This window comes from Bradyrhizobium campsiandrae, from assembly GCF_014529705.1.
In the GTDB taxonomy this organism is placed as follows: Bacteria; Pseudomonadota; Alphaproteobacteria; order Rhizobiales; family Xanthobacteraceae; genus Bradyrhizobium; species Bradyrhizobium campsiandrae.
In genome coordinates, this window is record NZ_JAANIH010000016.1 from 57,672 (window position 1) to 112,134 (window position 54,463).

The 54,463-nt window shown below is 64.4% G+C and carries 63 protein-coding genes (2 of these 63 only partly in view); 35 read left to right on the top strand and 28 right to left on the bottom strand.

Features of this window, described 5'->3' with window-relative positions; all coding sequences use genetic code 11:
• The 10 genes from G8O24_RS14265 to G8O24_RS14310 form a co-directional block, all read right to left on the bottom strand.
• Positions 1-38, bottom strand: the beginning of a protein-coding gene (locus tag G8O24_RS14265; RefSeq protein ID WP_188100214.1) for a 5-oxoprolinase subunit B family protein. It extends 838 nt beyond the left edge of the window; the window shows 38 of its 876 coding nt (coding positions 1-38); its start codon is at positions 36-38; its stop codon lies off the left edge, out of view.
• 40 nt (positions 39-78) lie between these two features.
• Positions 79-1,479, bottom strand: a complete 1,401-nt coding sequence (locus G8O24_RS14270; protein ID WP_188100216.1) for an acetyl-CoA carboxylase biotin carboxylase subunit — start codon at positions 1,477-1,479, stop codon at positions 79-81.
• Positions 1,480-1,495: 16 nt separating this feature from the next.
• Positions 1,496-1,738 carry an acetyl-CoA carboxylase gene (locus tag G8O24_RS14275; protein WP_188100217.1) on the bottom strand — a complete coding sequence of 81 codons (243 nt, stop codon included), beginning with the start codon at positions 1,736-1,738 and terminating at the stop codon, positions 1,496-1,498.
• 38 nt (positions 1,739-1,776) lie between these two features.
• On the bottom strand, positions 1,777-2,505 hold the full coding sequence (locus G8O24_RS14280) for a LamB/YcsF family protein (RefSeq protein WP_188100218.1): 729 nt from the start codon (positions 2,503-2,505) through the stop codon (positions 1,777-1,779).
• A gap of 89 nt (positions 2,506-2,594) precedes the next feature.
• Complete coding sequence (locus G8O24_RS14285) at positions 2,595-3,782, bottom strand: ABC transporter substrate-binding protein (protein ID WP_188100219.1); 1,188 nt, start codon at positions 3,780-3,782, stop codon at positions 2,595-2,597.
• A gap of 28 nt (positions 3,783-3,810) precedes the next feature.
• Positions 3,811-4,884 (bottom strand): branched-chain amino acid ABC transporter permease, encoded by a 1,074-nt coding sequence (locus tag G8O24_RS14290; RefSeq protein WP_188100220.1) that lies wholly within the window; start codon positions 4,882-4,884, stop codon positions 3,811-3,813.
• A 3-nt stretch (positions 4,885-4,887) separates the two neighbouring features.
• Entirely contained in the window at positions 4,888-5,802 is a 915-nt protein-coding gene (locus G8O24_RS14295; protein ID WP_188100221.1) for a branched-chain amino acid ABC transporter permease, read from the bottom strand.
• A 2-nt stretch (positions 5,803-5,804) separates the two neighbouring features.
• Entirely contained in the window at positions 5,805-6,527 is a 723-nt protein-coding gene (locus tag G8O24_RS14300; protein ID WP_188100222.1) for an ABC transporter ATP-binding protein, read from the bottom strand.
• Positions 6,524-7,300: an ABC transporter ATP-binding protein gene (locus G8O24_RS14305; protein ID WP_188100224.1), complete on the bottom strand. Its 777-nt coding sequence runs from the start codon at positions 7,298-7,300 to the stop codon at positions 6,524-6,526. Before G8O24_RS14305 ends, G8O24_RS14300 begins: the two co-directional genes overlap by 4 nt.
• A 551-nt stretch (positions 7,301-7,851) precedes the next feature.
• Positions 7,852-8,076, bottom strand: coding sequence for a hypothetical protein (locus G8O24_RS14310; RefSeq protein WP_188100226.1), 225 nt, complete (start codon positions 8,074-8,076; stop codon positions 7,852-7,854).
• Positions 8,077-8,304: 228 nt separating this feature from the next.
• Between G8O24_RS14310 and G8O24_RS14315 the strand changes: the two genes are divergently transcribed.
• From G8O24_RS14315 to G8O24_RS14335, 5 genes are all read left to right on the top strand, one after another.
• Positions 8,305-9,264 carry an N-carbamoyl-D-amino-acid hydrolase gene (locus tag G8O24_RS14315; protein ID WP_188100228.1) on the top strand — a complete coding sequence of 320 codons (960 nt, stop codon included), beginning with the start codon at positions 8,305-8,307 and terminating at the stop codon, positions 9,262-9,264.
• Positions 9,265-9,476: 212 nt separating this feature from the next.
• Positions 9,477-10,031: a TetR/AcrR family transcriptional regulator gene (locus tag G8O24_RS14320; RefSeq protein ID WP_244645848.1), complete on the top strand. Its 555-nt coding sequence runs from the start codon at positions 9,477-9,479 to the stop codon at positions 10,029-10,031.
• Positions 10,032-10,098: 67 nt separating this feature from the next.
• Positions 10,099-11,292, top strand: coding sequence for an MFS transporter (locus tag G8O24_RS14325; protein ID WP_188100232.1), 1,194 nt, complete (start codon positions 10,099-10,101; stop codon positions 11,290-11,292).
• A 139-nt stretch (positions 11,293-11,431) separates the two neighbouring features.
• Positions 11,432-11,854, top strand: coding sequence for a DUF4118 domain-containing protein (locus tag G8O24_RS14330; protein ID WP_188100234.1), 423 nt, complete (start codon positions 11,432-11,434; stop codon positions 11,852-11,854).
• A gap of 134 nt (positions 11,855-11,988) precedes the next feature.
• Entirely contained in the window at positions 11,989-12,186 is a 198-nt protein-coding gene (locus G8O24_RS14335) for a hypothetical protein (RefSeq protein WP_188100236.1), read from the top strand.
• A 268-nt stretch (positions 12,187-12,454) separates the two neighbouring features.
• Here the strand turns inward: G8O24_RS14335 and G8O24_RS14340 are convergent, their stop codons facing one another.
• On the bottom strand, positions 12,455-13,432 hold the full coding sequence (locus tag G8O24_RS14340; RefSeq protein WP_188100238.1) for a LysR family transcriptional regulator: 978 nt from the start codon (positions 13,430-13,432) through the stop codon (positions 12,455-12,457).
• Between the two features lie 119 nt (positions 13,433-13,551).
• Between G8O24_RS14340 and G8O24_RS14345 the strand changes: the two genes are divergently transcribed.
• The 11 genes from G8O24_RS14345 (at position 13,552) to G8O24_RS14395 (ending at position 25,882) form a co-directional block, all read left to right on the top strand.
• Positions 13,552-14,589, top strand: a complete 1,038-nt coding sequence (locus G8O24_RS14345) for a class 1 fructose-bisphosphatase (RefSeq protein ID WP_188100240.1) — start codon at positions 13,552-13,554, stop codon at positions 14,587-14,589.
• 12 nt (positions 14,590-14,601) lie between these two features.
• Positions 14,602-15,477 (top strand): phosphoribulokinase, encoded by an 876-nt coding sequence (locus G8O24_RS14350; RefSeq protein ID WP_188100241.1) that lies wholly within the window; start codon positions 14,602-14,604, stop codon positions 15,475-15,477.
• Positions 15,478-15,493: 16 nt separating this feature from the next.
• The gene (gene tkt, locus G8O24_RS14355) at positions 15,494-17,515 is read left to right on the top strand and encodes a transketolase (RefSeq protein ID WP_188100243.1); all 2,022 of its coding nucleotides are present in this window, start codon (positions 15,494-15,496) and stop codon (positions 17,513-17,515) included.
• A 14-nt stretch (positions 17,516-17,529) separates the two neighbouring features.
• Positions 17,530-18,615: a class II fructose-bisphosphate aldolase gene (gene fba / locus G8O24_RS14360; protein ID WP_188100245.1), complete on the top strand. Its 1,086-nt coding sequence runs from the start codon at positions 17,530-17,532 to the stop codon at positions 18,613-18,615.
• Between the two features lie 30 nt (positions 18,616-18,645).
• Positions 18,646-20,106, top strand: coding sequence for a form I ribulose bisphosphate carboxylase large subunit (locus tag G8O24_RS14365; protein ID WP_188100247.1), 1,461 nt, complete (start codon positions 18,646-18,648; stop codon positions 20,104-20,106).
• Between the two features lie 11 nt (positions 20,107-20,117).
• Positions 20,118-20,525: a ribulose bisphosphate carboxylase small subunit gene (locus G8O24_RS14370; protein ID WP_188100249.1), complete on the top strand. Its 408-nt coding sequence runs from the start codon at positions 20,118-20,120 to the stop codon at positions 20,523-20,525.
• Between the two features lie 99 nt (positions 20,526-20,624).
• Entirely contained in the window at positions 20,625-21,557 is a 933-nt protein-coding gene (cbbX, locus tag G8O24_RS14375; RefSeq protein WP_188100250.1) for a CbbX protein, read from the top strand.
• Positions 21,554-22,255 (top strand): ribulose-phosphate 3-epimerase, encoded by a 702-nt coding sequence (rpe, locus tag G8O24_RS14380; protein WP_188100252.1) that lies wholly within the window; start codon positions 21,554-21,556, stop codon positions 22,253-22,255. Before cbbX ends, rpe begins: the two co-directional genes overlap by 4 nt.
• A 208-nt stretch (positions 22,256-22,463) precedes the next feature.
• Complete coding sequence (locus tag G8O24_RS14385; protein WP_188100253.1) at positions 22,464-23,615, top strand: FIST signal transduction protein; 1,152 nt, start codon at positions 22,464-22,466, stop codon at positions 23,613-23,615.
• A gap of 2 nt (positions 23,616-23,617) precedes the next feature.
• Positions 23,618-25,489, top strand: coding sequence for a putative bifunctional diguanylate cyclase/phosphodiesterase (locus tag G8O24_RS14390; protein WP_191093193.1), 1,872 nt, complete (start codon positions 23,618-23,620; stop codon positions 25,487-25,489).
• A gap of 180 nt (positions 25,490-25,669) precedes the next feature.
• Complete coding sequence (locus tag G8O24_RS14395; RefSeq protein WP_188100257.1) at positions 25,670-25,882, top strand: hypothetical protein; 213 nt, start codon at positions 25,670-25,672, stop codon at positions 25,880-25,882.
• A gap of 18 nt (positions 25,883-25,900) precedes the next feature.
• Here the strand turns inward: G8O24_RS14395 and G8O24_RS14400 are convergent, their stop codons facing one another.
• Complete coding sequence (locus G8O24_RS14400; protein WP_188100258.1) at positions 25,901-26,737, bottom strand: universal stress protein; 837 nt, start codon at positions 26,735-26,737, stop codon at positions 25,901-25,903.
• 213 nt (positions 26,738-26,950) lie between these two features.
• Here G8O24_RS14400 and G8O24_RS14405 point away from each other — a divergent pair, with 213 nt between their 5' ends.
• Both G8O24_RS14405 and G8O24_RS14410 read left to right on the top strand, forming a co-directional pair.
• Positions 26,951-28,498 carry a Do family serine endopeptidase gene (locus G8O24_RS14405; protein WP_188100260.1) on the top strand — a complete coding sequence of 516 codons (1,548 nt, stop codon included), beginning with the start codon at positions 26,951-26,953 and terminating at the stop codon, positions 28,496-28,498.
• A 275-nt stretch (positions 28,499-28,773) separates the two neighbouring features.
• On the top strand, positions 28,774-29,136 hold the full coding sequence (locus tag G8O24_RS14410; RefSeq protein WP_188100262.1) for a hypothetical protein: 363 nt from the start codon (positions 28,774-28,776) through the stop codon (positions 29,134-29,136).
• Between the two features lie 11 nt (positions 29,137-29,147).
• Here G8O24_RS14410 and G8O24_RS14415 read toward each other — a convergent pair whose 3' ends face one another.
• Positions 29,148-29,429: a DUF6496 domain-containing protein gene (locus tag G8O24_RS14415; protein ID WP_188100263.1), complete on the bottom strand. Its 282-nt coding sequence runs from the start codon at positions 29,427-29,429 to the stop codon at positions 29,148-29,150.
• Positions 29,430-29,501: 72 nt separating this feature from the next.
• Complete coding sequence (locus G8O24_RS14420) at positions 29,502-29,696, bottom strand: DUF3072 domain-containing protein (protein ID WP_188100265.1); 195 nt, start codon at positions 29,694-29,696, stop codon at positions 29,502-29,504.
• A 115-nt stretch (positions 29,697-29,811) separates the two neighbouring features.
• On the opposite strand from G8O24_RS14420, the gene G8O24_RS14425 reads away from it, so the two are divergent.
• The 3 genes from G8O24_RS14425 to G8O24_RS14435 are packed head-to-tail and all read left to right on the top strand — an operon-like array spanning position 29,812 to position 30,507.
• Positions 29,812-30,033 (top strand): hypothetical protein, encoded by a 222-nt coding sequence (locus G8O24_RS14425; RefSeq protein ID WP_188100267.1) that lies wholly within the window; start codon positions 29,812-29,814, stop codon positions 30,031-30,033.
• 34 nt (positions 30,034-30,067) lie between these two features.
• Complete coding sequence (locus tag G8O24_RS14430) at positions 30,068-30,271, top strand: hypothetical protein (protein WP_188100269.1); 204 nt, start codon at positions 30,068-30,070, stop codon at positions 30,269-30,271.
• Positions 30,272-30,306: 35 nt separating this feature from the next.
• Positions 30,307-30,507, top strand: a complete 201-nt coding sequence (locus G8O24_RS14435; RefSeq protein ID WP_188100270.1) for a hypothetical protein — start codon at positions 30,307-30,309, stop codon at positions 30,505-30,507.
• A 51-nt stretch (positions 30,508-30,558) separates the two neighbouring features.
• Here the strand turns inward: G8O24_RS14435 and G8O24_RS14440 are convergent, their stop codons facing one another.
• The gene (locus tag G8O24_RS14440) at positions 30,559-30,801 is read right to left on the bottom strand and encodes a hypothetical protein (RefSeq protein WP_188100272.1); all 243 of its coding nucleotides are present in this window, start codon (positions 30,799-30,801) and stop codon (positions 30,559-30,561) included.
• A gap of 94 nt (positions 30,802-30,895) precedes the next feature.
• Positions 30,896-31,165, bottom strand: a complete 270-nt coding sequence (locus G8O24_RS14445; protein WP_188100274.1) for a hypothetical protein — start codon at positions 31,163-31,165, stop codon at positions 30,896-30,898.
• A 111-nt stretch (positions 31,166-31,276) separates the two neighbouring features.
• Between G8O24_RS14445 and G8O24_RS14450 the strand changes: the two genes are divergently transcribed.
• Positions 31,277-31,528, top strand: coding sequence for a hypothetical protein (locus G8O24_RS14450; RefSeq protein WP_244645849.1), 252 nt, complete (start codon positions 31,277-31,279; stop codon positions 31,526-31,528).
• 102 nt (positions 31,529-31,630) lie between these two features.
• Here the strand turns inward: G8O24_RS14450 and G8O24_RS14455 are convergent, their stop codons facing one another.
• Together G8O24_RS14455 and G8O24_RS14460 are read right to left on the bottom strand one after the other, a co-directional pair.
• Positions 31,631-33,124: an HWE histidine kinase domain-containing protein gene (locus G8O24_RS14455; protein WP_188100276.1), complete on the bottom strand. Its 1,494-nt coding sequence runs from the start codon at positions 33,122-33,124 to the stop codon at positions 31,631-31,633.
• 13 nt (positions 33,125-33,137) lie between these two features.
• A complete protein-coding gene (locus tag G8O24_RS14460; RefSeq protein WP_188100278.1) occupies positions 33,138-39,434 on the bottom strand; it encodes a HAMP domain-containing protein in 6,297 nt (2,098 codons plus the stop codon).
• A 285-nt stretch (positions 39,435-39,719) separates the two neighbouring features.
• Here G8O24_RS14460 and G8O24_RS14465 point away from each other — a divergent pair, with 285 nt between their 5' ends.
• A complete protein-coding gene (locus G8O24_RS14465; RefSeq protein ID WP_188100280.1) occupies positions 39,720-40,013 on the top strand; it encodes a hypothetical protein in 294 nt (97 codons plus the stop codon).
• A 5-nt stretch (positions 40,014-40,018) separates the two neighbouring features.
• On the opposite strand, the gene G8O24_RS14470 is transcribed toward G8O24_RS14465, so the two are convergent.
• On the bottom strand, positions 40,019-40,528 hold the full coding sequence (locus G8O24_RS14470; RefSeq protein ID WP_188100282.1) for a DUF4142 domain-containing protein: 510 nt from the start codon (positions 40,526-40,528) through the stop codon (positions 40,019-40,021).
• A gap of 98 nt (positions 40,529-40,626) precedes the next feature.
• On the opposite strand from G8O24_RS14470, the gene G8O24_RS14475 reads away from it, so the two are divergent.
• The 3 genes from G8O24_RS14475 (at position 40,627) to G8O24_RS14480 (ending at position 41,363) form a co-directional block, all read left to right on the top strand.
• Positions 40,627-40,821, top strand: coding sequence for a hypothetical protein (locus tag G8O24_RS14475; RefSeq protein ID WP_188100284.1), 195 nt, complete (start codon positions 40,627-40,629; stop codon positions 40,819-40,821).
• 121 nt (positions 40,822-40,942) lie between these two features.
• Complete coding sequence (locus tag G8O24_RS45145) at positions 40,943-41,074, top strand: hypothetical protein (RefSeq protein WP_283815549.1); 132 nt, start codon at positions 40,943-40,945, stop codon at positions 41,072-41,074.
• Between the two features lie 82 nt (positions 41,075-41,156).
• The gene (locus G8O24_RS14480) at positions 41,157-41,363 is read left to right on the top strand and encodes a hypothetical protein (RefSeq protein ID WP_188100286.1); all 207 of its coding nucleotides are present in this window, start codon (positions 41,157-41,159) and stop codon (positions 41,361-41,363) included.
• A 155-nt stretch (positions 41,364-41,518) separates the two neighbouring features.
• On the opposite strand, the gene G8O24_RS14485 is transcribed toward G8O24_RS14480, so the two are convergent.
• The gene (locus G8O24_RS14485) at positions 41,519-41,767 is read right to left on the bottom strand and encodes a hypothetical protein (protein WP_188100288.1); all 249 of its coding nucleotides are present in this window, start codon (positions 41,765-41,767) and stop codon (positions 41,519-41,521) included.
• Between the two features lie 173 nt (positions 41,768-41,940).
• Between G8O24_RS14485 and G8O24_RS14490 the strand changes: the two genes are divergently transcribed.
• Complete coding sequence (locus tag G8O24_RS14490) at positions 41,941-42,099, top strand: hypothetical protein (protein WP_188100290.1); 159 nt, start codon at positions 41,941-41,943, stop codon at positions 42,097-42,099.
• Positions 42,100-42,247: 148 nt separating this feature from the next.
• Here G8O24_RS14490 and G8O24_RS14495 read toward each other — a convergent pair whose 3' ends face one another.
• The 7 genes from G8O24_RS14495 to G8O24_RS14525 all read right to left on the bottom strand — a co-directional run bounded on the left by G8O24_RS14495 (position 42,248) and on the right by G8O24_RS14525 (position 47,495).
• On the bottom strand, positions 42,248-42,724 hold the full coding sequence (locus G8O24_RS14495) for a hypothetical protein (RefSeq protein WP_188100292.1): 477 nt from the start codon (positions 42,722-42,724) through the stop codon (positions 42,248-42,250).
• Positions 42,724-43,071, bottom strand: coding sequence for a DUF3147 family protein (locus tag G8O24_RS14500; protein ID WP_188100294.1), 348 nt, complete (start codon positions 43,069-43,071; stop codon positions 42,724-42,726). The genes G8O24_RS14495 and G8O24_RS14500 overlap by 1 nt, the downstream gene beginning before the upstream one ends.
• Entirely contained in the window at positions 43,068-43,652 is a 585-nt protein-coding gene (locus G8O24_RS14505) for a phosphatase PAP2 family protein (protein ID WP_188100296.1), read from the bottom strand. The genes G8O24_RS14500 and G8O24_RS14505 overlap by 4 nt, the downstream gene beginning before the upstream one ends.
• Positions 43,653-43,729: 77 nt before the next feature.
• On the bottom strand, positions 43,730-44,620 hold the full coding sequence (locus tag G8O24_RS14510) for an SDR family oxidoreductase (protein ID WP_188100388.1): 891 nt from the start codon (positions 44,618-44,620) through the stop codon (positions 43,730-43,732).
• Positions 44,621-44,846: 226 nt separating this feature from the next.
• The gene (locus G8O24_RS14515) at positions 44,847-45,398 is read right to left on the bottom strand and encodes a DUF4142 domain-containing protein (protein WP_188100298.1); all 552 of its coding nucleotides are present in this window, start codon (positions 45,396-45,398) and stop codon (positions 44,847-44,849) included.
• 79 nt (positions 45,399-45,477) lie between these two features.
• Positions 45,478-45,705 (bottom strand): hypothetical protein, encoded by a 228-nt coding sequence (locus G8O24_RS14520; protein ID WP_188100300.1) that lies wholly within the window; start codon positions 45,703-45,705, stop codon positions 45,478-45,480.
• Between the two features lie 2 nt (positions 45,706-45,707).
• Positions 45,708-47,495, bottom strand: a complete 1,788-nt coding sequence (locus G8O24_RS14525; protein ID WP_188100302.1) for a thiamine pyrophosphate-requiring protein — start codon at positions 47,493-47,495, stop codon at positions 45,708-45,710.
• 135 nt (positions 47,496-47,630) lie between these two features.
• On the opposite strand from G8O24_RS14525, the gene G8O24_RS14530 reads away from it, so the two are divergent.
• From G8O24_RS14530 to G8O24_RS14545, 4 genes are all read left to right on the top strand, one after another.
• Entirely contained in the window at positions 47,631-48,005 is a 375-nt protein-coding gene (locus G8O24_RS14530; RefSeq protein ID WP_188100304.1) for a PRC-barrel domain-containing protein, read from the top strand.
• A 22-nt stretch (positions 48,006-48,027) separates the two neighbouring features.
• On the top strand, positions 48,028-48,186 hold the full coding sequence (locus G8O24_RS14535) for a hypothetical protein (protein ID WP_188100306.1): 159 nt from the start codon (positions 48,028-48,030) through the stop codon (positions 48,184-48,186).
• Between the two features lie 191 nt (positions 48,187-48,377).
• Positions 48,378-49,535, top strand: a complete 1,158-nt coding sequence (locus G8O24_RS14540) for an HlyD family secretion protein (RefSeq protein ID WP_188100308.1) — start codon at positions 48,378-48,380, stop codon at positions 49,533-49,535.
• Entirely contained in the window at positions 49,532-51,151 is a 1,620-nt protein-coding gene (locus tag G8O24_RS14545) for a DHA2 family efflux MFS transporter permease subunit (protein WP_188100309.1), read from the top strand. Before G8O24_RS14540 ends, G8O24_RS14545 begins: the two co-directional genes overlap by 4 nt.
• A 216-nt stretch (positions 51,152-51,367) precedes the next feature.
• On the opposite strand, the gene G8O24_RS14550 is transcribed toward G8O24_RS14545, so the two are convergent.
• The gene (locus tag G8O24_RS14550; protein ID WP_188100310.1) at positions 51,368-51,832 is read right to left on the bottom strand and encodes a winged helix-turn-helix transcriptional regulator; all 465 of its coding nucleotides are present in this window, start codon (positions 51,830-51,832) and stop codon (positions 51,368-51,370) included.
• A 158-nt stretch (positions 51,833-51,990) separates the two neighbouring features.
• Between G8O24_RS14550 and G8O24_RS14555 the strand changes: the two genes are divergently transcribed.
• From G8O24_RS14555 to G8O24_RS14570, 4 genes are all read left to right on the top strand, one after another.
• A complete protein-coding gene (locus G8O24_RS14555) occupies positions 51,991-52,728 on the top strand; it encodes an SDR family oxidoreductase (protein WP_188100311.1) in 738 nt (245 codons plus the stop codon).
• Between the two features lie 68 nt (positions 52,729-52,796).
• Positions 52,797-53,798, top strand: a complete 1,002-nt coding sequence (locus G8O24_RS14560; protein ID WP_188100312.1) for an NAD(P)H-dependent flavin oxidoreductase — start codon at positions 52,797-52,799, stop codon at positions 53,796-53,798.
• Positions 53,799-53,906: 108 nt separating this feature from the next.
• Positions 53,907-54,326 (top strand): hypothetical protein, encoded by a 420-nt coding sequence (locus G8O24_RS14565; protein ID WP_188100313.1) that lies wholly within the window; start codon positions 53,907-53,909, stop codon positions 54,324-54,326.
• Between the two features lie 118 nt (positions 54,327-54,444).
• A protein-coding gene (locus G8O24_RS14570; RefSeq protein WP_188100314.1) for an alkaline phosphatase D family protein crosses the window boundary here: on the top strand, positions 54,445-54,463 show its 5' end (the start). The gene runs 1,547 nt beyond the window's last position; 19 of the gene's 1,566 nt are visible here — the first part of the coding sequence; its start codon is at positions 54,445-54,447; the stop codon falls past the right edge of the window.

Consider the following 54,463-nt stretch of genomic DNA (forward strand, 5'->3'; position numbering starts at 1 on the left):
ATGTGCTCGTCGCCGCCGTAGGAAAATCGGGTTTGCATGACTAGCGGCCTCCTGTTGCTGGCGGGGCGGGGTCTTCGGTCATTGCGCGACCCTGGTGGTGGATGACGGCGCTGCTGTGGTGAGCGAGGCGGCATGCGTTTCCAGCCATGGCTCGAGCCAGGCAGTATGAAAGCGCGCGGCCTGGACGTCGGGATCGCGGGCGAGCGCCTGATGCAGCGGCTTTGTCGTCGCCAGGCCCTCGACGCGGAGCTCCGCGAGCGCTCGATCGAGTCGCCGGATCGCGCTCGCTCTGTCCTTGTCGTGCACAATCAGCTTGCCGAGCATGCTGTCGTAGAACGGCGGTACGGTGTAGCCCTGATAGAGCATGCTATCGAAGCGCACGCCGTCTCCCTCGGGTACGCTGAGCCCGCTGATTGTGCCGGGGCATGGGAGGAATCCCTTCGCGGGGTCCTCGGCGTTGATGCGGACCTCGATCGAATGACCGCGGACGCGAACCTGATCCTGGCTGATGCGCAGCGGCTCGCCGCCGGCAATCCGGATCATTTCGCCAACGAGGTCGATGCCGGTGACCATTTCCGTCACGGGATGCTCGACCTGAATGCGCGTGTTCATCTCCAGAAAGTAGAATTCGTGGCTGCGGTCGTCATAGAGATATTCCAGCGTTCCGGCGCCGCGATAGTCGACGGCCTTGGCGAGCGCGACCGCCGACGAACACAGTCTGTCGCGAACGGCCGGCGTCAGCGAAGGCGAGGGGGCTTCCTCCCAGACCTTCTGACGGCGCCGTTGCAGCGAACACTCGCGTTCGAAACAATGGATGACGTCGCGCCCGTCGCCGAGGATTTGCACCTCGATGTGCCGCGCGCCTTCGATCAGCTTCTCGACGTAGAGCCCGCCATCGCCGAAAGCCGCGAGTGCTTCCGCCTGCGCCTGCGGCATCAGATGATGGAATTCCTCGGCCGAACGCGCGATGCGGATGCCACGTCCGCCGCCGCCGGCCGCAGCCTTGATCATCACCGGGAAGCCGGTCGTTTCCACCAGTGCGAAGGCTGCAGCGGCAGACTCCAGGCGTCCGGCGCTGCCGGGCACGGTCGGCACGCCAGCCGCAGCCGCAGCTTCCCGGGCCGCGACCTTGTCGCCCATCAGCCGGATCGATTGCGCCGTCGGGCCGACAAAGATCAGCCCTGCCGCCTCGACGGCGGCCGCGAACTCGGCGTTCTCGGCCAGGAAGCCATAGCCCGGATGGATCGCGTCGGCGCCGGTCGCTTGGGCGGCGGCGAGGATCGTCGCCTGGTTGAGATAGGACTTTGAAGCCTGCGGCGGACCGATCTCGATCGACTCGTCGGCCAGCCTGACGGCAAGCGAGTCCTTGTCGGCCTTGCTGTAGACTTGGACGGTCGCAATGCCGAGCTCGCGCGCCGCACGAATGATGCGGACGGCGATCTCTCCGCGATTGGCGATGAGGAGCTTTTGGATCGTCATGGCCGGCCTGGTGGTCTCAAACATCAATCTCGGCAATTGGCTGTCCTGCCATCACGGCTTCCTCGTTCTCGGCCAGGAAACGCAGGATCTTGCCCGCTGCGCCGGCCTTCACCTCGTTGAAGGATTTCATCACCTCGATCAGGCCGATCGTGTCGTTCTCCGCGATCGTGTCTCCGTCCGACTTGTAGTCGGGCTTGTCGGGTGCGGGCTTGCGGTAGAATATGCCGGGTAGCGGCGAGAATATCTGCTGTGTTGCCATGGAGTGCTCCTGAAAGATCGGCTGTTTCCGGCCCCGCCTCACCGAGCGGCGAGATAGGGGCGGACGGCCTCGCGAACGGCGTGCGCGATCGCGACGGCATTGGGCGTGTCCGAGTGGATGCAGATCGAGTCGGCTCCGACCAGGACGTCGTTGCCGGCCACTGATCGGGTCTTGCCCTCGTTCACGGCGCGCGTGCAACGTGACGCCGCATCGGCCGGATCCTTGGGCTCGTGCTCGCGCGTGATGATGAGGCTGCCGTCGGCATTGTAGTCTAGGTCGGCGTAATATTCGGCGACGAAGGTGTGGCCGCGGCGCTCGTAGACCATCTGATGCAGCGTGCCTTTCATGCCGAGCAGCGGCACCTTGTAGACATCGGCGGCATCCGCGACGGCCTCGGCGATGTTCTCGTTGCGCGCGGCCATGCCGTAGAGGGCGCCATGCGGTTTGATGTGATTGAGCGGCATGCCTTCGGCATCGAGGAATGCCTTGAGCGCACCAATCTGATACAGCAGGCAGTTCGTCAACTCCTCGCGGTCGATCTTCATCTCCCGTCGTCCGAAACCCTGCAAGTCTGGCAGTGACGGATGGGCGCCGACCTTGACGCCGAACTGTTTGGCGAGCTGCACCGTCTTGCGCATGTGGTTGAAGTCGGATGCGTGAAAGCCGCAAGCCACGTTGGCGACATCGATATGGGGCATCAGCGCCTTGTCGTCACCCATCTTGTAGAGGCCATAGGCCTCGCCCATGTCGCAATTGATCACGACCATTCTCCTGTTTCCTCTCAACGGCTTGCATTCGACCAAGGCACAAGGCCGCCCGCAGATGCGACATTGACCGCGGGCGGCGTACTGCCAGCTTACTTCGACACCAGATAATCGACCGGGATCTTCTCCGAGATGGTCCACTGATCGACCATCTTGGGCTTGCCACCCTCGGTGTCGATGATCAGGTAGCGGCCCTGGTTCTGGTGGTGGATGTCCTTGTTGAAGGTGCGCGGCCCGAACAGAGTGGCCTCGTTGTTCATCTTTTCAAGCTCGGCGACCACAGCCGGGGCGTCTGTGGTCTTGGCACGCTCGACCGCCTTGGCCCAGACCTCGATCAGGACATAGCCGGGATAGACATACTGGCTCGATGGGTCGCCGCCGGTGACATCCTTGTACTTCTTGTTGAACTCGTTGACCTTCGGATTGGGATCGTCACCGTAGATCGAGCCCTGCACCGGAACGTAGAAGTTCGACAGATCGGGAATGGCATTCAGCCAGTAGCTGCCGTCCATGCTCGAGCCGTTGAGGATCATCGACTTGATGCCGGCCGCCCGGATCTGCTTGATGGCCGACACCGCGCCCGGCATCATCGTGCAGACCATGATGGCGTCGGGTTCCTTTGGCAGGCTCTTGATACGCGTGATCTGGGACGCGATCGAAGCATCATCGTTCTTGAATGTGTCGCTTCCGGCCAGCGTCGCGTCCTTCAGCTTCGGCATCATCCAGTCGAAGCCGTCGCAGATGCCCTTGTTGTAGACGGTCCAGCTGTCGAGCAGCCGGTAGAAGCTGCGGGCATTCTTCTTGTTGTAGGCCCATTCCGCCATGGTTGCACCCTGCACGGCAGCCAGCACAGAGCCGGAGAACGAGTAGGGGCCGACGCCGGGGATGCCGGCCTTGATCGATTCCGCGCAGAGGAAGAACGAGACCTTGCCGGCCGCTTGCGCCTGGAGGGCCGCCGGCGCGCCGAAATCGTAATCGCAGGAAACGACCACCAGATCTGCGCCCTGGTCGAGCACCGCGAGACCGGCCTTGGCACCTTCAGCCTGATCGGTCTTGGTGTCGGCGAAAACGGCCTTGATCTTCTTGCCGAGCAAGCCGCCCGCTTTGTTGATTTCATCGATGCGGATCATGGCCGCATCTTGTGCCGGCTTGTCGTAGGCTTGCATGAAGCCTGAAGCCGCGGTTGCAAATCCGACGACGATCTCGTCGGCCGCTTTGGCCGGTGTGAACCAGAGCGCGGACAACCCAGTCAGGACACCCAATATTCCCGCAAGACGCATAACTATTCCTCCAGTTGTGTAGTGAAACTCAGTTCAGCTCCTTCACCGCCGTCGGCGCGGGGCGTGACCATCGTCCCAGCACCGGCCATCCGCGCCAGGAGAACTCCCGGTTGCGGGTGAGGCCGGTCGGCAGGTACATCAGGATGACGATGGTGATGATGCCGATCGCGATCTCCTGAGCTCCGTTCGGCAATGCCACCTTGAGTGCTCCGAGGCTGACGCCCTTCTCGAGGTTGCGGAACAACTCGATCAGTACCGAGATCGCGACCACGCCGGTGACCGCCCCGCTAAGGCTGTACATGCCGCCGACGACCAGCATCGACAGGGTGATGAAGGTCGTCCGCAGATAAAACGCGCCAGGGTTGACGATGCTCAGGAAGTGCGCGTAGAGCGCGCCGGCGATGCCGATGATGAAAGCGCTGACGACGAATGCGGTCAGCCGTTCGCGGACGATGTCGATGCCGGAGGCGCTGGCCGCGATGGATTCGTCGCGTGTGGCGCGAAGCGCGAGTCCCGAGCGGGAAGTCGCGTAGAGATATGCGATCACGATCGCAATCGCTGCGCCTAGCCAGCCGATCCACACGTTCATGGTCGGCGGTATGCCGACGATCGAACCTTGTCCACCCGTGACCGAATCCCAGTTCGAATAGACGTTGTTGACGACGCCGAGCAGTCCGAAGGTCGCGATGGAAGCTGCAATTCCGGACAGACGCATGATGACGCGCCCGACGACGAGCGCGAAAAGGGCGGCGAACACGCCCGAGATGGGGGTCGCCACCCACATCGGCAATTGCGTATGCAGCAGCCACGTCGGCAGCCCCTTGAGCGTGATCGACTTCATCACCGGCGGAATGGCAAGCCATGCGGTCATGTACGCGCCAATGCACATGAAGCTGATGTGTCCAAACGACAGCAGACCCGAATTTCCGACAAACACGTAGAGGCCGACGACAACCATGATGTTGATGAACATCTCGACGGCCGTCCGGTTGAACGCGCGGCTGCCGAACTGATAGGTCAGGGCGGCCATGAGGAGCAGCACGACGATCAGGACGATCGGCGTCAGGATTGTTTGCCGGATGACCGACGGCCGCTTTGACATCGATCAGACCCTCTGCTTGGCGGATTTCGGCGCAAACAGGCCTTGCGGCCGGACCAGCAGGACCACGATGACCGCGCCATAGACGAAGGCGTCGCGGAAGACGCGGGCGTCATGCGGCAAAGTTGCCTGGAAGACGACGCTGGCGGCGCCAATGATGAAGCCGCCGGCGACCGCACCGGGCACGCTGCCGAGACCGCCGATCACGGTGGCGATGAAGGCGATCAGCATGACGTTGGCGCCCATGTTGATGTCGGCGGTGCCGGAGATGGTGGCCAGGATCAATCCGATCGCCGCGGCCAGCATGCCGCTGATGGCAAAGGCCAGCAGGATCACGCCGTTGGCGCGAACCCCGAGCATGCGTGCCATGGTGAAGTTCTCGGCCGCGGCGCGCATTTCCAGACCATAGCGCGTGCGCTTGAGAAACAGCACGAGCACCGCGAGTGCGGCTAGCGTGATGACGATGGTCACGACTTGCAGCATCGGGATGTGAGCGCCGAGAAAATCGACGGGCAGGCCGAGGCTGGGCCAAAGTGTGATCGATTTCGGGCGGCTCGAATAGAACATCAGCAGGACATGGCGGATGACGAAGCCGAGAGCGAACGAGGCGATCATCATCGTCGCCGGATTGGTGTTGCGGAAACGGCGGAACACGATGATCTCCGACAGGATCGACAGTGCTGCACCGATGATGAGCAGGAGAGGGATCAGGAGATAGAACGGCAGCAGGCCGACGAAAACGACCGCCGTCGCATCGATCGACGGCCACAACATCGCGAACACGCAGAAGGCTATGAAGTCGCCATGGGCGAAGTTGACGAGGCGCATGACGCCGAAGATCAGGGCAATACCCAGCGCGCCGAGAGCGTAGAGACTGCCGAGGCTCAGCGCGTCGAAGATGATCTGCAGCACCGCCGTCATTCTCAGTGGTCTCCGAAGCCGAAATAGGCCTGCTTCAGGCGTTCGTCCTTGATCAAGTCGGTCGCGGCGCCTTCGAGGACGATGCGTCCGCCGCGGATCAGGATCATGCGCCCGCCGGTCATCATGGCGCGCGTCGAGCTCTGCTCGACGATCAGCAGCGTCAGCTTGCGCTGCGCCCGCAGCCGCACGAGGATCTCGTAGACCTGATCGATGATCTTGGGTGCAAGTCCCAGAGAAGGCTCGTCGATGGCCATGATGCGCGGAGCGGTCATCAACGCGCGACCGATGACGAGCATCTGCTGCTGGCCGCCGGAGAGCATGCCAGCCGGGGTGTGACGGCGATCGGCCAGCATCGGGAACTCGGCGTAGACGGACTCCAGATCGCCGGCGATCTTGTGCCTGTCGGCTCGCATGCCGACGCCGACCTTCAGATTTTCCTCGATGCTCAGTGCCCCGAAGACGTTGCGTCCTTCCGGCACCAGCGAAAATCCCCGCCGGGCGATGTTCTCCGGCGGGGCGCCGGTCACTTTCGCACCATCCATGGTGATGGAGCCGGATCCCGCCGGCACGACGCCGGCGATCGCGTTCAGCAGCGTCGATTTTCCCGCGCCGTTGGGGCCTGTCACGAACAGGACTTCACCCTCGGCGATCCTCAGCGTGACGCCGCGCAAGGCCGTCAGGCGCCCGTAGCTTACGGTGAGGTCGTCGACGGCGAGCAGGGTCATGATGCAGCGCCCATCTCGGTCGCGAGCGCCGGAATCACTTCGTCGCGCTGCGTGCCCATATAGGCGTGCCGGACCGCGTCGCTGTCGCGGATCTGCGCAGGAACCCCGACTTCGATGATCTCGCCGGAATCGAGCACGAAGATGCGCTCGCAGAGTTCGAGCACGAGGCCAATGTTGTGTTCGATCAGCAGCACACCGACGCCGAGCTCTCCGGCGATCCGCCTGATGATGAAGGCCAGATCGTGGCTTTCATGCTCGGACATGCCGGCCGCGGGCTCGTCCAGCAGCAAATAGCGCGGCGCACACATGATGGCGCGGCCGATAGCGACGCGGCGCTCGTCGGTGTAGGGCAGGGCGCCTGCGATCGTGCTGCGGAGGTGCGAGATGCCAAGCCAGGTCATCACCCGCTCTGCCTCCGCGATCGCTTCGCGCCGCGTTTGGCCGAGACCGACGCCCGTGACTTCGAGATTGTCCACGACCGGCAGGTCGCGGAAAAGTCGGCCGGACTGAAACGTGCGCGCGACGCCCTTGCGTCGGAGCTTGTGGGCCGCGATGCCGTTGAGTATCTCGCCTTCCAGCTCGATGGTGCCGGTGCCGACCGGCTGGAACCCCGTCAGCACGTTGATAAGTGTCGTCTTCCCGGCGCCGTTGGGGCCGATCAGTCCGGTGATGCGTCCCCGCGGTACCGAGAGCGTAACTTTGGAAAGCGCTTTCAAGCCTTCGAATTGGACGCTGACGTCGCGAGCGCCCAATTCCAAGCCACTGGAAGTCATCTCAACGCCTTCTCACTCGCCGCTAATCACGAGCGGAAGTTTTGCGTTGCGGGAGGCGCTTGTAAAATTCGAAATATCGTTCGCGGATATCGGAAATTCTGATGACGCTGACGTTGCGGGAATATTTCGTGGTCGGGCAGCGCGAATCGTCGCGCTCCGGAGCCGCGGAGCAGCAAGACTGAAGCGAGGGAAAACTGGCGCGAACGCCCTGGCCGCCGCGCGGCTTCGGCGGCTCCTCGCCAGCGGCTCACGAACTCGCGGCCATCGCGGTCGGCAACGTCATCTCGCCAAAGTCTTGCAGCCTCGCCGACTCCTCGGGGGGCGCACGCCGTGCGGCATTCCTCACGGCGCCAGATTCATCACAGCGCGAAGTGATGTGCGATGGTGAAAGCTGCCGTCGCGCACAGGACCAGCGTGGAAACCGCGCCGGCGACGCCGCGCGCGAGATGGGCTCGCGTCAGATGCCTGGTCATGATCTTGCTCCATGCTCAGCATGGAAATGGCGGGACTGCGCGTTGGTTCCTTCGCCAGCGCTGAATCGCCGTGCCCGGCTACTTCCGCAGCAATTCCCGCAACGCTGCTGTCGCCTCGGCGCAGCGGATGTCGTCGATCTCCCGCGACAGGCTGAGCGCGCTCGATTTCAGCTCGTCGATCTTCCAGCTCTCGGGATGTTGGCTCTCAAGCTGGCTGAGGCGCTTGTTCAGATCATCCAGTTTCGATTGAAGCTGCCCGATGCTGACGGCCCCGTTCACGTTCCAAACGCGTTGTGCACGCATCGTCGTTCCCCTGACTTGTCTCACGGCGTTGTGAGCAGGGTTCGTGGCCGCAATGGGCGTTTCTTTTGGCCGGTGTTAGATCATCGGGAACCGTTGCAGATCGGCAACGAAAGTTCCTGAATACCTTCGCCCGGTGGCTCATTCTCGATAACCTGCGCCCGGAAGGCGCAGAACCTGCATGGGCGCAGGTAGGCCCGACCAGTTCGGGAAACGAAAGAGGGACAATTCGTGGCGAGATTTGTGACTGTCGCTGCCGGCCAGTTGGGTCCGATTGCGAGAACCGAGACGAGAACGGACGTCGTGGCGCGGCTGATGGCGCTGATGCGCCAGGCACACGCCAATGGCTGCGACCTGATCGTCTATCCCGAGCTTGCGCTGACCACGTTCTTTCCGCGCTGGTACTTCGAGGATCAGGCCGAGATCGACCGCTTTTTCGAGCGCGACATGCCGGGGCCGGAGACGCAAGCGCTGTTCGACCTCGCCCGCGAGAGCGGCATCGGATTTTATCTCGGTTATGCCGAGCTGACGATCGAAGCGGGTGTCGTGCACCGCTACAACACATCGGTCCTGGTCGACAAGAGCGGCACCATCGTCGCGAAATACCGCAAGGTGCATCTGCCCGGCCATGCCGAGCATGAGCCCTGGCGCAAATTCCAGCATCTGGAGAAGCGCTATTTCGAGCCGGGCTCCGGTTTCGGCGTCGTCGATGCGTTCGGCGGGTCGATGGGAATGGCCATCTGCAACGACCGCCGCTGGAGCGAGACCTATCGGGTGATGGGCCTGCAGGGCGTCGAGATGGTGATGATCGGCTACAATACGCCGGTGCATAATCCACCGGCGCCGGAGCATGACGATCTCTCGCTGTTCCACAATCATCTGGTGATGCAGGCAGGCGCTTATCAAAACGGCACGTTCGTGGTCGGCGTCGCCAAGGCCGGTGTCGAGGAAGGCGTCGACCATATCGGCGGCAGCTGCATCATCGCGCCGTCGGGCGAGATCATCGCGCGCTGCACGACCAAGGGCGACGAGCTCGCGCTTGCGCGCTGCGATCTCGATCTCTGCCATTCCTACCAGCGCACCACGTTCAATTTCGACATTCACCGCCAGCCGCAGGCCTACGGGATGATCGTCGAGCGGAAGGGCGTGAACCTGATGGCGGACGGCACGCCGGTGCGGCCGAAGGCGTAGTTCGCGTGTTGCGTTGCCAATTTGTCTCCTCATCGTCGTCCTGGCTTCGCCAGGACGACACCGTGGTTGTGGTTGTCAGCCTTGACCCCCAGGCAATCACAACCAGGTGTCTTTATTTGGGAACATTCATTCCCTAATATACCGCAATGCAAAAAGTCGCCCGAAAATCCGAGCCGTCTGCTCACTCCTCCGGTCGCCCCCGGGAGTTCGACATGGATACGGCGCTGGACGGTGCCATCAGGGTGTTTTGCGAGCGCGGCTATCATGCCACCTCGATCGGAGACCTCACGGCGGCGATGCGGCTGGCCACCGGGAGCGTCTACAAGGCGTTTCGCGACAAGCATGCGGTCTTCCTTGGCGCCTTCGGGCGCTACACCGCGGTGCGCGTGGAGCAGACCCGCCGCGCGGCCGCGCGCGGCGCCAATGGCCGCGAGCGGGTGCGCCACGTCCTGTTGTCCTATGTCGAGCACTCGCAAGGCGCAGAGGGGCGCCGCGGCTGCATGGTGGTCGGCAGTGCGGTCGAACTGTCGGCGGTCGACCCGGAGATGCGCGCGCGCGTCACCGCGCAGCTCAAGACCAACGAGGCCTTCATCGCCGGCCTCATTCGCGAAGGGCAGGCCGATGGGTCGATCCCCGGTCACGTCGATGCCGATGACACCGCGCGGCTGATGATCTGCATGACGCAGGGCCTGCGCGTCGTCGGCAAGGCGCGCCTGCCGCTCGACGGCGAGCGCCTGGCCGGCGTCGCGATGAAGCTGCTCGCCTGAAGCTATGTCAAATTAGGAAATGAACGTTTCCTATATATGGAAACGATGACCTGTCGGAGAGTTCGGAATGACGATGAATGCCACCATCGACGCTGCGCCGGAGACGGATGCGGTGTCGCAACGACTGACCTTCGTACTGGCCGCGGCCTGTGGCATGGTCGCGGCCAACATCTATTATGCCCAGCCGCTGATCGCCCCGATCAGCGCTGCGCTCGGCCTGTCGCACGCCGCCGCCGGCCTCATCGTGACGATGACGCAGATCGGCTACGGCACGGGACTGCTGTTCATCGTGCCGCTCGGCGATCTCGTCGAGAACCGCACGCTGATCTGCACCGTCATCGCGCTCGGCGCAGCGTCACTGCTCGCAGCGGCGTTCGCGACCCATGCGCTACCGTTCCTGATCGCCGCGCTGTTCATCGGGGTCGGCTCGGTCGCGGTGCAGATCATCATTCCCTACGCCGCCCATCTGGCGCCGGAAGCCATTCGCGGCCGCGTCGTCGGCAACGTCTCGACCGGCTTGATGCTCGGCATCATGCTGGCGCGCCCGGTCTCGAGCTTCATCACCGCGGCGCTGTCCTGGCATGCGGTGTTCTTCTGCTCGGCGGCGTTGATGATCGCCCTCATCGTCGTGCTCCGCATCACGCTGCCGAGACGCAAGCCGGTGGCGCGCATGCATTACGGCACGCTGCTGCTGTCGATGCCGCATCTGGTGCGCACCACGCCGCTGCTGCGGCGCCGCGCGCTCTATCAGGCCGGCCTGTTCGGCGCATTCACGCTGTTCTGGACGGTGGTGCCGCTGCAGCTCGCCAGCCAGTTCGGCTTCACCCAGAGCGGCATCGCACTGTTCGCGCTCGCCGGCGTCTCCGGCGTGTTCTCCGCGCCGATCGCGGGCCGGCTCGCCGACAGCGGCCATAGCCGCATCGCGACGATCGCGGCGATGCTATTCGTCGCCCTCGGCTTTCTGGCGACGTATGTCGGCGCGGCCGGATCGATGCTCAACCTGGCCGGTCTCGTCGTGGCGGCGATCGCCATCGATTTCGGCGTGCAGGGCAATGTCGTTCTGGGTTTCCGCGCCATCTTCGTGCTCGGTCACGAGCATCGCAGCCGGCTCAACGGGCTCTATATGGCGACGTTCTTTGCGGCCGGCGCTGCCGGATCCGCGATTGGCGCCTGGGCGTTCGCGCAAGGCGGCTGGACGCTGGCCTCGGCCATTGGCCTTGCGCTGCCGGTTGCCAGCCTGCTCTACGCTGCGACCGAATAGCGGTACGATTGTGCGGCATCGCCGTTGACCAAGCCTCTGACGGAGCGGCCCCGGTGGTGTAATTTCCACCTCGCGATTCCTCTGCTGCTGTAGTACTTTGACCGCAAGCGGCCTGGTTAACGGCGGCAGGGGAGGCCCTATGAGGCGTGCGGGACTGTATGGCGTACCGCGAGTACGGCCATGGTCGTGGCAGGCATTTCTGCTCGGATTTATCGTCGTCGCAGCATCGGCTGCGCTGCAAGGCGTCTGCGTCGCGCTCGGCGCCAAGCTCTATTTCGCGGCGTTCCTGCCCAGCCTGTTCGTGCTCGCCGTCGTGGCGGGCGCACCGGCGGGCGTATTCGCTGCGCTGCTCACCATTCCGCTGGTGTGGTGGGCGTTCATGCCACCGTTTTTCGAATTCATGCCGCTGTCGAGTGCGAATGCGGATTCCATCAACCTGTTCTGCCTGGTCGCCGTGCTCCTGATCGGCCTCGGCGATCTCTGCCGTGCGAGCCTGACGATCATCAGCCGCGGCGGGTTGAAGTCGGCGGGCGAAAGCGGCGCGGCAACGAACTCGCAATAATGCGTGCCGCGCAGGGCGCACGTTGCGCCTGCGCAACAGTCCGGCAACCATTCGCGCGCTTGCTTTGCGCCGCTAACTTTTCGAAAAAGATTTGGCCGCAATTTCTCCCGCGGGAATACGAGGGAGTTTTCGTCATGAACGGACACGCCATTTTCGAGAATGTGCGCCGCTACCGCGGCATCGCATCGCTCTATCGCCAGACCGCGGCGTTTCGGCCGAGCCAGCGCTGGTCGCTGCTTGAGCAGGCCAGCGAGTGGGAAGCCCGCGCATTGTCGGAGCTGGAAGCCTATTTCGCCGCGCGCGCGGACTACGCCGCGCCGCTCGCCGCGTAAGCGTTAACCATCAGATGCGAACGTCAGCGAAGACATCGCTGACGTTGTCTGCCCGGGTTCCGGCGATCTGCCCGCAAGCGGGCCGTGGCAACTACGGAGTTACCCCGGCGCGCTCGTGTGCTAGCACCATGCCCCAACCTTCCTCACGACGGCCGGGGCGCGCGATGACCACCTTCAATCGCATCTTCACGACAGAGCGTCTGCTTCAGATCATCCTGATCCTGGCAGCGACGGTCGCGATGAAATTGATGGCCTGACCGCCGGCTGGTCATCGTCCGCCGAGTTCGGGGAGCTCAGGCAGATAATTCGCTCCTTCCGAGCCCAGGAAATCGAACATCGCCTGCGCCGGCGGCAGCAGCACCTTGTCGCTGCGCCGGATCACGTACCATTGCCGCACGATCGGCAGCCCGGCGACGTTGAGCACGACGAGGCGGCCCTCGGCAAGCTCATGCGCCACGGTGTGCGCCGAGATGAAGGCGATGCCGAGCCCGGCGATGACCGCCTGCTTGATGGTTTCGTTGCTGCTCATCTCCATGCCGATGATCGGCTCGAGATCCGATTTCTGGAACATCCCCTCCATCAGCGTGCGCGTGCCGGAGCCGGGCTCGCGGGTGAGGAAGGTCTCGTGCACGAGATCGGTCAGGCTGAGGCCTGAATCCTTCTCCAGCCAGTGTCCTTTGCGCGCCACGATGATGTGCGGATTGCGCCCGAGCTGGCGCACATCGACGCTGACATCGGCCGGCGGCCGACCCATCACGGCGAAGTCGAGGTCGTAGCCGTGCATGGCCTCGCGGATCTCCTCGCGATTGCCGATGGTGAGCTTGATCTCGATCTTCGGCGAGCGCTCGGAGAAGGCCGCGATCGCGTGCGGCACGAAATATTTCGCGGTCGAGACGGCGCCGAGATGCACGGTGCCGCCGGTCTTCCCGGCGAGGAGGTCGAGCGCGCCCTGGCAGTCCGTGATCGCGGCTTCGACGCGCTCGGCGAGCGCCAGCACCTCCCGGCCGGCTTCCGTCAGCAGCATGCCGTCGCCGGTCCGCTGCACCAGCGGCAGGCCCGCAAGATCCTGAAGCTGCCGGAGCTGTTGCGTGACGGCGGGTTGAGTCAGCCCGAGATGGCTGGAGGCCGCCGTGACGCTGCCCTTGGCCGAAAGCGCCGCGAGCGACCGCAGCTGCCGGATCGTCAGGTGCCGGAGCTGGGCTGCTGCATGGCCGGAGCCATTATAAGAAAAATCTTTGACGCTCATTATGAATAGAAATTTTCCTTATTAAGCTGCCCCTGTCAATCTCCGGATGCCGGGACTGACCGCACCGACCTCCATCGAGGGGGAGAACGGATGCGGCGCCGGCCAGGGGATGGACGCAGATGACCGGGCAACTCAGGCTGGACGATCACCTTCAACAGTATTCCGAAACCGCATCACATGCGCTTGCCGTCGCGGCCGCGATCGATGCCATCGCCGCCGCCGCGGTCGAGATTGCCGACCTGATCGCCACCGGCGACCTTGCCGATGCTTCGGGCCTGACCACCGGCCGCAACAGCGACGGCGACGTCCAGCGCGATCTCGACGTGCAAGCCGATGCGATCCTGCGCCGCTGCCTCGGCAAGCAGCCGATCGCAGCGCTCGCCTCCGAGGAGATGCGCGAACCTCAGATCTGCGACCGCGAGGCCAAGATCTGCGTCGCGATCGATCCGCTCGACGGCTCCTCCAACATCGACATCAACATGACCGTCGGCACGATCTTCTCGATCCTGCCCGCGCCCGACCATCTCGCGCTCGCCTTCCATCAGCGCGGCTCGACGCAGCTCGCGGCCGGCTTCGTCACCTACGGTCCGCAGACTGCGCTGGTGCTGACGCTCGGCGAGGGCGTCGACATCTTCACGCTGGACCGCAAGTCGGGCTGCTTCCGCCTCGCGCGCAGCGGCGTGCAGATCTCCGAGGCCTGCGAGGAGTTCGCGATCAACGCCTCCAACCGCCGGCATTGGGATGCGCCGGTGCGCGCCTTCGTCGATGAGTGCCTCGCCGGCATCGAAGGGCCCGCCAACCACAATTTCAACATGCGCTGGGTCGGCTCGCTGGTCGCGGAGGCCTATCGCATCCTCACCCGCGGCGGCGTGTTTCTCTACCCCTCCGATGCGCGGCCCGGCTATGGCGACGGCCGCCTGCGTCTCGTCTATGAGGCGCACCCGATGGCGATGATCATCGAGCAGGCCGGCGGGTCGGCTTCGACCGGTCGCGAGCGCATCCTCGATCTCTCGGCGCAAACCCTGCATCAGCGCGTGCCGCTGATCATGGGCTCCAGCAACGAAGTGCGGCGTGTCGCCGAACTGCATTGCGATCCGTTGCTGGTGGCCAGCGTCGCGGCGCCGCTGTTCGCGCGGCGCGGCTTCTTCCGGCTGTGAGGAGGGAGTCCGATGTCCAGGAAGCATCCGATCATCTCCATCACCGGCTCCTCCGGCGCGGGCACGACCTCGGTCAAGAAGACCTTCGAGCAGATCTTCTTCCGCGAGAAGGTCAACGCCGTCTACATCGAGGGCGACGCCTTCCATCGCTACGACCGCGCCGAGATGCGCGCGCAGATGGCGAAGGAGGCCGAGCGCGGCAACAAGCACTTCAGCCATTTCAGCCCGGAGACGAATCTGTTCGAGGAGCTGGAGCGCGCGTTCCGCGACTATGGCGAGACCGGCACCGCGGTGACGCGGCACTATGTCCACGACGCCGAGGAGTCCGCGCTGCACGGCACCGCGCCCGGCACTTTCACCGAATGGAAGCAGCTGCCGGAGAACTCGGACCTGTTGTTCTACGAAGGCCTGCATGGCGCCGTCGTCACCGACAAGGTCAACGTCGCGCGCTATGCCGATCTCAAGATCGGCGTCGTGCCCGTCATCAATCTCGAATGGATCCAGAAGCTGCATCGCGACCGCAGCGCACGCGGCTATTCGACCGAGGCCGTCACCGACACGATCCTGCGCCGCATGCCTGATTACATCCACTACATCTGCCCGCAATTCACCGAGACCGACATCAACTTCCAGCGCGTACCGACGGTGGACACGTCCAATCCCTTCGTCGCGCGCTGGATCCCGACCCCGGACGAATCGATGGTCGTGATCCGCTTCAAGAACCCGCGCGGCATCGACTTCCCCTATCTGCTCTCGATGCTGCCGCAAAGCTGGATGTCCCGCGCCAATTCGATCGTGTGTCCGGGCGCGAAGCTCGACCTCGCCATGCAGCTGATCCTGACGCCGCTGATCATGCAGCTCATCGAGCGCAAGCGAAGCTTGAAGTGAACAGGGAGAGAATCCGATGAACATCTCCGTCCGTGCCGAGGCCGATGTCACGGCCGTCACGCATCATGATCTTGCCAATGCCGTCCGCTTCCTCGCGGTGGATGCCATCGAGACCTCGCAATCAGGTCATCCTGGCCTGCCCATGGGCATGGCCGATGTCGCGACCGTGTTGTTCCAGCGCTTCCTCAAATTCGACTCGGCCCATCCAAACTGGCCGGACCGCGACCGCTTCGTGCTCTCGGCCGGCCATGGCTCGATGCTGCTCTATGCGCTGCTGTATCTGACCGGCGGCGATGTCAGCCTCGACGACATCAAGGCGTTCAGGCAGTGGGGCTCGAAAACGCCGGGCCATCCGGAATACGGCCACACGCCGGGTGTCGAGACAACGACCGGTCCGCTGGGCCAGGGGATTGCGACCGCTGTCGGCATGGCGCTCGCCGAGCGCATATCCAACGCCCGGCACGGCGACGGCCTCGTCGACCACTTTACTTACGTGATTGCAGGGGACGGCTGCCTGATGGAGGGCATCAGCCAGGAGGCGATTTCACTCGCCGGCCATCTCGGGCTCGGTCGCCTCATCGTGCTGTTCGACGACAACGGTATCTCCATCGACGGACCGACCTCGCTCGCGACCTCCGATGATCAGCTTGCGCGCTTTGCCGCCTCCGGCTGGTCGGTGCGCCGCGTCGATGGACACGATCCGGAGGCCATCGCGCTTGCGATCGCCGAAGAGCGTGAGAGTGCGAAGCCTTCGCTGATCGCCTGCCGCACCGTCATCGGCTATGGCGCGCCCGATAGACAGGGCACCGAGAAGGCGCATGGCGCGCCGCTCGGGCCTGAGCAGACCGCGGCGGCGCGGCGGACGCTCGGTTGGGACTACCAGCCATTCGTCGTGCCTGTCACCGTCGCAAAAGCGTGGCGCATGATCGGGCAGCGCGGGCAAGTCGAGCGTCTCGTCTGGCTCGACCGCTACGAAAACGCGACGGCCGCGCAGCGCGACCTGTTCATCGAGGGCAAGTCGGTTGCCCTGCCGGACGCCTATGCCCAAGCGGCGGCGAAATTGCGCGAGCGCTTTGCCTCGGAACGTCCAAAGCTCGCGACGCGCCAGGCCTCGCAACAGGTGCTTGACGGCATTGCGGCAACGATTCCCGGATTTGTCGGCGGCTCCGCGGACCTGACGCATTCCAATCTGACCCATGCCAAGGCGCAGGCTCCTGTCCGACGCGATACGTTCGCCGGGGACTACATTCACTACGGCATCCGCGAGCACGGCATGGCCGCCGCGATGAACGGCCTCGCGCTGCACGGCGGCTTCATTCCCTATGGCGGCACCTTCCTCGCCTTCTCCGACTACAGCCGGCCGGCGATCCGCCTTGCGGCTTTGATGCGGCTGCGCGTCATCCACGTGATGACCCACGACTCCATCGGGCTCGGAGAGGACGGCCCGACGCACCAGCCGGTCGAGCACCTTGCGGCGCTCCGCGTCATTCCGAACCTCCTGGTGTTCCGTCCCGCGGACGCGGTCGAGACCCTGGAGGCCTGGGATTGCGCGCTGAATGCGGAGAATCGTCCGTCGGTGCTTTGCCTGTCGCGTCAGGCGCTGCCGACCTTCCGCAGCGACATACGCGGCAAGAACCGCGTTGCGCGGGGTGCCTATCTGGTCGTCTCGCCGGATGGCGGCCGTGACGTCACGCTGATGGCATCAGGCTCGGAAGTCGCGATCGCGCTGGACGCTGCGCGCCTGCTCGCGACCGAGCACGTTCGCGCGGCTGTCGTGTCGGCGCCCTGCTTCGCGCTGTTCTCGGAGCAGCCGGACGACTATCGCGCAGCCGTGCTCGGGGCCGCGCCCCGCGTCGGCGTCGAGGCCGCCGTCGCCGGCGACTGGCATCGCTGGATCGGCGCCGATGGCGAGTTCGTCGGCATGCATGGCTTCGGCGCCTCGGCGCCGGCGCCGGTGCTCTACCGCGAGTTCGGCATCACGCCGCAAAGCGTTGCCGAAGCCGCCCGACGGGCGATCGCCCGCGTTCGCAAGCAATAACAGGAGGACTCTTCGTGGCCCGTATCACCCTTCGCCAACTGCTCGATCACGCCGCCAGCCACGGCTATGCGGTGCCGGCGTTCAACATCAACAATATGGAGCAGGGCATCGCGATCATGCAGGCGGCGGCCGAGGTCGACGCGCCCGTCATCATCCAGGCCTCGCGCGGTGCGCGCAGCTATGCCGGCGATCTCATGCTTTCGCACATGATTGACGCGCTGGAGCGGACTTATCCGGATATCCCGCTCTGCATGCACCAGGACCACGGCAATGACGAGGCGACCTGCGCCTCCGCCATCGCCCATGGTTTCACCTCGGTGATGATGGACGGCTCGCTCAAGGCCGACGCCAAGACCGCGGCCGACTACGACTACAACGTCGCGATCACCCGCCGCGTCGTCGATCTCGCCCATTGGGTCGGCGCCTCCGTCGAGGGCGAGCTCGGCGTGCTCGGCTCGCTCGAGCATGGTGGCGGCGAGCAGGAGGATGGCCACGGCGTCGAGGGCAAGGTCAGTCACGACGAGCTGCTCACCGATCCCGATCAGGCCGTCGACTTCGTCCGCGCCACCAAGGTCGACGCGCTGGCCATCGCGATGGGCACCTCGCACGGCGCCTACAAATTCAGCCGCAAGCCCGATGGCGATATCCTGGCGATGCGGGTGGTCGAGGAGATTCACCGCCGGTTGCCGAACACGCACCTCGTCATGCACGGCTCTTCCTCGGTGCCACAGCCGCTGCAGGACATGTTCAACCAGTTCGGCGGCGAGATGCCGCAGACCTGGGGCGTCCCGGTCGAGGAGATCGTTCGCGGCATCAAGAGCGGCGTGCGCAAGGTCAATATCGACACCGATTGTCGCCTGGCGATGACGGCGGTGTTCAGGAAGGTGGCCGCGCAAGCGCGCTCCGAATTCGATCCGCGCAAATTCCTCAAACCGGCGATGGATGCGATGCGCGAGCTGTGCCGCGAGCGGTTCGAGCAATTCGGTACTGCCGGTCACGCCGGCCGAATCAAGGTCGTTCCCTTGAGCGAGATGGCGCGACGCTACCGCACCGGCGAGCTCGATCCGCGGATCGGCGCCCGCGAGCCGGTCGCTGCCTAATCAATCAGAGAGAGGAAACAGGAGAGAGCCATGAACGCACATGCTGGAACGGTCCGCGGCAAGGAGCGCTATCGCTCGGGTGTGATGGAATACAAGCGCATGGGCTATTGGGAGCCCGACTACACGCCGAAGGACACCGACGTCATCGCGCTGTTCCGTGTCACGCCGCAGGAGGGCGTCGATCCGATCGAAGCGTCGGCGGCCGTTGCCGGCGAATCCTCGACCGCGACCTGGACGGTGGTGTGGACCGATCGCCTGACCGCGGCCGAGAAATATCGCGCGAAGTGCTACCGCGTCGACCCGGTGCCGGGTACGCCGGGTTCGTATTTCGCTTACATCGCCTATGATCTCGACCTGTTCGAGCCGGGCTCGATCGCCAATTTGTCGGCATCCATCATCGGCAACGTGTTCGGCTTCAAGCCGCTCAAGGCGCTGCGTCTGGAGGACATGCGCTTCCCGGTTGCCTATGTGAAGACGTTCCAGGGGCCGGCGACCGGCATCGTGGTCGAGCGCGAGCGGCTCGACAAATTCGGCCGGCCGCTGCTCGGCGCGACCGTGAAGCCGAAGCTCGGTCTCTCGGGCCGTAATTACGGCCGCGTCGTCTACGAGGCGCTAAAGGGCGGGCTCGACTTCACCAAGGACGACGAGAACATCAACTCGCAGCCCTTCATGCATTGGCGCGACCGCTTCCTCTATTGCATGGAAGCGGTGAACCGCGCGCAAGCCGCCTCTGGCGAGGTCAAGGGCACGTACCTGAACATCACCGCCGCGACGATGGAGGACATGTACGAGCGCGCGGAGTTCGCCAAGGAACTCGGGTCGTGCATCGTCATGATCGACCTCGTGATCGGTTACACCGCGATCCAGTCCATGGCCAAGTGGGCGCGCCGCAACGACATGATCCTGCATCTGCATCGGGCCGGCCACTCGACCTATACGCGGCAGAAGAGCCACGGCGTGTCGTTCCGCGTCATCGCCAAATGGATGCGGCTTGCCGGTGTGGATCACATCCATGCCGGCACGGTGGTCGGCAAGCTCGAAGGCGATCCCAACACCACGCGGGGCTATTACGACGTCTGCCGCGAGGACTTCAACCCGACCAGGCTCGAGCACGGCATCTTCTTCGACCAGTCCTGGGCAAGCCTCAACAAGTTGATGCCGGTGGCCTCCGGCGGCATCCACGCCGGCCAGATGCACCAGCTGCTCGACCTGCTTGGCGAGGACGTCGTGTTGCAATTCGGCGGCGGTACCATCGGTCATCCCATGGGCATCGCGGCCGGTGCTGCCGCCAACCGCGTGGCGCTGGAAGCGATGATCCTCGCCCGCAACGAGGGCCGTGACTACGTCCACGAAGGGCCGGAGATTCTGGCCAAGGCGGCCCAGACCTGCACGCCGCTAAAGGCCGCGCTCGAAGTCTGGAAGGACGTCACCTTCAACTATCAATCCACTGACACGCCGGACTTCGTGCCGACCGCGCTGGAAACCGTTTGAGGAGACAGGATATGAAACTGACCCAGGGCTGCTTCTCGTTCCTGCCCGATCTCACTGATGATCAGATCACCAAGCAGGTGCAATATTGCCTCGCCAACGGCTGGGCCGTGAACATCGAGTTCACCGACGATCCCCATCCCCGCAACACCTATTGGGAAATGTGGGGCCTGCCGATGTTCGATCTTCAGGACGCTGCCGGTGTGATGATGGAGCTCGCCGAGTGCCGCAGGGTGTATGATAACAGTTACATCCGCATCAGCGGCTTCGATTCCAGCCATGGCTGGGAATCGGTGCGGATCTCCTTCATCGTCAACCGGCCGAAGCAGGAGGCCGAGTTCGAGCTGGTGCGACAGGAGGTGGCGGGACGCGCGATCCGCTTCACGACGGTGCGCAGAGCCCCGCAGCACGCCTCAACTTGAGCCTGATCATTTCCGCACGGAGCTCTCCCTGCTCCGTTTCATTGGCGGACCACTGCTTCGCCGCTGCCTGCGGCGAAGCTCTTTTCTTCGAGGGTCACCATGCTCGACGTTCCCCACGCAACGACATCAGAGCCCAACGCGACCCGTTTCGATCTCCGCAGGGAAGCCGAGGCGGCCGGAATCACCGACACGCTGCAACAGCTCGATCGCGAGCTGATCGGGCTGAGGCCGGTCAAGAACCGCGTGCGCCAGATCGCCTCGCTGCTGCTGATCGAGCGCATACGCCAGCGGGCCGGCCTGGCATCGGCGCCGCCGACGCTGCACATGTCGTTCACCGGCAACCCCGGCACCGGCAAGACCACGGTGGCGCTGCGCATGGCGAAGATCCTGCACGGCCTCGGCTTCGTGCGGCGCGGACAGGTGATCTCGGTGACACGCGACGATCTCGTCGGGCAATATATCGGCCACACCGCGCCCAAGACCAAGGAGATCCTGAAGAAGGCGATGGGCGGGGTGCTGTTCATCGACGAGGCCTATTATCTGCACCGGCCCGACAACGAACGCGACTACGGCCAGGAGGCGATCGAGATCCTGCTCCAGGTGATGGAGAACCAGCGCGAGGACATCGTCGTGATCCTCGCCGGCTATGGCGAGCGGATGACGAGTTTCTTCGCGTCCAATCCGGGCTTCCGCTCGCGCATCGCCCATCACGTCGAGTTTCCGGATTATGCGGAAGCCGAGCTGCTCGTCATCGCCGAGCTGATGTTGAAGGAGCGCGGCTATCGTTTCTCGACGGCGGCACGCGAAGCCTTCGAGAAATACATCGCATTGCGGCGAACGCAGCCCTTCTTCTCCAATGCGCGCTCGATCCGAAACGCCGTCGACCGCATCCGCCTCAGGCAGGCCGATCGCCTGATGTCCGATCTCGATCGCATGCTCGATGTCGCCGATCTCGAGACGATCGATCCTGCCGACGTGCTGGCGAGCCGCGTCTTCGCTGGTGGAGCCGACACGCGGAGCGGGGAGCCATGACGCGGGACATCCTCATTGCCCCCTCGATTCTTGCGGCCGATTTCGCGCGTCTCGGCGAGGAGGTCGCAGCCATCGACGCGGCCGGCGCCGACTGGATCCATTGCGACGTCATGGACGGCCACTTCGTTCCGAACATCAGCTTTGGCGCCGACGTCATCAGCTCGATCCGGCCGCTGACCAGGAAGGTCTTCGACGTGCATCTGATGATCGCGCCCGTCGATCGCTATCTGGATGCGTTCGCGAAGGCGGGCGCGGACGTCATCACCGTCCATGCCGAGGCGGGCCCGCATCTCGATCGTTCGCTCCAGGCGATCCGCGCGCTCGGCAAGAAGGCAGGTGTCAGCCTGTGCCCCTCGACGCCCGAAAGCGCGATCGAACATGTGCTCGATCGTCTCGACCTCGTGCTGGTGATGACGGTCAATCCGGGCTTCGGCGGCCAGTCGTTCCTCGCATCCCAGCTTCCGAAGATCGCGCGGCTTCGAGCCATGATCGGCGAGCGGAAAATCCGGATCGAGGTCGACGGTGGCGTCACCCGCGACAATGCCGCCGCGCTTGCCGCCGCAGGCGCGGACACGCTCGTGGCGGGGTCCGCGGTGTTTCGCGGCGAAAGCAGCGCCGACTATGCCGGCAACATCTCGGCTATTCGTATGGCTGCACAGGGCGGCCGGGTTGCGAACCTGCAAGAAAGTTACGTGTAGCCGTGGCGGCGACGTGAGCGCATCCGGTAGACTACGGAGGCGTTGCGGGCGGAGGCGATGGTTTCCCCGGAATCCTACGGAAGATCGATCGCGAATCGGCAATACCCTTCATGCCGGGGTAACCAACGGCGATAAACGAGGGGGTCGATTAACGGCGACGCAATGCGCCGCCGCACAATCTGTGGTTCAAGGATCGCAGAGAGGGCGGATGCAGATTCAATATCGCCACTGGAACGCTGCCCATGGCTGGCGCGGAGCGAGCGCCCTGCGGGAGCCCGCCCAGCTTGTGCTTTATTTCGGCAGCCGGCAGGGGTTGGCGAGCGGCGCGCGCTATCGCGAGCTGCGCGATCTTTATCCCGACAGTCACATCGTCGGATGCAGCACCGGTGGCCAGATCCATGGCGACGACATCAGCGACGATGAAGTGGTGGCGGTCGCCCTGCATTTCGCGCGGACACAGGTGAGGGTGGTGGACGTAGTCGTTGACTCACGCGAGGCGTCTCGGGCCTGCGGTGCGCGTCTCGCCCGCAAAGTGATGGGGGCGGATCTGGCGGGGCTGTTCGTTCTGTCCGATGGATTGCGCGTGAACGGTGCCGAGCTGCTCGCCGGCATGACCGACTTGCTCGGACCGGACTTGCCCGTCACCGGCGGTCTCGCCGGCGACGGCACATCGTTCGAGCAGACATTGGTCGGAGCCGATGGTGAGCCTTTGCCGAATCGCGTTGCGGCGATCGGATTCTATGGCACCTCCTTTCGCTTCACCCATGGCTGCGCCGGCGGCTGGGACGTGTTCGGTCCGCGCCGCAAGGTCACCAAGTCGAACGGTCCCGTGGTGGAGGAGCTCGACGGCAGCCCGCCGCTGGATCTGTACACGCGCTATCTCGGCGAGGACGAGGTCGCGGCGATGCCGGGTTCTGGCCTCGCATTTCCCTTGCGGATCCACGACGAATCCGAGCCCGACCGGCAGATCGTGCGTTCCGTCTTCGCGGTGGACCGCAATGCCCGCACGCTGACATTCGCAGCCGACATTCCGGAAGGATGCACCGCGCAGTTGATGCGGGCCAATTTTGACAGTCTTGCAGCAGGCGCAGGCGAAGCCGGCCGGCAGGCGCGCAGCGCGCTTGCTGACGAGGTCGCTGGCGACAAGCTCGCGATCCTGGTGAGCTGTACGGGTCGTCGCAAGGTCATGGGACAGCGCACGCAGGACGAGCTCGACGCGGTTGCCGCCGAGCTCGGCGACGACGTCACCCGCATCGGCTTCTACTCTTATGGCGAGATCGCGCCCCCGGGGGGCTCCGGCCGCTGCGAATTGCACAACCAGACCATGACCGTCACGATGTTCGCGGAGGCGGCGGAGTGACCATGCATCGCCTGTTGGCAAGGCAGATCAGGCAGTCGACGGACGAGGCCGGCCAGGTCGACATGGCCAGGCTCGCCGAGCTCGTCAGCACGGCCTACGAGGAGAGTGACGGCGATCGCCGGCGCACCGATCGTGCGATCAAGCTGATGATCGAGGAGCTCGAGCAGACGCACAAGCGCGCCGAGCAGGATCTTTCGCGCGCGCGCGAGTTTCTCGACAGCATCATCGAGAACATCCCGATCGCGGTGTTCGCCAAGGACGCGAAGGATTCGCGCTACATCCTGCTCAACCGGGCCGGCGAGGAGTACTACGGCATGCCGCGCGAGGCGATGCTGGGCAGGACTCCGCAGCAGATTTTTCCCGAAGACATCGCCCGCGTCGTCAACGAGCAGGACCGCCGGGTCGTCGACAGCGGCACCCCGATGCTGCTGGAAGGACATGTGCTCGAAGTCGGCGTCAAGGGCCACGATCGCGTCGTCAATTCGCGCAAATTGCTGGTCAGGGACAATGGCGGCGCACCGCAATATCTGGTCGGCGTGATCGAGGACGTCACCGAGCGGATTACGAACGAAGCGCGGATCAGCCATCTTGCCCATCATGACGCGTTGACCGATCTGCCCAATCGCAGCGCTTTCAATGCCGAACTGGACCAGCGGCTCGGGCGGGCTCAGGAAGCCTCCACCAGCTTTGCGGTCCTCAGCCTGGATCTCGATCGCTTCAAGGACGTCAACGACGTGTTCGGCCACCCCGTCGGCGACATGATGATGCGGGCGGCTGCCGAGCGTCTCGTCGCGGAGGCCGATGGCGCTTTCGTCGCCCGCATCGGCGGCGACGAATTCATGATCCTGATGCCCGACGACATCAGGCGTGAAGACGTGCTCTCGCTCGCCGAGCGACTGGTCGAGGCGATTGGCAAGGAGCTCGAGGTCGATGATTACCTTTCCCAAGTCGGCCTCAGTGTCGGCATCGCGGTCTACCCGGGCGACGGCGTCGATGCGGCGGCGCTGCTTGCGAACGCCGATTCGGCGCTCTATCGCGCCAAGCGCGAGGGACGGGGCAGGGTCTGCTTCTTCGAGACAGGGATGGACCGGGAGCTGCGCGATCGCAGGCTGTTGCAGCACGATCTGCGCCACGCGCTCGAACAGAGCGAATTCCAGGTCTATTTCCAGCCACAGGCGCGGATGGACGGGGAAATCATCGGCTTCGAGGCGCTGCTGCGCTGGAACCATCCAGTGCGGGGCTTCGTGCCGCCCGACCAGTTCATTCCGCTTGCCGAGGAGAGCGGCCTGATCATCGAGATCGGAGATTGGGTGCTGCGCGAGACGTGTCGGCAGGCGGCGTCCTGGCCGCGGCCGCTGCAGGTCGCGGTCAATCTGTCGCCCGTGCAGTTCCAGACCGGCGACCTCGAACGGTCGATCCACCAGATCCTGCTGGAGACGGGGCTTGCGCCGACGCGGCTCGAGGTCGAAATCACCGAGGGCGTGCTGATCGGCGATTTCACCCGCGCGCTCAATCTGCTGCGGCGGCTGAAGGCGCTCGGCATCCACATCGCGATGGACGATTTCGGGACCGGGTACTCATCGCTGTCCTATCTCCAGTCCTTCCCGTTCGACAAGATCAAGATCGATCGCAGCTTCATTCTGAACCTCGAGGCGACGCCACAATCGGCCGAGATCGTCCGCGCGGTCCTCAGCCTCGCCCATGCGCTGCACATTCCGGTCGTTGCCGAAGGGGTGGAGACGGAGGCGCAGCGCGCCTTTCTGCAACGCGAGGCGTGCGAGGTGATGCAGGGCTATCTGATCGGGCGGCCGGAACCGATCGAGCGCTATGCCGACTTGATCGGCATCAACGTCGAACGCCGGCGCTATGCCTAAAAGGACGTCCGCCAGGTTCCGCGATCGGGTTCACCGATAGGAACTATTGTGCGTCGGTGCATTTTCCAAAAGTTAACCTGGGCCATGGCGGGCTGCACGCGCAAAAAATGTTTTGCACTACCGCCATCGGCCTGACGTAAATAAGGGCAATATGCCCATGTGAATGCGAGGGAGGGTCTCATGGAGAACGTACGTCGCTACCGCGCGCTGGCGTCCCTCTGCCGTCAGCAGGCGGCCTATCGGCCGTTGCAGAACTGGCAGCTGCTCGGCCAGGCCGAGCATTTCGAACACCTCGCCGAGATCGCGCTGAAAGCGCATTTCGATGCATGCAACACGCAGCTCCAGGACGAGGCGGTCGCCGCCGCGGCTTGGGAGACGCCCGCCGCGGCGTGATGCCGTATTCGTTCCACGCTAATGCGACATCAGCGCCGGGATCGTCATGGCGTCCAGCATGGCGCGGGTGACGCCGCCGAGGAAACGCTCCTGCAATCGCGAGTGGCCGTAGCCGCCCATCACCAGCAGATCGAGGTTTTCGTCGGCTGCCAGTGACAGGATGGTCGGCTGGATATCGGCGCGTGTGGCCGACAGGCTGATGGGGCGGGTCGAGAGGCCGCGCCGTCCGAGATGCTTGGCCAGATGGTTCGCCGAGACGTCGCCGGAGACGGTGTCGGCCTCGTTGATCGTAATGATCGCAATGTCCTCGGCGCGAGACAGAAATGTCGCTGCGTCGCGCAACGCGCGCGCTGCAACCCGGCTGCCGTCCCAGCAGATGCCGATTCGTTTTGCCTTGAAGCTTCCCCGGAACGTATAGGGCAGGAACAGGACCGGGCCGCCCGCCTGAAACAGGATCTCGCGGGGGACGTCGTTGTCGAACGAGACCTGCCCGGGCTCCGGCTGAAGCACGACGCTGAGATCGTGCAGCCGTGCCATCTCGCCGAGCGAGCCGGCTGCATCCACCGGAATCGCACCGAGCGGGTAGCAGGTATAGGAGATATCGGCATTCGCGGCTTCGCTCTTGAACACCGCGAGCGCCGCTTCGGCCCGCTCCACCGCACGCTCGCGTTCCATCTCGAACACGGCCGCTACGGCCGCGCCGCCCTCCATCACACAGGCCGCGCTGCTTGCGACATAGCCGATTGCGACCGCATCGACATGGGCATTGAGGCTGGCCGCGAGCGAGATCGAGCCTTCAACCACCGCACGCATCGGCCGCTCGGTCGGGACATGGACGAGAATGTCTTTGTACATGGCGTTGGCTCCAATGGACATCATTTGATCGGCGCAGCCTTTCACGAAGCGAACGTCTCGCGTTGAGCTGCATCAAATATGCGGCGATGATGCTGCCCTGCGTCCGCCGGACGCACGTTCTTTGCCAAGATTTAATCGGACGGACGGGGCGCCGTAAGGTGGCGATGTCCATGTTGGGTGCAAGGCGACTTACCCCAACATGGACATTTCGACATGATCGATCGCGTCAATTCCGACACCAGCTCCGCTCGCAAAATCCTGAGGCCGCGCCGGCTGGCGCTGCTCGGCACCGTGGCCGCGCTTGGCGTGGCCGTGCTGGCTGCTTCTCCCGCTTCAACCTCGTTCGGCGTGGCTTCCCTGATTTCGCCGGCGCAGGCCGCTGAAAGCGCCGCGACGCCGCCCGGCTTCGGCGACCTCGTCAGCAAGGTCAAGCCGGCCGTCATCTCGGTCCGGGTGAAGATCGACCAGGACGACGACAAGAGCGCGATGCTGCAACAGAACCGGATGGACCAGGACGAGGATGCCCCGCTCGACCAGTTTTCGCGCCAGTTCGGCTTCCGCTTTCCGGGCGGCATGAACGGCATGCCGCGCCAGCATCACCAGACGATCACGGGCGAGGGCTCCGGCTTCTTCATCTCCGCCGACGGCTATGCCGTGACCAACAACCACGTCGTCGACCATGCGCAGTCGGTGCAGGTGACGACGGACGACGGCACGATCTATACCGCAAAGGTGGTCGGCACCGATCCGAAGACCGATCTCGCGCTGATCAAGGTCGAGGGCAAGAAGGACTTTCCGTTCGTGAAGTTCGCCGACCAGAAGGCGCGGATCGGCGACTGGGTGGTCGCGGTCGGCAATCCCTTCGGCCTCGGCGGCACCGTGACGGCCGGCATCGTCTCGGCGAACGGCCGCGACATCGGCAACGGTCCCTATGACGATTTCATCCAGATCGACGCGCCGATCAACAAGGGTAATTCCGGCGGTCCTGCGTTCGACATGAACGGCAATGTGATCGGCGTGAATACCGCGATCTTCTCGCCCTCGGGCGGCTCTGTCGGCATCGGCTTCGACATTCCGGCCTCGACCGCAAAGCTCGTCGTCGCGCAGCTGAAGGACAAGGGGGCTGTCACCCGTGGCTGGCTCGGCGTGCAGGTGCAGCCGGTGACGGCGGACATCGCCGACAGCCTCGGCCTGAAGGCGGCGCGCGGCGCCATCGTCGACAGCCCGCAGGAGGGGAGCCCGGCGGCGAAGGCCGGCATCGAGGCGGGCGACGTCATCACGGCTGTCAACGGCAGCGCGATCAAGGATTCCCGCGATCTCGCCCGCACCATCGCCACCCTGGCGCCGGGCACGTCCGTCAAGCTGGACGTCGTCCACAAGGGCGACAGCAGGACGGTGACGCTCGCGCTCGGCGAACTGCCGAATGAGCGGCAGGCCAAGGCCGACGACAAGGCTGATGACGGCAAGGCGCAGCAGGCTCCCGGCACGCCGCGTCTCGGCCTCAGCCTGGCTCCGGCCGGCGACGTCCAGGGCGCCGGCCAGAAGGGCGTCGTCGTCACCGAGGTCGACCCGCAGGGTCCGGCGGCGCAGCGCGGCATCCAGACCGGCGACGTCATCCTCAATGTCGGAGGCAAGGACGTCGCCAATGTCGGCGACGTTCGCGCCGAGCTGGCGCAGGCCAAATCATCCGGCAAGAACAGCGTGCTGTTGCGGGTGAAGAGCGCGCAAGCGACCCGCTTCGTCGCGGTGCCCCTCGCCTGATTGCTCAAGTCCTGCAGCAAACTCGAAAGGCGGCTCGCGGGCCGCCTTTTTTGCGCACGCGCCTGCGAGATGACCACAGGCCGTCGATAACATTCTCGTTAACGGCAGCAATGATGACGGGTTCGTCCGAAAAAGCCGCGTTCGCTCCTCACACTTCAGAGTTGCTTGCTGGGCTTTGGCGTCAATGACGCCGCCGAGGCAAACTGCAGGTGGAACTTCGAACGTCCGGCCGCTTTGTGGAACCGGCCGGTGGTTCGAATTTGATCGGTGCCGACATGGATCGATTGAAACTCTCGCTGAAGCTTGTGCTCCTCGCGGCGCCTCTGGTGCTATCGAGCGGAAGTGCCATGGGGCGTGACGACGGCCGCTTCACGGATTCGCCCCTGAAGCCCTGGTTCGACAGCCTCCGTAGCCATCTCGGTCCATGCTGCTCGGATGCCGATGGCGTCGCGGTGGCCGATCCTGATTGGGAATCGCTCAATGGACACTATCGAGTCCGCCTCGACGGGCAGTGGGTCGAGGTCCCCGACGAAGCGGTGATCACTGAACCGAACCGCGCCGGCCGCACCATGGTCTGGCCGGTCAAGACGGCGTTCGGCATCTCGATCCGCTGCTTCATGCCCGGCAGCATGACCTGAGGTTAGTCGCGTCAGCGCTTGGCGGATTTGCGCTTTGCGCTCTTCTTCTTGGATGTCTTTTTCTTGGACGTCTTTCGCTTCGATGCCGTCTTCGACGTCTTCTTCGGCACCTTCTTGCCCTTCTTGCGTGCCTCCGACAGGCCGATCGCAATCGCCTGCTTGCGGCTCTTCACGCGCCCGCCGCGTCCGCCGCGTCCGCTCTTCGCGGTCCCCTTCTTGTAGCGTCGCATCTCGCGCTCGACATCACTGCCTGAGCTGCGTGAGTAGCGGCGCTTCTTTGCCTTGCGTGCCATCAACTCTCTCCCTTGGCCCGGAAAGAGAACAGGAGGGCTTGCGCAAGGTTCCAATGCGCCGGCCGGAGTTGCTCAGAACGAGTTCGCGAGCTCGATCTCGGCTTCCAGCGCCCGGATGCGGCGCGCGGCTTCGGAAGAGGAGAGACCTCGATCATATTGCGCGGGCTGGTAGGCCTCCTCGCTCAGCCGCTTCAGTCGCAGCCCCTGCGCTCTGGTCATCTGCTCCATGAGAAAAGCCTTGGCGTCGTATTTACCCTGAACCTGCATGTTCGCTCTCCGTCGTGAATTCCTGGCTTGACTATATGTTCTTATTTTGTTCTAACAAGCCATGGACAACAGAATTAATCAAATCCGACGTAAAATCAGCGCCTTGAGGCTGGAAATGGCCGACGTCGAGGCGTCGGTGCGCGATCTCGTCAATCGCGATCGTGACTGCGCCGAACGGGTCCAGGCGCAGATGGATCTGCGCCGAAAAATCAACCTGCTGATCGGCGAGTGGATGGCCGCTGGTGGGGGCGAAATATTGCCCGACATCCGCGACCGGATCCGTCTTCGGCCGTTGAAGAATGAGACGAGGCCGACCGGCAGAGCCGCCCGTCGCTGAGAGAGCTTGCGCCTGCGGCGGATGGAGGCTGGTGGTGGAGGACGACCCGGACGCCTACCGGATTCTCAAGCTGCGCGCCGAGATCCTCGAATTGGGCTCCGCGATCCGCCAATTGCAGCGTGAGGGGCTCGACGATGCCGCGGCCCAGCTCCTGATCGGGCGCAAGCGGGCCCAGCTCGACCACCTCGTGAAGAAGGGCGGCAGCGGCCTTAACATCCCTGACATCCGACGCAGCTAAAGCGGTCGCGCAACGCGACATGCCGGAGCTCGTCGATGCCGGATGCCGAAACGGCCGCACTGCTGCGAGCGGTTCTGGATGAAGTCTGTGCGGAGCTTGCGCCGTTCGATATGGTGACGCGCGAGCGTGTCGCCGCCAGACTGAATGACCTCGTTCGGTCGGGGCCCTGCTCGGTCGACGATCTGAGGCAGGCCGGGCGGGATGCTCTGATCCGCGTACCGACCATGTGGCCTTGACAGGCTTCGACCCAACGCAAGAGGCCCCGCTTCCGCGGGGCCCGAGCGAGCTTACTTGGTGTTAGCAGGTGCGCTTTTGTTGTTTGTCATCGTTCCGCCCTGATCGGAGCCGGGACCGGAGCCGCCCTGGCCGGAAGGATCGCTGCCCTTGGACTTCATGTTGGCGCCCGTGGTCTGCGACGACGAGGTCGCCGATCCATGTTTGGCCTTGTGCGACTTGGCCTGCGCGGCGAACGGCGCGGCGGCAAGGCCGGTTGCCAACATCACGGCGAGAGCGAGCTTGGTCGTCTTCATGTGGGGGAACTCCCTGAGTTGAATTGACGCAGGCAGCCAACCGCCATTTGCCCCAGGAGTTCCCAACAAAGCGTCGCGGTTGTTCGCGCCTGCTTCAAGATTCCTTGTCCGCGTCGAGGATGAACACGACGCCCGTCAGCGCGGCACCGATCGCAAACGTCGTCACCATCGTGCCGACAAAAACGAAGGCGGCCCCGCTGCCGCCGTGGTTCAGCAACTCTGCCACCGCAGGATTGGCCAGAAGAAGTGCGAGCGTGAAGATCAGGCCGAGGGCCGCACCCATCATCGCCTGGGTCATCAATTTGATGAAGCCGGTGGGAGAGACCAGGCTGGGCAACTTGTTCGGCGACTTTTTTGCGCGCATGGAACTGCCATCGATCTGGCAGGCAAACGCGCGCGTTGACCTCCGGTTCCATCCTGCATCAAGGAATTGTCAACGGCCGCTTCATCGGGCGTTCATGCCGAGCTTGCGAGGATGAGCGCCATCAACACGGGAACATCAGCTATGGGTAAGGTGGTCTTTCTCTATCGCTCGCTGGCTTACCGTAACGCGGCGGCCGACATGTTGCGCAAGGCGCGCAAGCTGCCGCGCGGTGTGGAGCGCAGCGCGGCCCGCCGCTATGCGAGAGCATTACGCGATCTTGCGAAAACGGAAGCCTGGCTCGAAGGGCGCGTCGCCGACGAATCGCGGCCGATGCCGCGCCTGAAGGTCGTTGCGTCACGTTAGAGCGTTTTCAAGCGAAGTGGATGCCGGTTCGCGTCAAGAAAACGCGTCAAGCCAGGAATCGAGAGCCCGTCCCGTGCCGATTCCATCGGAACGGGAAAGGCTCTAACCCAACGCACGCTGGAGTTCGGGAGAGGTGCCGGCCTCGAGCTTGTCCTGCGCCGCCGAATTTGCCGCGCTCTTGCGCGTCAACGGCACCTCGAGGCGGCACAGAAGGCCCTCGGAACGCCAGTCGAATTGCGCCTGTCCGCCGAGTTGGGATTCGACGCTGGCCAAAAGGCTTCTCGTTCCGAAGCCGCGCGATTTCGGCGTCCTGACCAGCGGACCTCCGCTCTCCTCCCAGGTCAGCGTGAGAAGATCGTTCTCGACCACCCAGCCGATTGCGAGCCGCCCCGACCGGGTCGAGAGCGCGCCATACTTCGCCGAATTGGTGAAGAGTTCGTGCAGTGCCAGCGCCAGCGTCTGGGCGGTCGCAGGCAGCAGCTGTACCTCGGGGCCCGCCAGCCTGATCTGTCCGCCGGGCGAATAGGGCGCAAGCTCCTCGTCGATCAGCTTGGAGAGCTCGGCGCCCTGCCAGCTCGACAACGACAGGATGGTGTGCACGCGGGCGAGGGCGTTGATGCGGCCTTCGACGGCATTGACATAGGCCTTCACTTCGTCGGCGCGGGTGAGGCGCACGATGGACTGCGCCAGCGCCAGCGCATTCTTGGCGCGGTGGTCGACTTCGCGCGCGAGCAGGTTCTGCCGTTCCTCGGCGCGCTTGCGTTCGGTGATGTCGACGGTAACGCCGCTGACCCGCACCACGCGACCATTCGGATCGGCGGTTGCGGCTGCAGTGCCGACGCACCAGCGCACCTCGCCGTCGGGTCGCACGATGCGGAATTCCGTCTCGTAGGCGCGCGTGCCCTTGTTGAATTCGGCGATGGCCTTGCGCAGCTGATCGACATCGTCGGGATGCAGCAGGGCCTGAACGTTGGCCGGGTTGACTTCGAAGTTCTCGGGACTGACGCCAAAGATGCGATATTGTCCGTCGTCCCACATCCAGTCGCCGCTGACCCAGTCCCAGTCCCACGATCCCATCTTGCCGGCCGCGATCGCCATGCTGCGCCGCTCTTCGCTCTCGCGCAGCTTCGCGGTGGAGTTCTCCAGCTCGGCGGTGCGGGCGCGGACGCGATCCTCGAGATCCTGGTTCAGCCGCTCGAGCTCGCGCGTCTTGCGATAGAGCTCGGCAAACACCTTGACCTTGGCGCGGAGCACCTCGGGCACGACCGGCACCGGCACGTAATCGACCGCGCCCATCTCGTAGCCGCGCAGCCGGTCGATGTCGCTGACTTGAATCGCCGAGATGAAGATCATCGCGGTCTTCTGGAAGCGCGGATGCTCGCGGATCATCGCCGCGAGCTCGAAGCCGTCGAGCTCGGGCATGCAGACGTCGACCAGGATCACCGCGATCTCGGTCTTGAGCAGCACCTCCAGCGCCTCGCGGCCGGACGAGGCGACGACGAGGTTCTCGCCGAGTTCCTTCAGGATCACCTCGTAGGCGAGCAGCTTGGCCGGCTGATCGTCGACGAGGAGGATATTGACCTTTTCGTGGTCCATTCTCGGATCCAGCTCAGCGGTGCAGCCACATGCGGATCGCAAGCAGCAATTGATCGGTGTTGACGGGCTTTGCGAGATAATCGGAGGCGCCTGCCTCCAGGCATTTCTCGCGGTCGCCCTTCATCGCCTTCGCCGTCAGCGCGATGATCGGCAGGCGCAGGAAGGCCGGGTTCTCCCGGATCACGCCGATGGTCTGATAGCCATCCATCTGCGGCATCATGATGTCCATCAGCACGATCGCGATTTCCGGGTTGGATTCGACCAGCGTCACCGCCTCGCGGCCGGTGGTAGCCGTCAGCACCTTCATGCCGCGCCGTTCCAGCACGCTCGACAGCGCGAAGATGTTGCGGGCGTCGTCGTCGACCAGCAGCGCGGTCTTGCCGATCAGATCCTCGTCGGAACTGTTCAGCTTCTCCAGCATGCGCTGCTTCTCGACCGGCAGCTCCGTGATGACGCGGTGCAGGAACAGCGCGGTCTCGTCGAGCAGGCGTTCCGGCGATTCCACGCCCTTGACCACGATGCTGCGGGCCATCGTGTGCAGTTCCGCATCTTCTTCGGCCGACAGCTCGCGGCCGGTGAACACCACGACGGGAACGTTCGACAGCGCCTCGTCGCGACGGATCTGATCGAGCACCTCGAAGCCGCTCATGTCGGGGAGCCTGAGATCGAGAACGACGCAATCGCACGGCGATTCGCGCAAGGTCGAGAGCGCGCCGGCGCCGGTGGCGGTGGTCACGATCTCGATGTCGTCGTGATGCAGCAGTTCGCGGATCGACAGCTGCTCGGCCTCGTTGTCCTCGACGATCAGCAGGCGCTTGCGTCGCGGCCGCGCATATTCCTTGATCTGCGTCAGCGCGGCAGAGACCCCTTCGGTCGTCGTCGGCTTGTTGACGAAGGAGAAGGCGCCGCGCGCCAGCGCATGCTGGCGGTCTTCGTCGAGCGTGATGATCTGCACCGGAATGTGGCGCGTCAGCGGGTTGTGCTTGAGCTGGCTCAGCACCGTCCAGCCGAGCATGTCGGGCAGGAACACGTCGAGCGACACGGCCCTCGGCTGATACTGCTTTGCGAGCTCGAGCGCTTCTGCGCCGCGTGCGGCGACCAGCACCTTGAAACCCTTGTCGCGGGCGAGATCGACCAGGATGCGCGCGTAATGCGGGTCGTCCTCGACGATCAGGAGAATGCTGTCGCCGGGCTCCAGGTTGAGCCGGTCGTCAGGCAGCTGCTCGATGACGCGCTGCTGCTCCGGCGCGGCCGGCTGCAGCGCCGGCGGCTGATTGTACTGTTGCGGCGCCGGTGCCGTGCGCGGCGCCAGCGTCGGGCCGGAATATTTCAGGGGCAGATACAGCGTGAAGGTCGAGCCCTTGCCGGGCGAGCTGCGCAGATGGATTTCGCCGCCGAGCAGGCTCGCGAGCTCGCGGCTGATGGCAAGGCCGAGGCCGGTGCCGCCATATTTGCGGCTGGTGCCGGCGTCGGCCTGCTGGAACGCCTCGAAGATCAGCTTCTGCTTTTCCAGGGGAATGCCGATGCCGGTATCGGAGACCTCGAAGGCGATCACGGCCGGCGCGGAGTTCAGCACCGGATGGTCCGTCCCCCAGCCGCCGAGCGCCCCGGCGACCTTCAGCCGCACTTCGCCTTCGGCGGTGAACTTGAAGGCGTTTGAGAGAAGGTTCTTCAGCACTTGCTGCAGGCGCTTGGAGTCGGTCACGATGCTGCGGGCGAGGTTCGGATCGACGTCGATCTTGAACGACAGATTACGATTCTCCGCCTCGTGCCGGAACGGCCGTCCGACCGTCTCGAGCAGGTTGGCGGTGAGGATCTCCTCGGCGTCGACGGTCACCGTTCCCGACTCGATCTTGGAGAGGTCGAGAATGTCGCTGATGAGGTTGAGAAGGTCGGTGCCGGCGCCGTGGATGGTGCGGGCGAATTCGACCTGCTTGGCGGAGAGGTTGCCGTCCGGATTGTCGGTGAGCTGCTGTCCGAGGATCAGGATCGAGTTCAGCGGCGTGCGCAGCTCGTGGCTCATATTGGCGAGGAATTCGGACTTGTACTTCGAGGTCAGCGCGAGCTCGGTCGCCTTTTCCTCGAGCGCGCGGCGGGCCTGCTCGATTTCCTGGTTCTTGCGCTCGACCTCGACATTGCGCTCGGCGAGCTGCTGGGCCTTCTGCTCGAGCTGGTCGTTGGTCTGCTGCAATTCGCGCTGTTGCGTCTGCAGTTCGGTGGCGAGCTGCTGCGACTGCTTGAGCAGGCCTTCGGTCTGCATCGTCGCTTCGATGGAGTTGAGCACGATGCCGATGGAATCGGTCAGCTGCTCCAGGAACGTCATTTGCGAGGTCGTGAACGAGGTCAGCGAGGCGAGCTCGATCACCGCCTTCACCTGGCCCTCGAACAGCACCGGCAGCACCACGAGGTTCTTCGGGGCGACACGGAGCAGCGCCGAGTTGATCGGCACCACGTCTGCCGGGATGTCGCCGACCACGCGCGGGCGCCGGTCGAGCGCGCATTGGCCGATCAGGCCTTCGCCGAATTGCAGCACGCGCTGATAGGGATAGACCCCGTCGCTGGCATAGGAGGCGAGCAGCAGGAGCTGCGGATTGTCCTCGTTCTCGACCTGGTAGATCACCCCGGTATGGGCATTCACCAGCGGCGACAGCTCGGTCAGCAGCAGCCGGCCGACGGTGGCGAGATCGCGCTGGCCCTGCAGCATGTTGGTGAACTTGGCGAGGTTGGTCTTCAGCCAGTCCTGCTCGGTGTTCAGCTCCGTCGTGAGACGGAGATTGGTGATCATCGTGTTGATGTTGTCCTTCAGCTCGGCGACTTCGCCGCGGGCGTCGACCTGGATCGACCGCGTCAGATCGCCCTTGGTCACCGCCGTTGCCACTTCCGCGATCGCGCGCACCTGCGAGGTGAGGTTGGCCGCCAGCAGGTTGACGTTGCCGGTGAGGTCCTTCCAGGTGCCGGCCGCGCCGGGAACGTCGGCCTGGCCGCCGAGGCGGCCCTCGACGCCGACCTCGCGCGCCACCGACGTCACCTGGTCGGCGAAGGTCGCGAGCGTCTCGGTCATGTTGTTGATGGTGTCGGCGAGCGCTGCGACCTCGCCCTTCGACTTCACGGTGAGATTCTGCTTCAGATCACCGTTCGCAACGGCGGTCACCACCTTGACGATGCCGCGGACCTGCTCGGTCAGGTTCGCCGCCATGAAGTTGACGGTGTCGGTGAGGTCCTTCCAGGTGCCGGCCACGCCGGGCACCTGGGCCTGGCCGCCGAGCTCGCCCTCGGTGCCGACTTCGCGCGCGACGCGCGTGACTTCGCCGGCGAAGGCGTTGAGCTGGTCCACCATGGTGTTGATGGTGTTCTTCAGCTCGAGGATTTCGCCCTTCACGTCCACGGTGATCTTGCGCGACAGGTCACCGCGCGCCACCGCGGTGGTGACTTCGGCGATGTTGCGGACCTGCGTGGTGAGGTTCGCGGCGAGCAGGTTGACGTTGTCGGTAAGGTCCTTCCAGGTGCCGCCGACGCCGGGCACCACGGCCTGACCGCCGAGCCGGCCTTCGGTGCCGACCTCGCGCGCGACGCGCGTCACTTCGGCGGCGAAGGAGCGCAGCTGCTCCACCATGGTGTTGAGGGTGTCCTTGAGCAGCAGGATCTCGCCGCGGACGTCCACCGTGATCTTCTTGGAGAGATCGCCGCCGGCGATCGCGGTCGCGACCTCGGCGATGTTGCGAACCTGGGCCGTCAGGTTCGAGGCCATGAAGTTGACGTTGTCGGTCAGGTCCTTCCAGGTGCCGGCGACCCCTGGCACTTCGGCCTGGCCGCCGAGCTTGCCTTCGGTGCCGACCTCGCGCGCCACGCGCGTGACTTCACCGGCGAAGCCGTTGAGCTGGTCCACCATGGTGTTGATGGTGTTCTTCAGCTCGAGGATTTCACCCTTCACGTCCACGGTGATCTTGCGCGACAAGTCGCCGCGCGCCACGGCCGTGGTGACTTCGGCGATGTTGCGGACCTGGGCGGTGAGGTTGCCCGCCATCGAGTTCACGCTGTCGGTCAGGTCCTTCCAGGTGCCGGCGACGCCGGGCACGTTGGCCTGGCCGCCGAGGCGGCCTTCGGTGCCGACCTCGCGCGCCACGCGCGTCACCTCGCCCGCGAAGCGGTTGAGCTGGTCGACCATCGTGTTGAGCGTGTCCTTCAGCTGAAGGATCTCGCCGCGGACGTCCACCGTGATCTTGCGCGACAGGTCACCGCCGGCGATGGCGGTTGCGACCTCGGCGATGTTGCGGACCTGGGCGGTGAGGTTGCCCGCCATCGAGTTGACGTTGTCGGTGAGGTCCTTCCAGGTGCCGGCGACGCCGGGCACCTGGGCCTGACCGCCGAGCTTGCCCTCGGTGCCGACCTCGCGCGCCACGCGCGTGACTTCGCCGGCGAAGGCGTTGAGCTGGTCGACCATGGTGTTGAGCGTTTCCTTCAGCTGAAGGATTTCGCCCGACACGTTCACGGTGATCTTCTTCGACAAATCGCCCTTGGCGACGGCGGTTGCGACTTCGGCGATGTTACGGACCTGACCGGTCAGGTTCGAGGCCATCGAATTGACCGAGTCGGTCAGATCCTTCCAGGTGCCGGCGACGCCGCGCACCTGGGCCTGGCCGCCGAGCTTGCCCTCGGTGCCGACCTCGCGCGCCACGCGGGTGACTTCGCCGGCGAAAGCGTTGAGCTGGTCCACCATGGTGTTGATGGTGTCCTTCAGCTCCAAGATTTCGCCGCGCACGTCCACCGTGATCTTCTTCGACAAATCGCCGCCGGCGACCGCCGTCGTCACTTCGGCGATGTTGCGAACCTGCGCCGTCAGGTTCGAGGCCATCGAGTTGACGCTTTCCGTCAGGTCCTTCCAGGTGCCGGCGACGCCGAGCACGTTGGCCTGACCGCCGAGCCGTCCCTCGGTGCCGACCTCGCGGGCGACGCGCGTGACTTCGCCGGCGAAGGCGTTGAGCTGGTCGACCATGGTGTTGAGCGTCTCCTTCAGCTGAAGGATCTCGCCCGAGACGTTCACCGTGATCTTCTTCGACAAATCGCCGCCGGCGATGGCGGTGGCGACGTCGGCGATGTTGCGGACCTGCGCGGTCAGGTTCGAGGCCATGAAGTTGACGTTGTCGGTGAGGTCCTTCCAGGTGCCGGCGACGCCGGGCACCTGGGCCTGGCCGCCGAGCTTGCCCTCGGTGCCGACCTCGCGCGCCACGCGCGTCACTTCCGAGGCGAAGGAGTTGAGCTGGTCCACCATCGTGTTGATGGTGTCCTTGAGTTCCAGGATTTCGCCGCGCACGTCCACGGTGATTTTTCGCGACAGGTCGCCGCGCGCCACGGCCGTGGTCACGTTGGCGATGTTGCGGACCTGGGCGGTCAGGTTGCCGCACATCGCGTTCACGGAATCAGTCAGATCCTTCCAGGTGCCGGCAACGCCCGGCACGATGGCCTGGCCGCCCAGCTTGCCGTCGGTGCCGACTTCGCGCGCCACGCGGGTCACTTCCGAGGCGAAGGAGCGCAGCTGGTCCACCATCGTGTTGATGGCTTCCTTGAGCTGCAGGATCTCGCCGCGGACGTCGACCGTGATCTTCTTCGACAAGTCGCCGTTGGCGACCGCGATCGTCACCTCCGCAATGTTGCGAACCTGGTCGGTCAGGTTGTTCGCCATCGAGTTGACGCTCTCGGTCAGATCCTTCCAGACGCCGGTCACCTCAGGCACCTGCGCCTGGCCGCCGAGCTTGCCCTCGGTGCCGACCTCGCGCGCCACGCGCGTCACCTCGGAGGTGAACACGCCGAGCTGCTTGATCATGGTGTTGACGATGTTCGCCGACTGCAGGAATTCGCCGCGGAGCGGGCGGCCGTCGACGTCGAGCTTGACGGTCTGAAGCAGGTCTCCTTGCGCCACCGCCGCGACCGCACGCGTCACCTCACGCGTCGGCCACAACAGATCGTCGATCAGGGTGTTGACCGAGCCTTCCATGTCGGCCCAGGAGCCCGAGGCAAGGCCGAATCTCACGCGCTGGCGGGTCTTGCCTTCGCGGCCGACCACCTGGCCGACCAGCTCGAGCTGCTGGGCCATGCGCTGGTTGGCGGCGATGATTTCGTTGAAAGTATCGGCAATCTTGCCGTCGATGCCAAGATAGTCGCCGCTCATGCGTACGGAGAAATCGCCGCTGCGCATCGCCTGCAGCGCGAGAAGCAGTTCGGCCCGGGAATCCGGATCCGACGTGCCGTTGGATTTGGGTTTTGGGATGCGACGACCGGAGCGTGCTGCTGTTCCGGGATCGAGGTCGCTCATACTAATTCCCCCGCAGGCGTCGCCCGAATCTCAAGGCGTGACGCGACTGATCAAAATAGAGCGTCAGCCAAATTCGAAATCAAGCGCCAAGGTCGCGACGCGAGGAATTGGAACCTGCCGTGCTCAGCCCAAGCAACCCAACCGGCAAGACTGCGAAAAGTTCCCCCGATCTCAAAAAAATTCATGGCCTTGAGGTAGACGCGTTCCCATCCTGAAACTCGGCCGTCGGCCGAGGAACGCCCGCAGAGGCCCAAGGTTAGCTCAGCAGATACAGGGAGAGCGGATATGAAAGCCGGATTGATCGTTGTCGCCGCATTGTTCGCCACCGGATCGGCTCTTGGTCAGGCCGGCGCGCCCAGTGGGCGCGGAGCGGTGACCGGCGATCCCGCCGCAAGCTCCGCCACCCCGCATGCGGATTCGCAAACCACGGGGACGGCCTCCACGTCAAATCCCAGCGGCAGCGGCACCTCGACGTCGGGCGGCAAGGATGCCAATGGCGATGCCGGCCGGGACAAGATGCCGGAGAGCAATCGTACCAAGCGGCCGCTGGACCAGCAGCATCACCCGGAAGACAGATAGGGCTTCTATTTGTCGGCGATGGTGCGCTCGGCGTCCTTCAACTGCGCACGAAGCACGGGCAGGTGCTCGCGCGCAAAGGCTGCGAGGGCGGGATTGTCGGGCGTTTTGATATAGCGCGCGAGCAGGTCGATTGCGGCTTCGTATTCGGGGATCTGGGCAGCATAGAAGCTTCTGACATAGGCCGGCCCGTCCAGATCATCGGGCGTGGCGAGGCTGGCGTCGGCTGTCGTCTTGCTGACCCGCGGCTCGGTTCCAATCCTGTCCTGAATCGCCTTCAATGCCTTGTCGCGCTTTGCAGCTTCTTCGGCGCGCAAGGCGGCGAGGTTCTTGACCTCGGCATTGCCTTTCAGATCGGTGCTCTCCAACAGGCCCTGCTGGAAGCGGCTGAATGCATAGAGGCCACTGATGACGTCTGTCGCGTCAGGCGCGCGGTCGCCGCGCATCCGCTCGCCCGTGCTGTCGGCAAGCGCCGCGGTGGTGATGAAGGCCAGGACGATGGCGACGAGGATCCTCATGGCTGTGTAACGATCGATGGCGACGTCAGGTTCCGGTGGACCTTACGATCCCGTAAGGACTGTTGCGGGCGAGGGGTTCCGTACCCACGTCTTATCCCATGAAACAGTCTGACATCTTCAGGGACAACGCCGAGAACTGCCTGCAATTGGCCGAGCGCTCGGAAGGGCGACCGGCCTATAATCGCTATTCGCGCATGGCGGACGCCTGGACGGCGCTGGCGAAAGAGCAGGACTGGCTCGATGGTGAAGTCCCTCCCGTTCAGGTCGGGATTCGGCGTCGAGAGGACGCATGACGACTTGCGTTTTCGTGGTGCCGGGTGTGAGACGGCTCACGGAAACAACGAGACCAATCAAGGATCATCAGGGGAATAGTCGATCGCACTGATTTTTTCGATTCCAGAAGGAGGTTTTGCGATGGCTCCACGTCTGGCGCTTCTCTCACTCATTCTCGCCTTTGGCATTTCGGTCGCGTTCGCGACGGTGACGACGGTCCGGCAGGTGCATCAGGAAAACGCATCCATCGCGGTGCGTGCGGCGCATAGCTAGCGCGGGTATCTCTCGCTCATCAGGAACATTCCGCGCCTCGGAGCGTATGGCTTCGAAGCATCGGATGAGGCGAGAGGACCCCATGGCACATTCCGATCACGGCATCGTCAAGGACAAGCACGCGGAAGATCAGCCGCGTGACAAGCAGCGCGCACAGACGGTGCACAAGACGGACCAGAAGGACTCGCCGTCGCGTGAGGCCACGCGCGATCCCAAGCTCGACGACGGCAGCAAGACACCGGGCTCCGGCATGACGCCGGATGATTCCGGTTCGGCGCCGAGCGGCTGAATTCGCCAAAGCATCATCGCGCTTCAGGAACGAATCGTCTTACCAAACGTCGACTGGTTGCTTCCGGTTGTCATGCCCCCGGTGATCCGGAAGCAATCTCCACGGCCCTGGCACTCACCGTGCCGGGGTCGTTTGGCTTTGCGAGATGTTATGGATCAGTCGTCGTTGCCGCTGTCGGGTTCGTTCTGGGTGTGGCCGTCAGGCCCGCGGCCGAACACGCCGAAGCTGCTCGACTTGATCCCAGCCGCGGCGTCAACGCCTGCGGCGGCGAGGCCGAACTTGAGGAGTTCGCGGACCGCCGCGGCACGGGTCGGCATCCGGTGCTTGAACCGGAAATCGTCAACTGCGGCCAGCTCGTCCGGAGACAGCATGACCTGCAGACGCTCGGCGCGAAGGTCGTTCATGGTCGGTCACGCGCGGTGAGTAAGTTGAGCAGTTTACTCAACGGACGAACTTGGCGCGAGTTCCGCAAGAGTCGGCAATATCCCCAACTGAGTAATAAATACAAGCAAAATCAATAAGTTAATATTGAAACGACTGGCCCGCTGGCGCATTCTCCTGCAAAGGGAGAGCCGTCATGACGGACGAAGTCCGGTTACCCCGCAAACTTTCCGAAGAGCCCGAAGCGCCGAAGCCAGTGCGCCCAAGCCACCAGAAGGTCATCGATCAGGTCGAACGCTGGGCCAATAGTCCCGGCCTGCAACCACCAAGGAGCGACGATGCGAAGACGATCTGAGCCCCACACCTTCGCGCAACGTCTCGACGCACAGAGGCTGCGGCTGGAACATGAGTTGGCGCGCCTGCCGGACGGATGCGAACGGAATGCCATCGCCACGCGTCTCGAGCAGCTTCAGGCTGCCGCGGACATGTACGATTTCCTGAGGCTACGTGAGACGGCCGCGCCCTCTCACTGACTGCGCTTCACCCTGGTGGCGCGTGGTGGCGCGAAGCTTCCGCCTCATCAGCCATGCCGATACCGACACTGCGGCCCAAGCAAGGATCGCGGCCGCAAAGGCGGCAATGACACTGGCCGACACCGTCACGCAGAACACAGCTGCAAAGGCGGCGAGGCCGATGCTTCCGAGACCCGCTCCTGCAGCGTCCAATGCCGCGGCCTGCTGCCCGCGTCGGTCGCCGCGGAGGCCCGATTTCTCCTTGGCACGACGCTCGTGGCTCTCGATCAGTGTCGCGCTGGCGCAGAAGATGGCGGGGAGTGCGAGGAAGAGCCCGCCGATGGCGACGCCGCAACCTGCGCTCACGACGCCTGCGAAGACCGTCGCCAGGCCACCGAGCAGGAAGCGAACAGCGTACTCGTACCCTCGCGTCTGCTTCAGGGCCGACCATGACAGCTTGACCGGCATCAGGCAGCACCCCCGAAACCTGCCAGCAGGGCAAAGGCAACCGCGAGCCAGACGACGAAGGCAACGATCGTCGCAGGCAGCGCCGCGAAACGAAATCTCATCAGGAGATGGCAGACGGCAATGCTGTAGCAGGCGAGGGCAGCCGCACCATACATCATGGTCCAGCTTTCGGCCGCGGCATATTGCGCTCCGTGCTGGACGACGGCGATGCTCAATGTGGCCAGCGCCACCGATGGCGCGGCGCCGAGCAGGCCGCCGAAACTCTTGGGCCGCAACATGTCGCCGAGGATTGCGAAGACGGACACGATGAGGCCGCCGGCAATGAAGCGGAGGACGTATTCGGTCATGGTCGCGCTCGCCGATCCGCGGAAGCCCTGCTGCGTCCTGCGAGGGTCCACGGCCTCAATATCCGCTCGACGAGGACGCCGAGGGTAAAGCCTGCGACCACATCGCTGGCCCAGTGCGCGAGTAGCGCCACGCGGGTGAACGACAAAGCCGTCGTGATCGTGCGCACCAGGCGTCGCCGGGCCGGCGGCAGCAGGCCGGCCGCGGACGCCAGCGCTCCCATATGCACGGCATGGCCGGACGGAAAGGCATCGCGCGCCCGTCCCGAGAACGGAACGCCGCGGCGATGGCCCCGCACCGTCACCCGATCCGGCCTGATCTGATCGAACACGGATTTCAGGACATGCGGAAGTGCGGCCGTCGCCAGCGACACAAGGAGGAGGTGGTCGGCCACGCGGCGCTCTTCGGTGGGCCGGCGTCTGGTATAGAGCCAACCGGCGGCGGCAAGCGCAAGTAGCACATGTTCGTCGGCGCCCCAGGTCAGCGCTTCGGCGGTCTGCTCGAGCTCCGGGCTGGTGTGATCGGCGATCTCATTGGCGATCGCGACATCGATCCGCGTTGGCTTGACGGTTACGAGCGCCATCGATCCAGTGTCGGCGTAAGGTTCACTATGACAGTTTTGTAAAGCCGAGCGCCGACGATGGTTCCTGAACTGAGGTGCTATGGTTGTCCCGATCCTCCCGCAGAGCCATAGACCTGGCCGGTCGCGTAGCTCGCATCGGCCGCGGCGAGCTGCACATAGATCGAGGCCAGCTCGGCAGGCTGGCCGGGGCGCCCCAATGGCGTCATCCCGCCGAACTTTTCGAGCTTCTCCATCGTGGCACCGCCCGAGACCTGGAGCGGCGTCCAGATCGGCCCTGGCGCAACGCCGTTGACACGGATGCCCTTGGAGGCGAGCTGCTTCGCCAGCGACTTCACGTAGTTCATGGTCGCCGCCTTGGTCTGGGCGTAGTCGTAGAGATCGGGCGAGGGATCGTAGGCTTGCTCGGAGGTGGTGCCGATGATGCAGGATCCCGGTTTGAGATGCGGCAGCGCGGCCTTGATGATCCAGAACGGCGCGTAGATGTTGGTCTTCATGGTCGCATCGAAATCCTCGCTGGAGACGTCGAGGATGGAAGCGCGCGTCTGCTGCCGCGCCGCGTTGTTGACGATGATGTCGAGACCGCCCAGACCCTGAATGGCCTGCTCCACCAGCTGTCTGCAGAATGCTTCGTCCTTGAGGTCGCCGGGGATGGCGAGGCCGGTGCGGCCCTCCTTCTTGATCAGCGCGATCACCTCCTGCGCGTCCGGCTCCTCCGCCGCCAGATAGTTGATGGCGACGTCGGCGCCTTCGCGCGCATATGCGATCGCGGCCGCCCGGCCCATGCCTGAATCGCCGCCCGTGATCAGCGCCTTGCGGCCGGCGAGGCGACCCGAGCCCTTGTAGCTGGTTTCGCCGTGATCAGGTCGCGGCTCCATCTTGCCGGCAAGGCCGGGCCAGGGCTGCGACTGCTTCTTGAACGGCGGCTTCGGATAGCGGGTGACGGGATCAATCAGCTCTTGCTCTGCCATGGTGTCTCCTTTCGCTGTCGACGATGCCAGCGAGGCCGCCGCGAACGTGGCGCTCGCGGCGTGAACGATCTGCCGGCGGGATAATGAGGTCTTGTCGTGCTGGGTCATGCTGCTCTCCGCAATGTCGCAATCCAATGCGCGGAGATCAGCCTCGTTGCAAAAATATCGAGGACGCCGGCGCGGCCGGCGTCCTCGAATTGTTCAGCGTTCATTACTTGGCAAGAGATTACTTGGATTGACCGACGCTCGGCGCCTTGCCGAGTTCCTTGGCCATGTCGAGGTGGTGCTTGAGCGCGGGCAGGGTCTTGCCCGCCCAATCCTTCAGCGCCGAATTGTCGCCGCCATTGGCATAGCGTTCGAACAGCGACACGGCGTCTTCGTGGGCGCTGACCTGGTAGGAGTTGTAGTCCGAGCTGAAATCCTTGCCCGAGGCGCTCTTGAGCTTGTCCAGCTTGCTTTGGTGCGAGCTGTCGAGCGCGGTCGGCAAGGTCGCCTGGACCTTGCCATTACCGACGAGGCCTTTCAGCTCGCTGCTGGTCTTGGTATGGTCGGTGACCATCTGTTGCGCAAAGCTCTTCTCCTGCGCGTTGCCTTTCTGCTCGGCGAGCTTGCTCGACTCGATTTCGAACATGTCGCTGATGGCGACCTCCTTGACAAAATCGGCCGTCGCGGGCGCAACGCCCAGTGCGGAATTGACGCCGGTCTTCTCGCCAAGCGACTGGGCGAGAGCAGGGCCTGCGAGAAGCACGCAGGCGAAGGCGATGGCGGTACGTTTCATGGTCCGGTCCCTCTGATCAGCCGCGCAGCCTACCGCGCGGAGCTTTGCGGCGACCAACACGGGGACCGGGCCGAGGTTCCTAATCCGTCGGATGCCGGCCGCTGCGCGGATTGATCGGGTCGGTCGCCTTTCGCCGCAATCGTTCCGGGAGAAACGGTTCGGCCGGCGTCGCGGTTGCATCGGCGCGGACGTCCGCGTGGTGCTGCGCCTGCTCGTGCGCGGTCTTGTTGTCGTTCACCTGCCGTTTGACGTCGAGGCCGTGCACGGGATCGTTGACGCCGTGCTGAATGTCGCGGAAATCGCTCATCGTCACTCCTTTCCAGGCAGGATCGTTTCAAGCATCTGGCGCGCCGCGCCCTTGATCATGCTGCTCTCGTTGGGGTCGCCTTTCAGCAAGGCGAGCGAAAAATTCTTCGCCTGCTGCAAGGTGATGTGCGGCGGCAGCGGCGGCACTTCGGGATCGGTCTTCACCTCCAGCACGACGGGCATTTCGCTTGCCAGCGCCTGCTCCCAGGCCGAGCCGAGCAGCTGCGGGCTGTCGACGAAGATGCCGGTGAGGCCGATCATCTCGGCGAAGCGGGAATAGGACACGTCGGGAATGCGCTGCGACGCCTCGAATTTGGGATCGCCGTTGATGATGCGCTGTTCCCAGGTGACCTGGTTGAGATCCTCGTTGTTGAAAACGCAGACGATGAGGCGTGGGTCGCGCCAGGATCGCCAGTATTTCGCCGCGGTGATCAGCTCGGCCATGTTGTTCATCTGCATGGCGCCGTCGCCGACCAGCGCGATCACCGGCCGATCCGGATGGGCGTATTTCGCGGCGAGCGCATAAGGAACCGCGGCGCCCATCGAGGCGAGTCCGCCCGAGAGCGAGGCCGTCATGCCGCGCCGCATCTTGAGATCCCGCGCGAACCAGTTGGCACAGGAGCCGGAATCGCTGGTGATGATGGCGCGGTCGGGCAGGCGCGGCGAGAGTTCCCAGGCGACGAGTTGTGGATTGATCGGCGCTGCGGGTTGATGCGCACGCTCGTCGAGCGTCTTCCACCATTTGGCGACGTTCTCCGCGATGCCCTTGCGCCAGGCGCCGTCGCTCTTGGGCGCAAGCCGCGGCAGCAGGCTTTGCAGGGTCTCCGCGGCGTCGCCGACCAGGCTGACCTCCATGGGGAAGCGGATCGAACTCATGCCGGCGTCGATGTCGATCTGCACCCCGCGCGCAGCGCCCTCCTTTGGAAGGAATTCTGCATAAGGGAATGCGGAACCGACCATCAGCAGTGTGTCGCACTCCATCATCATTTTATAGCTGGGTTCGGTGCCGAGCAGCCCGATCGAGCCCGTCACCCAGGGCAGATCGTCCGGCAGCGCCGCCTTGCCGAGCAGCGCCTTGGCGCAGCCCGCGGACAGTCGGTCGGCCACCGCAATGACTTCATCGGTAGCCTGCAGCGCGCCGGCGCCGATCAGCATCGCGACCTTCTTGCCGGCGTTGAGCGCCTCCGCGGCATGATCGAGTTCGGCCTCGCGCGGGACCACGCGCGGGGCGCAATAGCCGACACCGGAATGCAGGGTGCCATGCGCGCGCGGCGGCGCTTCGTAGGGCTCTTCCTGGAGATCGTTGGGCAGGATGATAGCCGTGGGGGCCCGGTGCGCGAGCGCGATGCGCACCGCCCGATCGATCAAGTGCCGCACCTGGGCTGGAGAGGAGGCTTGCGCGACATAGGCGCCCGCGACGTCCTTGAACATCGAGACGAGATCGAGTTCCTGCTGATAGCTCCCGCCGAGCGCATTTCGCGCCTGCTGTCCGACGATCGCCAGCACTGGCTGGTGATCGAGCAGGGCGTCGTAGAGCCCGGTGATCAGATGCGATGCGCCGGGGCCCGATGTCGCAATGCAGACGCCAAGCTCGCCGGAGAATTTCGCATAGGCTGATGCCATGAACGCCGCCATCTCCTCGTGCCGGGTCTGCACGAAGCCGATCTTGCCATCGGCACGGTTCATCGCGCCGAACACGCCGTTGATGCCGTCGCCGGGATAGCCGAAGATGTGGCGTACGCCCCATTGGTGCAGGCGCTGGACGATGAAGTCGGAGACGGTCTGGGACATTGCGGGCGGCTCCTGAATTGCTGAACATCAAGAACAGCGCGTTCCCGGCGATGTTCCTGTTGGGCCGCGGGCAGCGACTGGAACGATCACCCCTTCACTTCAGTTGATTACACACTGGCTGAGTGGAGAATCGAGATGTTGAATCAAGGCGAGCTGGATCGCAGCGAGATGGGCCGGTTGATCGGCAGCGACAAGGTCGAGGGAACATCGGTCTATGGGGCCGACCGCAACCGGATCGGTTCAATCGAGCGGCTGATGATCGACAAGGTCAGCGGCAAGGTGTCCTACGCCGTGCTCGGCTTCGGCGGATTCTTGGGGCTCGGCAACGATCACTATCCCTTGCCCTGGCAATCGCTGAAATACGACACCGAACTCGGTGGCTACGTCACCGGCATCACCGCCAAGGCGCTCGAAGGCGCGCCGAAATATGGCGAGCGCAGCGATTGGAACTGGGGCGATGACGCCGCCATGCGCGGCATCAACGCCTATTACGGCGTTCCGTTCGCCTGAGCTTTTGCAGAAAGGCAGATCCATGAGTAAGGAACGGCCCGATGAGGATCCCCGCGATCAGACGGACTGGGGTTCGCACAGGCAAACCAACACGCCCTGGAAGGGCACTCCAGAGAAAGAGCAGGGATCGGACAAGGTGAAGCCCGATCTCGAGAAGTGGCACGAGACCAAGACGCACTGACGAGGCGCGTCGGCGTCGAGCGGAGCGCGGCACCACGGCGCCGCGCTTCTTTTTTGCGCAGGTGCATTCACGAATGACGGCGGCGATGTCGCAAGCCGGAACCATGTTTCCGCGCTGCGGTTAGGCTCCCGGCATGCGTGCATCGCCGAGCCCGTTCGCCGCAGCCGTAATCCCGATCGAGGTGTTTGCAAGTGGATGCTCAAACCCGGGAGCGTGGGCCGTCCGCGGAGCAACCGCGGAAGGCGGAAGCTCCAAAGAATTCGCCGGAGGCCAAGCACGACAGCAAGGCAGAGACCGGCGGGCCCGACAAAACCCCGACGTTGCGCCAGCGCATCGCCGAGCACTGGCTGCTCGCCACCGTCATCGCCATTGTGCTGATCGCAGCTCTGGTCGGCGGCCTGCTCTACTGGCTGGAAGTCCGTCACTACGAATCCACCGACGACGCCTTCGTCGCCGCGCGCAGCTTTTCCGTGGCCTCGAAAGTCGGCGGCTACGTGACTGACATCCCGGTCACGGACAATCAGCACGTCAATGCCGGAGATATTCTCGCCAGGATCGACGAGCGCGACTATCGCATTGCCGTCGATCAGGCCAATGCGCAGGTCGAGGTCTCCAAGGCCAACATCGCCAATGTCGCGGCGCAGATCGATTCCCAGGAGGAGCAGATCAAGCAGGCTCAGGCGCAGCTCGAGCAGGCGCAGGCCCAGCTTCAGTTCTCGCAGGAGGAGTTCAACCGGGCGCAGGATCTGGTCGAGAAGGGCGCCGGCACCGTGCAGCGCCAGCAACAGACCCGCTCCGATCTTCAGGCCCAGCAGGCCAACACCGAGCGCAGCAAGACCGCGGTGATCGCCGCGCAAGTCGGCATCAAGAGTCTGCAAGCCCAGCTCGAAGGCGCCAAGGCGCAGCTCCAGCAGTCGCAGGCGCAACTGGATCAAGCCAGGCTCAATCTGCAGTACACCAGCGTCGTCGCCGCGCAATCCGGTCGTGTCGTCAAGCTGTCGGGCGCCAAGGGCACGTTCGTCACCGCCGGCCAGAGCCTGATGATGTTCGTGCCCGACGATGTATGGATCGTCGCCAACTACAAGGAGACCCAGCTCAACGACATGCGGCCGGGCCAGCCGGTCGAGATCCGCATCGATGCCTATCCCGGACGCCAGCTGACCGGCCATGTCGATTCGGTGCAGCCGGGCTCCGGCACGGCCTTCAGCCTGCTGCCGGCGGAGAACGCCACCGGCAACTATGTGAAGGTGGTGCAGCGCGTGCCGGTGAAGATCGTGGTCGACAATTGGCCGGCCGATTTGCCTGTCGGTCCCGGCATGTCGGTCGTGCCCTGGACCAGGGTGCGATGACGGATACGACGCAGGACGGCGCATCCGCCGGCGGCTGGTCGCCGGAACGTTCGGCCGCCGGTGGCCACAATCCGTACCTCATCGCCTTCGTGGTTTCGATTGCGACCTTCATGGAGGTGCTCGACACCACCATTGCCAATGTCGCGCTGCGCCACATCGCCGGCGGCCTCGCGGTCGGGATCGACGAGAGCACCTATGTCATCACCAGCTATCTCGTCGCCAACGCCATCGTGCTGTCGATCTCGGGCTGGCTGTCGACCGTGATCGGTCGCAAGCGCTTCTACATGATGTGTGTGGCCACCTTCTCGGTGGCGTCGTTGCTGTGCGGCTTCGCCTGGAATCTGCAATCGCTGGTGCTGTTCCGCATCCTGCAAGGGCTCGGCGGCGGCGGCATGGCCACCAGCGAGCAGGCGATCCTTGCCGACTCCTTCCCGCCGCAGAAGCGGGGACAGGCCTTTGCCATCTACGGCGTCGCTGTGGTCGTCGCGCCGGTGGTCGGGCCAACGCTCGGCGGCTGGATCACCGACACCTACAGCTGGCACTGGGTGTTCCTGATCAACGTGCCGATGGGGCTGCTTTCGCTGTTCCTGGTCGGCACGCTGGTGAAGGAGCCGTCGGGGGCGGAGGAGGAGCGGGAGAAGCTGCTGAGCAAGGGCCTGCGGGTCGACTATGTCGGCTTCGCGCTGGTCGCGATCGGGCTTGGTTCGCTCGAATATGTGCTCGATGAAGGCCAGCGCAACGACTGGTTCGGATCCAATCTGATCATCAGCTTCGCTGTGCTCTCGGCGGTGTCATTGCTTGCGTTGATCCCGTGGGAGCTGACGCGCGACGAGCCTATCATCGATCTCCGCCTGCTCGGCCGCCGCCAGTTCGGCGCCTGCTTCCTGGTCATGCTCGGCACCGGCGCGGTGTTGATCTCGACCACGCAGATCCTGCCGCAATTGCTCCAGACCGAGCTGAACTACACGGCGATGCTGGCTGGTCTGGCTCTGTCGCCCGGCGGCATTGCGACGCTGCTGCTGATGCCGGTGGTCGGTCGGCTGGTCGGCACGGTGCAGCCCAAATATCTGATCATGTTCGGCGCAATGGTCGTCGCGTTCTCGATGTGGCATCTCACAGGGCTGAACGGCGATATTACCTACGGCTATGCCGCGTTGTCGCGCATCTTCCTCGCGATCGGCCTTCCGTTCCTGTTCCTGCCGGTCACGACCGCCTCATACGACGGCGTGCCGCCCGACAAGACCAATCAGGCCTCGGCGCTGATCAACGTCGCCCGCAACATCGGCGGCTCGATGGGCGTGGCGCTGGCGCAGACGGTTCTGGCCCAGCGTCAGCAATTCCATCAGAGCCGCCTGATCGAGCACGCAGCGCCGTCCGATCTCGGCTATCAGCAGAGCATCGATACGATGACGCGCTTCTTCCAGGCCCAGGGCTCGAATGCGAGCGATGCGGCGTCGCAGGCGGTCGCCTGGGTTGGAAGGACCTTGCAGCAGCAGGTCGATTTCCTCGCCTATATCGACGTGTTCTGGACGCTCGCGATCATCGCCGTGCTGATGATTCCGATCGCGGCCGTGCTGCGCCCGATCGATCTCGGCGCGCCGGCGCGAGGGCATTGAGCGGGGACGATGTGGATCAGTGTCTCTGCAGCCATCTCTTGTCCCCGTCACCCTGAGGTGTGACCCTTACGGCGCGACAGCGCCGTAAGGGGAGCCTCGAAGGGCGACGGCCCGGCTGCATCGGGGCCGTGCATCCTTCGAGGCTCCCCATGGGACGCGTTGCGTCCCATGCCTCGCGCCTCAGGATGACGGAACTTGCAGGCTACTCGCCGCCGTTCACCCCACCGCTTCCTTCCGCCCCGGCCCCGCATGCACATGCACCTGTTTCGCATGCAGCACCTCGCCGCATTCCGAGCAGACCATCACCGGGTCGAACAGCTTGCCGCAGGTCTTGTGCTCGTGCAGCAGCGGGCGGCCGCGCTCGTCGCCCATGTGGGTGTCGCCCCAATGCACCATCGCCATGATGACGGGATAGAGGTCGAGCCCCTTCTGCGTCAGGATGTATTCGTAACGCTTCGGCGTCTCGGAATAGGGCACGCGCCGGAGGATCCCGAAGCGGACCAGCTTCTTCAGCCGCTCGGACAGAAGGTGCCGCGTGATCTGAAGCGAGGACTGGAACGCCTCGAAACGGCGCACGCGCAGGAAACACTCGCGCAGGATCAGCAGCGTCCAGCGGTCGCCGACCACGGCGACGGTGCGGGAGAGCGAGCAGGGCTCTTCGTCCAGCGTATCCCACTTCACGATCCGGTCTCCGGCACGGTCAGTCAGAAAAAGGAACTGACTTGAATGATCTGAGAAATTTCGCCTGTAAACTAGCATCAGCGATTCAGATTTGACAGTTCTATTTTGGAACTATAGCCTCGGCCCCAATCACACGCTCTCAACCTCTGGAGGCGACCTTGCCCAAGCGAAACGCGACCGCGGCCGTGATCGGGGCCGGCGATTTCATCGGCTCCGAGATTGCCAAGAAATTCGCAGGCGAAGGTTTTTCGATCTATGCGGGCCGCCGCAACGGCGACAAGCTCGCGCCGCTGGTGAAGGACATCGAGGCGGCCGGCGGCGAGATCCATGCGCGCTCGCTGGACGCGCGAAAGGAGGAGGAGATCATCTCTTTTCTCAACGATGCCGACAGGCACGCGCCGCTCGAGGTCTGCATCTTCAATGTCGGCGCCAACGTCAATTTTCCGATCCTCGACACCACCGAGCGCGTGTTTCGCAAGGTGTGGGAAATGGCCTGCTATTCCGGCTTTCTTGCCGGGCGCGAGGCGGCGCGGCTGATGCTGCCGCGCGGCCGCGGCAACATCTTCTTCACCGGCGCGACCGCGTCCCTGCGCGGCGGCAGCGGCTTTGCGGCGTTTGCCAGCGCCAAGTTCGGCCTCCGTGCGGTGGCGCAGGCGATGGCGCGCGAGCTCGGGCCGAAGAACATCCACGTCGCCCATCTCATCATCGATTCCGGCGTCGACACCGAATGGGTACGGCAGCGCCGGCTCGAGGCGCTCGGCCCCAACGCGCTCGACAATCCCGATCTCTTGATGCCGCCATCGGCCGTCGCTGACTCCTATTGGCAGCTCTATCAGCAGCCGAAGAGCGCCTGGACCTTCGAGATGGAGATCCGCCCGTTCGGAGAGAAATGGTGACCGCGGCGCGGATGTCCGGCTAGACTGGTCCCAAGCAAGCTGAAGCAAAATTCCGGGAGGACATTGAAGTGAAGACCGCGATCACCGAGCTGTTCGGCATCGAGCACCCCATCATCCAGGGCGGCATGCATTTCGTCGGCTTTGCCGAGCTGGCGGCGGCCGTCTCCAATGCCGGCGGGCTCGGCATCATCACCGGCCTCACCCAGAAGACGCCGGAGCTGCTCGCCAAGGAGATCGCGCGCTGCCGCGACATGACCGACAAGCCGTTCGGCGTGAACCTCACCTTCCTGCCGACCTTTTCGGCACCGCCTTATCCGGAATACATCGCAGCCATCGTCGAAGGCGGCATCAAGGCGGTCGAGACTGCGGGCCGCAGCCCCGAACAATACATGCCCGCGCTGAAGGCGGCCGGCATCAAGGTGATCCACAAATGCACCTCGGTCCGCCATTCGCTGAAGGCCGAGCGGATCGGCTGCGATGCCGTCAGCGTCGACGGCTTTGAGTGCGGTGGTCATCCCGGCGAGGACGACATTCCCAACATGATCCTATTGCCGCGCGCGGCCGAGGAGTTGAAGATCCCGTTCGTGGCCTCCGGCGGCATGGCCGACGGGCGCAGCCTGGTCGCGGCGCTGTCGCTGGGCGCGGCGGGCATGAACATGGGCACGCGCTTCATCGCGACCAAGGAGGCGCCGGTGCATCAGAACGTGAAGAACGCGCTGGTCGCCGCGACCGAGCTCGACACCCGCCTGATCATGCGGGCTCTGCGCAACACCGAGCGCGTGCTGAAGAACGCCAACGTCGACCGCCTGCTCGAGATCGAGCATGCCAAGGGCGACAAGCTGACGATCGAGGACATCCACGACCAGGTCGCCGGCGTCTATCCCAAGGTCATGCTGGACGGGCAGATGGATGCCGGGGCCTGGAGCTGCGGCATGGTCGCAGGCCTCATCCACGACATTCCCTCCTGCAAGGAACTGGTCGATCGCATCATGGCGGAGGCCGAACAGATCATCCGCAACAGGTTGATCGGGTTCCTCGATGGGACGGGAGCGACGCGAAAGGTCGCCTGACACCGCCAAACTTCTTAACCACAGAGACAATTGACCGCTGGAATTGCCCGCGGCGGCTCCTAAATAGGAGTAAATTACTTCTTAACATCAAGATTTCAGGAGGCGTCCGTGGTCCTGAAAAGCATTCCCTTGGCGATTGTCATTGCCCTCGCGCTGGCGGTGGGCGGTGTCGCGCGCGCTGAAGACTACAAGCCCGACGAATATCTCGGTCTCGATCTGTCCAAGGCCGTGCTGTCGCCAAAGCGGCTCGGCCCCGAGACGCACTTCGCGCCGGTTGCGCTGGAGGCGAGGGGCGGCAACGAGCCGCAGGCCCGCGCCGAGCCCGTCGATGTGCCGAAAAAGATCGCGGCCGAACGCGTGCGTGTCTCCGAGCCGAAGATCGCCCACACGAAGAGCACCCAGCCGCGTGGCGCGGCCCGCACCAGGCTTGCCCATCGCCACGGCAATCCGCTCGACGCCCAGGCGATGGACACCCGCATCCAGACCTGGCCGTGCCGCTCCGGCGGCATCTGCAACTGGAAGCACTGACCAAGTCTGAGACCGTCACCTCCGCGTCGCAAAACCGTCGGCGCGGAGTCAAGGAAACGTAAGCCAGCCGTCAAACGACGCAGGCACCTTCCGTCGCGATTCGACGAAGGTCTCCTGGATGGCAACGCTCCGCGCCT

Bases quoted from the DNA above. Each gene is read 5' to 3' on its own strand.
- G8O24_RS14330 (WP_188100234.1), top strand. From the start codon at position 11,432: ATGAGGCGTGCGGGACTGTATGGCGTACCGCGAGTACGGCCATGGTCG.
- G8O24_RS14465 (WP_188100280.1), top strand. From the start codon at position 39,720: ATGAAAGCCGGATTGATCGTTGTCGCCGCATTGTTCGCCACCGGATCG.
- G8O24_RS14500 (WP_188100294.1), bottom strand. From the start codon at position 43,071: ATGACCGAATACGTCCTCCGCTTCATTGCCGGCGGCCTCATCGTGTCC.
- rpe (WP_188100252.1), top strand. From the start codon at position 21,554: ATGACGCGGGACATCCTCATTGCCCCCTCGATTCTTGCGGCCGATTTC.
- G8O24_RS14460 (WP_188100278.1), bottom strand. From the start codon at position 39,434: ATGAGCGACCTCGATCCCGGAACAGCAGCACGCTCCGGTCGTCGCATC.
- G8O24_RS14420 (WP_188100265.1), bottom strand. From the start codon at position 29,696: ATGCAGGTTCAGGGTAAATACGACGCCAAGGCTTTTCTCATGGAGCAG.
- G8O24_RS14340 (WP_188100238.1), bottom strand. From the start codon at position 13,432: ATGAGCGTCAAAGATTTTTCTTATAATGGCTCCGGCCATGCAGCAGCC.
- tkt (WP_188100243.1), top strand. From the start codon at position 15,494: ATGAACATCTCCGTCCGTGCCGAGGCCGATGTCACGGCCGTCACGCAT.
- G8O24_RS14275 (WP_188100217.1), bottom strand. From the start codon at position 1,738: ATGGCAACACAGCAGATATTCTCGCCGCTACCCGGCATATTCTACCGC.
- G8O24_RS14485 (WP_188100288.1), bottom strand. From the start codon at position 41,767: ATGAACGACCTTCGCGCCGAGCGTCTGCAGGTCATGCTGTCTCCGGAC.
- G8O24_RS14435 (WP_188100270.1), top strand. From the start codon at position 30,307: ATGCCGGATGCCGAAACGGCCGCACTGCTGCGAGCGGTTCTGGATGAA.
- G8O24_RS14445 (WP_188100274.1), bottom strand. From the start codon at position 31,165: ATGCGCGCAAAAAAGTCGCCGAACAAGTTGCCCAGCCTGGTCTCTCCC.
- G8O24_RS14470 (WP_188100282.1), bottom strand. From the start codon at position 40,528: ATGAGGATCCTCGTCGCCATCGTCCTGGCCTTCATCACCACCGCGGCG.
- G8O24_RS14395 (WP_188100257.1), top strand. From the start codon at position 25,670: ATGGAGAACGTACGTCGCTACCGCGCGCTGGCGTCCCTCTGCCGTCAG.
- G8O24_RS14475 (WP_188100284.1), top strand. From the start codon at position 40,627: ATGAAACAGTCTGACATCTTCAGGGACAACGCCGAGAACTGCCTGCAA.
- G8O24_RS14545 (WP_188100309.1), top strand. From the start codon at position 49,532: ATGACGGATACGACGCAGGACGGCGCATCCGCCGGCGGCTGGTCGCCG.
- G8O24_RS14300 (WP_188100222.1), bottom strand. From the start codon at position 6,527: ATGACCCTGCTCGCCGTCGACGACCTCACCGTAAGCTACGGGCGCCTG.
- G8O24_RS14320 (WP_244645848.1), top strand. From the start codon at position 9,477: ATGGATACGGCGCTGGACGGTGCCATCAGGGTGTTTTGCGAGCGCGGC.
- G8O24_RS14305 (WP_188100224.1), bottom strand. From the start codon at position 7,300: ATGACTTCCAGTGGCTTGGAATTGGGCGCTCGCGACGTCAGCGTCCAA.
- G8O24_RS14270 (WP_188100216.1), bottom strand. From the start codon at position 1,479: ATGACGATCCAAAAGCTCCTCATCGCCAATCGCGGAGAGATCGCCGTC.
- G8O24_RS14285 (WP_188100219.1), bottom strand. From the start codon at position 3,782: ATGCGTCTTGCGGGAATATTGGGTGTCCTGACTGGGTTGTCCGCGCTC.
- G8O24_RS14530 (WP_188100304.1), top strand. From the start codon at position 47,631: ATGTTGAATCAAGGCGAGCTGGATCGCAGCGAGATGGGCCGGTTGATC.
- G8O24_RS14390 (WP_191093193.1), top strand. From the start codon at position 23,618: ATGCATCGCCTGTTGGCAAGGCAGATCAGGCAGTCGACGGACGAGGCC.
- G8O24_RS45145 (WP_283815549.1), top strand. From the start codon at position 40,943: ATGGCTCCACGTCTGGCGCTTCTCTCACTCATTCTCGCCTTTGGCATT.
- G8O24_RS14280 (WP_188100218.1), bottom strand. From the start codon at position 2,505: ATGGTCGTGATCAATTGCGACATGGGCGAGGCCTATGGCCTCTACAAG.
- G8O24_RS14525 (WP_188100302.1), bottom strand. From the start codon at position 47,495: ATGTCCCAGACCGTCTCCGACTTCATCGTCCAGCGCCTGCACCAATGG.
- G8O24_RS14535 (WP_188100306.1), top strand. From the start codon at position 48,028: ATGAGTAAGGAACGGCCCGATGAGGATCCCCGCGATCAGACGGACTGG.
- G8O24_RS14400 (WP_188100258.1), bottom strand. From the start codon at position 26,737: ATGTACAAAGACATTCTCGTCCATGTCCCGACCGAGCGGCCGATGCGT.
- G8O24_RS14410 (WP_188100262.1), top strand. From the start codon at position 28,774: ATGGATCGATTGAAACTCTCGCTGAAGCTTGTGCTCCTCGCGGCGCCT.
- G8O24_RS14290 (WP_188100220.1), bottom strand. From the start codon at position 4,884: ATGTCAAAGCGGCCGTCGGTCATCCGGCAAACAATCCTGACGCCGATC.
- G8O24_RS14505 (WP_188100296.1), bottom strand. From the start codon at position 43,652: ATGGCGCTCGTAACCGTCAAGCCAACGCGGATCGATGTCGCGATCGCC.
- G8O24_RS14345 (WP_188100240.1), top strand. From the start codon at position 13,552: ATGACCGGGCAACTCAGGCTGGACGATCACCTTCAACAGTATTCCGAA.
- cbbX (WP_188100250.1), top strand. From the start codon at position 20,625: ATGCTCGACGTTCCCCACGCAACGACATCAGAGCCCAACGCGACCCGT.
- G8O24_RS14295 (WP_188100221.1), bottom strand. From the start codon at position 5,802: ATGACGGCGGTGCTGCAGATCATCTTCGACGCGCTGAGCCTCGGCAGT.
- G8O24_RS14440 (WP_188100272.1), bottom strand. From the start codon at position 30,801: ATGAAGACGACCAAGCTCGCTCTCGCCGTGATGTTGGCAACCGGCCTT.
- G8O24_RS14350 (WP_188100241.1), top strand. From the start codon at position 14,602: ATGTCCAGGAAGCATCCGATCATCTCCATCACCGGCTCCTCCGGCGCG.
- G8O24_RS14325 (WP_188100232.1), top strand. From the start codon at position 10,099: ATGACGATGAATGCCACCATCGACGCTGCGCCGGAGACGGATGCGGTG.
- G8O24_RS14370 (WP_188100249.1), top strand. From the start codon at position 20,118: ATGAAACTGACCCAGGGCTGCTTCTCGTTCCTGCCCGATCTCACTGAT.
- G8O24_RS14480 (WP_188100286.1), top strand. From the start codon at position 41,157: ATGGCACATTCCGATCACGGCATCGTCAAGGACAAGCACGCGGAAGAT.
- G8O24_RS14310 (WP_188100226.1), bottom strand. From the start codon at position 8,076: ATGCGTGCACAACGCGTTTGGAACGTGAACGGGGCCGTCAGCATCGGG.
- G8O24_RS14335 (WP_188100236.1), top strand. From the start codon at position 11,989: ATGAACGGACACGCCATTTTCGAGAATGTGCGCCGCTACCGCGGCATC.
- G8O24_RS14385 (WP_188100253.1), top strand. From the start codon at position 22,464: ATGCAGATTCAATATCGCCACTGGAACGCTGCCCATGGCTGGCGCGGA.
- G8O24_RS14510 (WP_188100388.1), bottom strand. From the start codon at position 44,620: ATGGCAGAGCAAGAGCTGATTGATCCCGTCACCCGCTATCCGAAGCCG.
- G8O24_RS14405 (WP_188100260.1), top strand. From the start codon at position 26,951: ATGATCGATCGCGTCAATTCCGACACCAGCTCCGCTCGCAAAATCCTG.
- G8O24_RS14495 (WP_188100292.1), bottom strand. From the start codon at position 42,724: ATGCCGGTCAAGCTGTCATGGTCGGCCCTGAAGCAGACGCGAGGGTAC.
- G8O24_RS14365 (WP_188100247.1), top strand. From the start codon at position 18,646: ATGAACGCACATGCTGGAACGGTCCGCGGCAAGGAGCGCTATCGCTCG.
- G8O24_RS14515 (WP_188100298.1), bottom strand. From the start codon at position 45,398: ATGAAACGTACCGCCATCGCCTTCGCCTGCGTGCTTCTCGCAGGCCCT.
- G8O24_RS14490 (WP_188100290.1), top strand. From the start codon at position 41,941: ATGACGGACGAAGTCCGGTTACCCCGCAAACTTTCCGAAGAGCCCGAA.
- G8O24_RS14415 (WP_188100263.1), bottom strand. From the start codon at position 29,429: ATGGCACGCAAGGCAAAGAAGCGCCGCTACTCACGCAGCTCAGGCAGT.
- G8O24_RS14425 (WP_188100267.1), top strand. From the start codon at position 29,812: ATGGCCGACGTCGAGGCGTCGGTGCGCGATCTCGTCAATCGCGATCGT.
- G8O24_RS14455 (WP_188100276.1), bottom strand. From the start codon at position 33,124: ATGGACCACGAAAAGGTCAATATCCTCCTCGTCGACGATCAGCCGGCC.
- G8O24_RS14450 (WP_244645849.1), top strand. From the start codon at position 31,277: ATGAGCGCCATCAACACGGGAACATCAGCTATGGGTAAGGTGGTCTTT.
- G8O24_RS14520 (WP_188100300.1), bottom strand. From the start codon at position 45,705: ATGAGCGATTTCCGCGACATTCAGCACGGCGTCAACGATCCCGTGCAC.